General features: G+C 60.8%; 46 protein-coding genes and 2 tRNA genes (1 of these 48 running past the window's edge). 35 read left to right on the top strand and 13 right to left on the bottom strand.

What is annotated here, in order from left to right; all coding sequences use genetic code 11:
- The 6 genes from KGA85_RS00240 to KGA85_RS00215 all read left to right on the top strand — a co-directional run.
- Positions 1–117, top strand: partial view of a YqiA/YcfP family alpha/beta fold hydrolase gene (locus tag KGA85_RS00240; RefSeq protein ID WP_223461515.1) — the 3' portion only. The gene continues 492 nt to the left of window position 1, outside the view; 117 of the gene's 609 nt are visible here — the last part of the coding sequence; its start codon lies off the left edge, out of view; it ends in the stop codon at positions 115–117.
- 50 nt (positions 118–167) lie between these two features.
- Positions 168–2,072, top strand: coding sequence for a DNA topoisomerase IV subunit B (parE, locus tag KGA85_RS00235; RefSeq protein WP_223461517.1), 1,905 nt, complete (start codon positions 168–170; stop codon positions 2,070–2,072).
- The gene (locus tag KGA85_RS00230; RefSeq protein WP_223461519.1) at positions 2,072–3,061 is read left to right on the top strand and encodes an esterase-like activity of phytase family protein; all 990 of its coding nucleotides are present in this window, start codon (positions 2,072–2,074) and stop codon (positions 3,059–3,061) included. The genes parE and KGA85_RS00230 overlap by 1 nt, the downstream gene beginning before the upstream one ends.
- A complete protein-coding gene (locus KGA85_RS00225) occupies positions 3,058–3,582 on the top strand; it encodes a TIGR02281 family clan AA aspartic protease (protein WP_223461521.1) in 525 nt (174 codons plus the stop codon). Before KGA85_RS00230 ends, KGA85_RS00225 begins: the two co-directional genes overlap by 4 nt.
- 7 nt (positions 3,583–3,589) lie before the next feature.
- Positions 3,590–5,857 carry a DNA topoisomerase IV subunit A gene (gene parC, locus KGA85_RS00220; protein ID WP_223461523.1) on the top strand — a complete coding sequence of 756 codons (2,268 nt, stop codon included), beginning with the start codon at positions 3,590–3,592 and terminating at the stop codon, positions 5,855–5,857.
- A 443-nt stretch (positions 5,858–6,300) separates the two neighbouring features.
- Positions 6,301–7,014, top strand: a complete 714-nt coding sequence (locus KGA85_RS00215; RefSeq protein WP_223461525.1) for a membrane integrity-associated transporter subunit PqiC — start codon at positions 6,301–6,303, stop codon at positions 7,012–7,014.
- Positions 7,015–7,265: 251 nt separating this feature from the next.
- On the opposite strand, the gene KGA85_RS00210 is transcribed toward KGA85_RS00215, so the two are convergent.
- Complete coding sequence (locus KGA85_RS00210) at positions 7,266–8,777, bottom strand: AhpA/YtjB family protein (RefSeq protein WP_223542819.1); 1,512 nt, start codon at positions 8,775–8,777, stop codon at positions 7,266–7,268.
- Between the two features lie 135 nt (positions 8,778–8,912).
- On the opposite strand from KGA85_RS00210, the gene serB reads away from it, so the two are divergent.
- Positions 8,913–10,127 carry a phosphoserine phosphatase SerB gene (serB, locus tag KGA85_RS00205; RefSeq protein WP_046039796.1) on the top strand — a complete coding sequence of 405 codons (1,215 nt, stop codon included), beginning with the start codon at positions 8,913–8,915 and terminating at the stop codon, positions 10,125–10,127.
- 128 nt (positions 10,128–10,255) lie between these two features.
- Here the strand turns inward: serB and asd are convergent, their stop codons facing one another.
- From asd to KGA85_RS00190, 3 genes are read right to left on the bottom strand one after another with little or no spacing between them, the layout of a single operon-like run.
- Complete coding sequence (gene asd, locus KGA85_RS00200) at positions 10,256–11,116, bottom strand: archaetidylserine decarboxylase (RefSeq protein WP_223461529.1); 861 nt, start codon at positions 11,114–11,116, stop codon at positions 10,256–10,258.
- Positions 11,117–11,134: 18 nt separating this feature from the next.
- On the bottom strand, positions 11,135–11,950 hold the full coding sequence (rhdA, locus tag KGA85_RS00195) for a thiosulfate sulfurtransferase (protein ID WP_223461531.1): 816 nt from the start codon (positions 11,948–11,950) through the stop codon (positions 11,135–11,137).
- Between the two features lie 41 nt (positions 11,951–11,991).
- Positions 11,992–13,530 (bottom strand): HDOD domain-containing protein, encoded by a 1,539-nt coding sequence (locus KGA85_RS00190; RefSeq protein ID WP_223461533.1) that lies wholly within the window; start codon positions 13,528–13,530, stop codon positions 11,992–11,994.
- Positions 13,531–13,697: 167 nt separating this feature from the next.
- Between KGA85_RS00190 and motA the strand changes: the two genes are divergently transcribed.
- From motA to KGA85_RS00175, 3 genes are all read left to right on the top strand, one after another.
- On the top strand, positions 13,698–14,549 hold the full coding sequence (gene motA / locus KGA85_RS00185) for a flagellar motor stator protein MotA (RefSeq protein ID WP_150754807.1): 852 nt from the start codon (positions 13,698–13,700) through the stop codon (positions 14,547–14,549).
- Between the two features lie 3 nt (positions 14,550–14,552).
- On the top strand, positions 14,553–15,599 hold the full coding sequence (gene motB / locus KGA85_RS00180; RefSeq protein WP_223461535.1) for a flagellar motor protein MotB: 1,047 nt from the start codon (positions 14,553–14,555) through the stop codon (positions 15,597–15,599).
- 230 nt (positions 15,600–15,829) lie between these two features.
- A complete protein-coding gene (locus KGA85_RS00175) occupies positions 15,830–16,099 on the top strand; it encodes a hypothetical protein (RefSeq protein ID WP_223461537.1) in 270 nt (89 codons plus the stop codon).
- A gap of 339 nt (positions 16,100–16,438) precedes the next feature.
- On the opposite strand, the gene KGA85_RS00170 is transcribed toward KGA85_RS00175, so the two are convergent.
- The 4 genes from KGA85_RS00170 to rsgA all read right to left on the bottom strand — a co-directional run bounded on the left by KGA85_RS00170 (position 16,439) and on the right by rsgA (position 19,529).
- Complete coding sequence (locus tag KGA85_RS00170; RefSeq protein ID WP_223461539.1) at positions 16,439–16,930, bottom strand: toll/interleukin-1 receptor domain-containing protein; 492 nt, start codon at positions 16,928–16,930, stop codon at positions 16,439–16,441.
- Positions 16,930–17,889, bottom strand: coding sequence for a caspase domain-containing protein (locus KGA85_RS00165; RefSeq protein WP_223532238.1), 960 nt, complete (start codon positions 17,887–17,889; stop codon positions 16,930–16,932). Before KGA85_RS00165 ends, KGA85_RS00170 begins: the two co-directional genes overlap by 1 nt.
- Before the next feature lie 2 nt (positions 17,890–17,891).
- Positions 17,892–18,299 carry a TIR domain-containing protein gene (locus tag KGA85_RS00160; protein WP_007995042.1) on the bottom strand — a complete coding sequence of 136 codons (408 nt, stop codon included), beginning with the start codon at positions 18,297–18,299 and terminating at the stop codon, positions 17,892–17,894.
- A gap of 198 nt (positions 18,300–18,497) precedes the next feature.
- Positions 18,498–19,529, bottom strand: coding sequence for a small ribosomal subunit biogenesis GTPase RsgA (gene rsgA / locus KGA85_RS00155; protein ID WP_007978809.1), 1,032 nt, complete (start codon positions 19,527–19,529; stop codon positions 18,498–18,500).
- Positions 19,530–19,636: 107 nt separating this feature from the next.
- Between rsgA and orn the strand changes: the two genes are divergently transcribed.
- A complete protein-coding gene (orn, locus tag KGA85_RS00150) occupies positions 19,637–20,179 on the top strand; it encodes an oligoribonuclease (protein ID WP_007983969.1) in 543 nt (180 codons plus the stop codon).
- 223 nt (positions 20,180–20,402) lie between these two features.
- A complete protein-coding gene (locus KGA85_RS00145) occupies positions 20,403–21,014 on the top strand; it encodes a trimeric intracellular cation channel family protein (protein ID WP_223461544.1) in 612 nt (203 codons plus the stop codon).
- Here KGA85_RS00145 and queG read toward each other — a convergent pair.
- Complete coding sequence (gene queG / locus KGA85_RS00140) at positions 20,996–22,075, bottom strand: tRNA epoxyqueuosine(34) reductase QueG (RefSeq protein ID WP_223461546.1); 1,080 nt, start codon at positions 22,073–22,075, stop codon at positions 20,996–20,998. The genes KGA85_RS00145 and queG overlap by 19 nt on opposite strands.
- 63 nt (positions 22,076–22,138) lie before the next feature.
- Here queG and KGA85_RS00135 point away from each other — a divergent pair, with 63 nt between their 5' ends.
- From KGA85_RS00135 to KGA85_RS00080, 12 genes are all read left to right on the top strand, one after another.
- On the top strand, positions 22,139–23,638 hold the full coding sequence (locus KGA85_RS00135; RefSeq protein ID WP_223461549.1) for an NAD(P)H-hydrate dehydratase: 1,500 nt from the start codon (positions 22,139–22,141) through the stop codon (positions 23,636–23,638).
- Positions 23,626–24,096, top strand: a complete 471-nt coding sequence (tsaE, locus tag KGA85_RS00130; RefSeq protein WP_223461550.1) for a tRNA (adenosine(37)-N6)-threonylcarbamoyltransferase complex ATPase subunit type 1 TsaE — start codon at positions 23,626–23,628, stop codon at positions 24,094–24,096. The genes KGA85_RS00135 and tsaE overlap by 13 nt, the downstream gene beginning before the upstream one ends.
- Complete coding sequence (locus tag KGA85_RS00125; RefSeq protein ID WP_411741614.1) at positions 24,097–25,527, top strand: N-acetylmuramoyl-L-alanine amidase; 1,431 nt, start codon at positions 24,097–24,099, stop codon at positions 25,525–25,527.
- An 8-nt stretch (positions 25,528–25,535) separates the two neighbouring features.
- The gene (gene mutL, locus KGA85_RS00120) at positions 25,536–27,434 is read left to right on the top strand and encodes a DNA mismatch repair endonuclease MutL (RefSeq protein ID WP_223461726.1); all 1,899 of its coding nucleotides are present in this window, start codon (positions 25,536–25,538) and stop codon (positions 27,432–27,434) included.
- Positions 27,434–28,405 carry a tRNA (adenosine(37)-N6)-dimethylallyltransferase MiaA gene (gene miaA, locus KGA85_RS00115; RefSeq protein WP_223532232.1) on the top strand — a complete coding sequence of 324 codons (972 nt, stop codon included), beginning with the start codon at positions 27,434–27,436 and terminating at the stop codon, positions 28,403–28,405. Before mutL ends, miaA begins: the two co-directional genes overlap by 1 nt.
- A gap of 93 nt (positions 28,406–28,498) precedes the next feature.
- Positions 28,499–28,759: an RNA chaperone Hfq gene (gene hfq, locus KGA85_RS00110; RefSeq protein WP_007902656.1), complete on the top strand. Its 261-nt coding sequence runs from the start codon at positions 28,499–28,501 to the stop codon at positions 28,757–28,759.
- A 12-nt stretch (positions 28,760–28,771) separates the two neighbouring features.
- Positions 28,772–30,073 carry a ribosome rescue GTPase HflX gene (gene hflX, locus KGA85_RS00105; RefSeq protein WP_057712241.1) on the top strand — a complete coding sequence of 434 codons (1,302 nt, stop codon included), beginning with the start codon at positions 28,772–28,774 and terminating at the stop codon, positions 30,071–30,073.
- 96 nt (positions 30,074–30,169) lie between these two features.
- The gene (gene hflK, locus KGA85_RS00100) at positions 30,170–31,345 is read left to right on the top strand and encodes an FtsH protease activity modulator HflK (RefSeq protein ID WP_223461554.1); all 1,176 of its coding nucleotides are present in this window, start codon (positions 30,170–30,172) and stop codon (positions 31,343–31,345) included.
- Entirely contained in the window at positions 31,345–32,214 is an 870-nt protein-coding gene (gene hflC, locus KGA85_RS00095) for a protease modulator HflC (protein WP_007973264.1), read from the top strand. Before hflK ends, hflC begins: the two co-directional genes overlap by 1 nt.
- 313 nt (positions 32,215–32,527) lie before the next feature.
- Entirely contained in the window at positions 32,528–33,715 is a 1,188-nt protein-coding gene (locus tag KGA85_RS00090) for an ATP phosphoribosyltransferase regulatory subunit (protein WP_223461556.1), read from the top strand.
- A 54-nt stretch (positions 33,716–33,769) separates the two neighbouring features.
- Positions 33,770–35,062 (top strand): adenylosuccinate synthase, encoded by a 1,293-nt coding sequence (locus tag KGA85_RS00085; RefSeq protein WP_007984000.1) that lies wholly within the window; start codon positions 33,770–33,772, stop codon positions 35,060–35,062.
- Between the two features lie 150 nt (positions 35,063–35,212).
- A complete protein-coding gene (locus tag KGA85_RS00080; protein WP_223461558.1) occupies positions 35,213–37,147 on the top strand; it encodes a methyl-accepting chemotaxis protein in 1,935 nt (644 codons plus the stop codon).
- 120 nt (positions 37,148–37,267) lie between these two features.
- Here KGA85_RS00080 and KGA85_RS00075 read toward each other — a convergent pair whose 3' ends face one another.
- The 4 genes from KGA85_RS00075 to KGA85_RS00060 all read right to left on the bottom strand — a co-directional run bounded on the left by KGA85_RS00075 (position 37,268) and on the right by KGA85_RS00060 (position 40,465).
- On the bottom strand, positions 37,268–38,809 hold the full coding sequence (locus KGA85_RS00075; RefSeq protein WP_223461560.1) for an ABC transporter permease: 1,542 nt from the start codon (positions 38,807–38,809) through the stop codon (positions 37,268–37,270).
- The gene (locus KGA85_RS00070; RefSeq protein WP_223461562.1) at positions 38,809–39,819 is read right to left on the bottom strand and encodes an extracellular solute-binding protein; all 1,011 of its coding nucleotides are present in this window, start codon (positions 39,817–39,819) and stop codon (positions 38,809–38,811) included. Before KGA85_RS00070 ends, KGA85_RS00075 begins: the two co-directional genes overlap by 1 nt.
- Positions 39,820–40,124: 305 nt before the next feature.
- Positions 40,125–40,211 (bottom strand) — tRNA-Leu (locus KGA85_RS00065).
- Between the two features lie 167 nt (positions 40,212–40,378).
- Positions 40,379–40,465 (bottom strand) — tRNA-Leu (locus KGA85_RS00060).
- A gap of 225 nt (positions 40,466–40,690) precedes the next feature.
- Between KGA85_RS00060 and rnr the strand changes: the two genes are divergently transcribed.
- From rnr to KGA85_RS00005, 11 genes are all read left to right on the top strand, one after another.
- On the top strand, positions 40,691–43,318 hold the full coding sequence (gene rnr, locus KGA85_RS00055) for a ribonuclease R (RefSeq protein ID WP_223542818.1): 2,628 nt from the start codon (positions 40,691–40,693) through the stop codon (positions 43,316–43,318).
- On the top strand, positions 43,315–44,082 hold the full coding sequence (rlmB, locus tag KGA85_RS00050) for a 23S rRNA (guanosine(2251)-2'-O)-methyltransferase RlmB (RefSeq protein ID WP_095946402.1): 768 nt from the start codon (positions 43,315–43,317) through the stop codon (positions 44,080–44,082). The genes rnr and rlmB overlap by 4 nt, the downstream gene beginning before the upstream one ends.
- Before the next feature lie 306 nt (positions 44,083–44,388).
- Complete coding sequence (rpsF, locus tag KGA85_RS00045) at positions 44,389–44,811, top strand: 30S ribosomal protein S6 (protein WP_008048087.1); 423 nt, start codon at positions 44,389–44,391, stop codon at positions 44,809–44,811.
- 28 nt (positions 44,812–44,839) lie between these two features.
- Entirely contained in the window at positions 44,840–45,070 is a 231-nt protein-coding gene (gene rpsR / locus KGA85_RS00040; RefSeq protein ID WP_002551829.1) for a 30S ribosomal protein S18, read from the top strand.
- A 36-nt stretch (positions 45,071–45,106) separates the two neighbouring features.
- On the top strand, positions 45,107–46,000 hold the full coding sequence (locus KGA85_RS00035) for a hypothetical protein (protein WP_223461566.1): 894 nt from the start codon (positions 45,107–45,109) through the stop codon (positions 45,998–46,000).
- A 19-nt stretch (positions 46,001–46,019) separates the two neighbouring features.
- Entirely contained in the window at positions 46,020–46,466 is a 447-nt protein-coding gene (rplI, locus tag KGA85_RS00030; RefSeq protein ID WP_034149636.1) for a 50S ribosomal protein L9, read from the top strand.
- A gap of 122 nt (positions 46,467–46,588) precedes the next feature.
- Complete coding sequence (dnaB, locus tag KGA85_RS00025) at positions 46,589–47,986, top strand: replicative DNA helicase (protein ID WP_223447618.1); 1,398 nt, start codon at positions 46,589–46,591, stop codon at positions 47,984–47,986.
- A 301-nt stretch (positions 47,987–48,287) separates the two neighbouring features.
- Entirely contained in the window at positions 48,288–50,591 is a 2,304-nt protein-coding gene (locus KGA85_RS00020; protein WP_150727873.1) for a YgiQ family radical SAM protein, read from the top strand.
- A gap of 283 nt (positions 50,592–50,874) precedes the next feature.
- Positions 50,875–54,150, top strand: coding sequence for a DUF2126 domain-containing protein (locus KGA85_RS00015; protein ID WP_223461568.1), 3,276 nt, complete (start codon positions 50,875–50,877; stop codon positions 54,148–54,150).
- A gap of 88 nt (positions 54,151–54,238) precedes the next feature.
- Complete coding sequence (locus KGA85_RS00010; RefSeq protein ID WP_223461569.1) at positions 54,239–56,725, top strand: circularly permuted type 2 ATP-grasp protein; 2,487 nt, start codon at positions 54,239–54,241, stop codon at positions 56,723–56,725.
- Positions 56,725–57,615, top strand: coding sequence for a transglutaminase N-terminal domain-containing protein (locus KGA85_RS00005; protein ID WP_223461571.1), 891 nt, complete (start codon positions 56,725–56,727; stop codon positions 57,613–57,615). Before KGA85_RS00010 ends, KGA85_RS00005 begins: the two co-directional genes overlap by 1 nt.
- Positions 57,616–57,671: the final 56 nt, after the last annotated feature.

Genomic DNA, 57,671 nt, shown 5'->3' with positions numbered 1-57,671 from the left:
ATCCAGGCCGGAGGCGACCACAGTTTCCAGGGTTTAGCCGGGCAATTGCCGGCCATGTTGAGTTTTGCCGGCATTGGCGCCGATTTGTATCAGGCAATCGATTTCACCGCATTGTGAGCGATAGCCCCATGAATTCTTTTTTCACCGAACACTGACGACGAGACCCCATGGCCACTCCCAGCGCTAGCTCTTATAACGCAGACGCCATCGAAGTCCTCTCGGGCCTCGACCCGGTGCGCAAACGCCCCGGCATGTACACCGACACCAGTCGGCCGAACCACCTTGCCCAGGAAGTCATCGACAACAGTGTCGACGAAGCCTTGGCCGGGCATGCCACATCGGTGCAAGTGATCCTGCATGCCGACCATTCCCTGGAAGTCAGCGACGACGGCCGTGGCATGCCGGTGGACATTCACCCCGAGGAAGGTGTTTCGGGCGTCGAGTTGATCCTCACCAAGCTTCATGCTGGTGGCAAGTTTTCCAACAAGAACTACCAGTTCTCCGGCGGTTTGCACGGTGTGGGTATTTCCGTGGTCAACGCCTTGTCGACCGAAGTGCGAGTGCGGGTAAAGCGTGATGGCAACGAATACCAGATGACCTTCAAGGATGGCTACAAGGCCACCGAGCTGGAAATCGTCGGCACTGTCGGCAAGCGCAATACCGGCACCAGCGTGTTCTTCGCGCCGGATCCGAAATACTTCGACTCCCCGAAATTCTCCATCAGCCGCCTCAAGCACGTGCTCAAGGCCAAGGCCGTGTTGTGCCCGGGGCTGCTGGTCAGCTTTGAAGACAAGGCCACCGGCGAGAAAGTCGAATGGCATTACGAGGACGGCCTGCGTTCCTATCTGGTGGATGCGGTCAGCGAATTCGAGCGCCTGCCGGACGAGCCGTTCTGCTGCAGCCTGGCCGGTAATAAAGAAGCGGTGGATTGGGCGCTGCTGTGGCTACCCGAAGGTGGCGACGCGGTTCAGGAAAGCTACGTCAACCTGATCCCGACCGCCCAGGGCGGCACCCACGTCAACGGTCTGCGCCAGGGCCTGCTCGACGCCATGCGCGAGTTCTGCGAATTCCGCAGCCTGTTGCCACGCGGCGTGAAGCTGGCGCCGGAAGACGTCTGGGAGCGCATCGCCTTCGTTCTGTCGATGAAGATGCAGGAACCGCAATTCTCCGGCCAGACCAAGGAGCGGCTGTCTTCTCGTGAAGCGGCGGCGTTTGTCTCCGGTGTGGTCAAGGATGCGTTCAGCCTGTGGCTCAATGCCAACCCGGAAACCGGCATGCTGCTGGCGGAACTGGCGATCAACAACGCCGGTCGTCGCCTCAAGGCCAGCAAGAAGGTCGAACGCAAACGCATTACCCAAGGCCCGGCGCTGCCGGGCAAGCTGGCCGACTGTGCCGGACAGGACCCGATGCGTTCCGAACTGTTCCTGGTGGAAGGTGATTCCGCCGGCGGTTCCGCCAAGCAAGCGCGGGACAAGGAATTCCAGGCGATCCTGCCGTTGCGCGGCAAGATCCTCAACACCTGGGAAGTCGACGGCAGCGAAGTGCTGGCCAGTCAGGAAGTGCACAACATCGCCGTGGCCATCGGCGTCGATCCGGGCGCGGCGGACATGAGCCAGCTGCGCTACGGCAAGATCTGCATCCTCGCCGACGCCGACTCCGACGGTCTGCACATCGCGACCTTGCTGTGCGCCTTGTTCGTCCAGCATTTCCGCCCGTTGGTGGATGCCGGTCACGTCTACGTCGCGATGCCGCCGTTGTACCGCATCGACCTGGGCAAAGAGATCTACTACGCCCTCGATGAAGCCGAACGCGATGGCATCCTCGATCGCCTGGTGGCCGAGAAGAAGCGCGGCAAGCCGCAAGTCACCCGATTCAAGGGGCTGGGCGAAATGAACCCGCCGCAGCTGCGCGAGACCACCATGGACCCGAACACTCGGCGTCTGGTGCAATTGACCCTGGAAGATTTCGAGGCTACCTCGGAAATGATGGACATGCTGCTGGCGAAGAAACGCGCTGGCGATCGCAAGACCTGGCTGGAGTCCAAGGGCAACCTGGCCGAGGTGCTGGGCTGATGCGTCTGGGCTTTGCCCTGGCCTGTGGGTTGCTGCTGACGTCGATCACGGTATCTGCCGAGCCGGCGCCACAGCTGCGCCTGTTGTCCGGGCATGTCGTCGACGGCATGCGCGGAGGCAACCTGTCCGGGCTGGCGCAGTGCGGTCATGATCTGTGGGCGGTTTCCGACCGCGACGATGACCAGATCTACCGCCTCGATACCAGCGAATCTGCCTGGCAGGCACAAACGGTGCACATCGACGTACCGCTGGTGCCTGACAGCGGTTTGCCTTGGGGGCTGAAGTCTCGCGTCTGGGGGGCTTCGTTCGTGCGTGGCGGTGATCTGGACTTTGAAGGCATCACCTGCGACAGCGCCGGCAATCGTTACATCGTCAGCGAAGGCCATGCCGCTGTCTTGCAAGTGCCGCCAACGGGGCCTGCCGCCTGGCTGAAAATTTCGCCGATGCTGGTTCGCGAGGCACGGGCCAGAGGCCTGCTGTTGCAATTCAATGCGCTGTTCGAAGGGCTGGCGGTCAATCAGGCGGGCGATCAGATGTGGTTCGCCGCCGAGCGGCAAGGCCGGGGATTGCTGATGATCAAGCGCAAACAGACCCTGTGGGAATGCGACGGTGGCTGCGTGCTGCTGAGCGAGGCGGGCATGGAAATGCAGCCCGAGCAGTTTCCCCATGCCGAAGCCGTGCCGCGGGACTTCTCTGACCTGTCGCTGTTCAACGGCAAGCTGTTCACCCTTGAACGCAACGCCTACCAGATCTGCCGCCGGGATCCGCAGACGGCCAAGGTCGAGCGCTGCTGGTCGTACGCCGCCGAGTTGTTGCAGGAAAACCGTCGTTATCCACAGAACTACGGACTGGAAGAAGCGTTGATCGTGGATGCCGACGGCGCCTGGATCGGTGTCGACAATAACTTCGGCGCGCGCGCCGATGGCGAAGTCCGTCCGGTGGTCTGGCGCTTCGCTGCACCGGAAGGTGGCTGGAGTGCCAAGCCATGAGACAACAAACCCCGGGTCAGCGCATCGGCCGGGTGTTTATGGTGTTGGCCTGGTGTGCGGCGCTGTTTCTGGCCACGCGGTTTTTCGGTCAGTGGGAAGCGCGTCAGCAAAATCCGAATGTGGTGGTCAGCTCGGAGCAGGGCGAAGGTTTCATTGAGGTGAAACTGGTGAGCAATGTGCAGGGGCATTTCGTCGTCAGCGGCCAGATCAACGGCCAGCCGGTGGACTTCATGCTCGACACCGGCGCGACCGATGTGTCGATTCCGGCGGACCTGGCCAAGCGTTTGAAGCTCGAAGAAGGATTCGGCGTGACCCTGAGCACGGCCAATGGCCTGAGCCAGGGCTATCGCACCCGTATTGAACGCCTGCAACTGGGCGACATCGTGCTGCGGGATGTACGCGCACTGGTGGCCCCGGGGCTGCATGGCGATCAGGTGTTGCTCGGCATGAGCGCACTGAACAAACTTGAATTTACCCAGCGCGGTGGCACCATGCTGCTGCGCCAGACAACGAACCGATGAGGCCCGCATGAGCGACTCCCTTGATCTCAGCCTGGACGGTGTAGAACGCCGCTCGCTGGCTGACTTCACCGAAAATGCCTACCTCAACTACTCCATGTACGTGATCATGGACCGTGCCTTGCCGCATATCGGCGACGGCCTGAAGCCTGTACAGCGCCGCATCATTTATGCGATGAGCGAGTTGGGGCTGGACGCCGATTCCAAGCACAAGAAATCGGCGCGTACCGTCGGTGACGTGCTCGGCAAGTTCCACCCCCACGGCGATTCGGCCTGCTACGAAGCCATGGTGCTGATGGCCCAGCCGTTCAGCTATCGCTACACGCTGGTCGACGGCCAGGGCAACTGGGGTGCGCCGGATGATCCCAAGTCCTTCGCCGCCATGCGTTACACCGAAGCGCGGTTGTCGCGTTATTCCGAAGTGCTGCTCAGCGAATTGGGCCAGGGCACGGCGGACTGGGGGCCAAACTTCGACGGTACTCTCGACGAACCATTGGTGTTGCCGGCACGTTTGCCGAATATCCTGCTCAACGGCACCACCGGTATCGCCGTGGGCATGGCCACCGACGTACCGCCGCACAACCTGCGCGAAGTCGCCACGGCGTGCGTGCGCTTGCTCGATGAGCCAAAAGCCACGGTTGAACAGCTCTGTGAACACATTCAGGGCCCGGATTACCCGACCGAAGCGGAAATCATCACCCCGCGCGCCGATCTGCTGAAAATGTATGAAACCGGCAAGGGCTCGGTGCGCATGCGCGCCGTGTATCACATCGAAGACGGCGACATCATCGTCACCGCGCTGCCGCATCAGGTCTCGGGTGCCAAGGTGCTGGAACAGATCGCCGCAATGATGCAGGCCAAACCGTCCAAGGCGCCGCAAATTGCCGACCTGCGTGACGAGTCCGACCACGAAAACCCGTGCCGGATCGTGATCATTCCGGGTGCGCGGAAAAACTTCGACCACGATGCGCTGATGCAGCACCTGTTCGCCAGCACCGAGCTGGAGTCGAGCTACCGGGTCAACATCAACATCATCGGCCTGGACGGCAAGCCGCAGCTGAAAAACCTGCGGGCGCTGCTGGTCGAATGGCTGGAGTTCCGGGTGCAGACCGTGCGTCGTCGCCTGCAATTCCGCCTCGATAAAGTCGAGCGTCGCCTGCACCTGTTGGACGGTTTGTTGATCGCCTACCTCAACCTGGATGAAGTGATCCACATCATCCGTACCGAGGAGTACCCACGGGCCAAACTGATCGAGCGTTTCGCCCTGAGCGAAATCCAGGCCGACTACATCCTCGACACCCGTTTGCGTCAGTTGGCGCGACTGGAAGAGATGAAGCTGCGTGCCGAGCAGGATGAACTGCTCAAGGAACAAGCCAAGCTGCAAGCCCTGCTGAGCAGCGAAGCCAAGTTGAAAAAACTGGTGCGCAGCGAACTGATCAAGGACGCTGAAACCTACGGGGATGACCGCCGGTCGCCTATTGTCGAGCGCGCCGAAGCCAAGGCCCTGACCGAGCACGATCTGCTGCCGAACGAGAAAGTGACGGTCGTGCTGTCGGAAAAAGGCTGGATTCGCTCCGCCAAAGGCCACGAAATCGACGCCACTGGGCTTTCCTACAAGGCCGGGGACGGTTTCAGGGCGCTGGCAGCCGGGCGCTCCAACCAGTTTGCCGTGTTCATCGACTCCACCGGCCGCAGTTATTCGGTGGCCGCCCACACCTTGCCGTCGGCCCGTGGCCAGGGCGAGCCGCTGACCGGTCGCCTGACGCCGCCGCCAGGGGCGAGTTTCGAATGCGTGCTGATGCCGGAAGACGATGCGCTGTATGTGATAGCCTCCGACGCCGGCTACGGCTTCGTGGTCAAGGGTGAAGACCTGCAGGCCAAGAACAAGGCGGGCAAGGCCCTGCTGAGCCTACCGAACAACGCCAAAGTCATGCTGCCGCGCCCAGTGGCCGATCGTGAGCAGAACTGGCTGGCGTCGGTGACGACCGAAGGTCGCCTGCTGATCTTCAAAATCAGCGACCTGCCACAATTAGGTAAGGGCAAAGGCAACAAGATCATCGGGATTCCCGGTGAGCGAGTGGCCAGTCGTGAAGAGTATGTGACGGACATCGCCGTATTGCCGGACGGTGCAACACTGGTGTTGCAGGCCGGGAAACGTACCTTGTCACTGAAAGCGGACGACCTCGAACACTACAAGGGTGAACGTGGTCGTCGTGGCAATAAATTGCCGCGTGGTTTCCAGCGGGTAGATGCGCTGCTCGTCGAAAACCTCAATTAGGCGACCTAGGGGGCGTTCTCGACTAGTTTCCCCACCGCGCCGGGTCTGCTGTTGTGCAGGGCAAGGCGCGAGAAGCGAGGTTTGGTCACTCCAAATAAGCTTCGAGCAACACAGCCCTGCACAACAGCAGGCCCGGCCCTTCGGGTTGTGCCTTAAAGCGGGCCAGGCTGCGTTGGAGTCCTTGGAAAGGGAGCAACCATTACCAGCGGCCTCCGCCTTGCCTGGCCCGCTTTAAGGCGACAACGCGGTGGGGAAACTAGGCGAGAACGCCCCCTGGAAGCGCCGAACTACGAATTAACCCGTAGTTCGGCGCTTTGCGCTGGAGTCGGAACGCATATTCACGGATGATATGGCCTTTCAAACGCCGGCATTGCCGCGCGTTCTTCATATTTGTTGAGTATTTTCACTGTGGTCAGCCTTTTAGCGATCACCTGGATGGGACGATGACTGCTCTGCGCCTTCCTTTTATTCTTCTGCTCGCCGGCATTCTTGGCCTGGCGGGTTGCAGCGTTCACCAACCGGTGTCGTTGTATCAGCTGGACGCTGGTAGTCCAGTTCAGCCCGCACAGAACGCGGGCATGGCGGTATTGTTGGGGCCGGTCACCGTGGCCGACTACCTGCAACGCGAAACCCTGTTGCAGCGTCAGCCGGATGGCAGCCTGCAAGCCTCGACCGACGGTCGTTGGGCTGGCAGCCTTTCGTCGGATATCGATCAGTTGCTGCTGCGTCAGGTCGCAGGTCACCTGGACAGCCAGCGCGTAGTGCTGGCCCCGGCGACAGTGGGCTTCACCCCGGACGTTCAGGTGCTGCTGACCATCACACGCCTGGACTCGGGTGAAAAACAACCGGCGATCCTCGACGCGCAATGGCGCCTGATCGACCGTCGCGGGCAGGTTCGCGACAACCGCATCATCCATTTGCAGGAACAGCATGCCGGTAGCACGGCGGCTCAGGTCCAGGCGCAGGGCGTATTGCTGCAACGCCTGGCCGAGCAACTGTCGGTGGCGCTCAAGCCGCTGGCCAATCAGCCGCCGATCGCCGACGTCCCGCGCAAGCCGGCAGCCAAGGCGGCAGCACCTGCGGTAGAACAGGAAAAGCAGCCGAAAATACCGATGGCCGCGCCTATTCGTACGGATATGGAAGTGTTCCGCTTCTAAGCCAGGATGGATTTGAAACAAAGCCCGCATTGATGCGGGTTTTGTTGTTTCTGCAGGTTGGAGATATCTGGCGTCAGTTCCGGCCTCTTCGCGGGCAAGCCCGCTCCCACAATTATCTCTGTGAACACAGATCTTGTGTACGACCACGTCCCATGTGGGAGCGGGCTTGCCCGCGAAGGCGTCATGACAGGCAACAAAAAAGCCCGCAGACGATCGCTCATCTGCGGGCTTCACTTGGCCGGGCCTAAGGCTTAAGCGCGACGCTCATGCATCCGCGCCAATTGCCGTTCAAGCATCGATGGATACGGCTCCATCAATCGTTCCACGCAGCATGCACCTTCAGGGCTGGCAATCGGACGGATCCGTGCGCGCTGGCGAATCAAGGCGTCGTCGCTGATCTTGCGCTCCACCAGCAGCAGGTTGCGGCTGTGTTGCGACAAGGCGAGGGCGTCCTGGGCGGGGTCGGTCAGCAGCAGGTCGATCTGGCTCAGGCCGAACAGTTCGTCGCCCAGGGTCAGGCCCAGCTGCAATTGCAGGGTGATGCCGCTGTCCGCGACTTCGATCTGCAACTGGTGGCCCAGGGCCCGCAGCAGCTCGCCACAGCAAATGGCGTTGGTCAGGTAATCGTCACCGCAGTCTTCCGTGTGGAACAGCATCAACGTGCTGCCATCGTTCAAGGTCTCCACTTCGCCTTGATACAGCGACGCGGCCTGGTCGAGGCAATCGCGATAGCGTTCGAGCAGTTCTTCAAGACGCGCCCGCGGCAGGCGTCGCAGTTGTTCCTGGGAGCCCAGTTGCACTGCCAGTACCGCGCTGTGTTGCGGCACGCTCGGCGTGGCCTTGCGAATCACCGGTTGTGGGGTGCTGTCCAGCGACTCGTCGCGCAGATCGGCGAACGGGTCATTATCATCGTCGTCTTCGACGGTGCTGACGATCTGCCGTGGCGCTGGCTTGAGCGCCGCTACCGGGCGGCTCTCGTCGAAACTCGGATCGCGCAGGTTACGGACTTCGAAGGCCGGGTCGGCTTCGTCATCCATGTCGTCGAATTCCGGTTCCGGCACAGGGGCGGGCTCCGGGGCGAAGTTGGCGTGCAGCTGACGCGCCAGGTCGCCGATTTCGTCCTGGCGGTCGGTGGCCGGGGTGTATTCATCGATATTGCGCAGCCACACCCGCAATTGCAGCAGCGGCGTGGAGAGATAACGCCCCATGCGCAGGCTCAGGGCCAAAGACAGGGCCAGCAGGATGGCGCTCAGAATGCCCATGCTTTGCAGGCTGATGGTCATCGGCTGCTGGAACTGGTCCATGTCCAGGCTGATGCGCAATTGCCCGGCAGTCACGTCCTGGAAGGTGATCTTGCTCTGGTACATGCCCTCGGCTTCGCCCAGCAGGCCATGCTTGGGGCGCTGGCCGGATTCGGCAAGGATGCGGTTGTCCGGGCTGTAGATGGCGGCGTGGGCCACCAGCTTGTTCTTGGTCAGGTTATTGAGCAGCACATTGAGGCTGAGGATGTCGTTGGACACCAACAGTTCGGTGGCCGAGGTGGCCGTCTGCGTGGTCAGGCTTTCGCCCAGCGCATCCGCCTGCTCGTGCATGGCCTGCTTGAACTGCAGGCCCATCACACCGGCATAGATGACCAGGGCCAGGGCGACCAGGATCACGTTATGGCTGGCGATGCGCAATGCAATCGGTACACGGCGGTGGCGCAGTGCCCGGAAGATCAGCAGGAAGAAGTTGTCGGTTTTTACTGGCGTGGGCCGGTTCACTTGAGCTCGGCTCTTTTGTCCGTGGAGTTGACGCGCAGTATAGCGACAGGCCCTAGGCCGTCAAAGCGCTCACGGTGCCCGATGGTCACTGAAAGTGGGTAGAATGCGGTTTTTTTCCACCTGCGGGGGTGCGCCTTGCGCGAAATCGTCCTGATAAACATCACGGGAGTCGACCGTCCGGGTCTGACTGCGGCCATTACCGGCGTTCTGGCCCAGGGTGGTGTGAACATTCTCGACATCGGTCAGGCGGTGATCCACGACACCTTGTCGTTTGGCATCCTGGTTGAAATTCCCGACACCGAGCAAGGCAAGTCTGTGCTCAAGGACATCCTGTTCAAGGGTTACGAGCTCGATCAACAGGTCCGTTTCACACCGGTGTCCGAAGTGGATTACCAGCAGTGGGTCGGCAACCAGGGTAAAAAGCGCCACATCGTGACCTTGTTGACCCGCAAGGTGACAGCCGGGCAGTTGCAGGCCGTGAGCTCGATCACCGCCAAATATGGCCTGAACATCGACCACATCGATCGTCTGTCCGGGCGCATGCCGCTGGACACGCCGGCCGACAAGGGCAAGGGTTGCATCGAGTTTTCTGTGCGTGGCGAGGCGGCTGATCCGCAAGCGCTGCGTGCCGAATTCCTCAGCGTTGCCCAGGAACTGAACGTCGACATCGCTTTCCAGGAAGATTCGCTGTTCCGTCGCAACCGTCGCCTGGCGGTGTTCGACATGGATTCAACGCTGATCGAAGCCGAAGTGATCGATGAACTGGCCAAGGCGGCTGGCGTGGGTGACAAGGTGTCGGAAATCACCGAGCGGGCGATGGCCGGTGAACTGGATTTCCGCGCCAGCTTCAAGGAGCGCCTGGCTTTGCTCAAAGGTCTGGACGTCAACGTGCTGGATTCCATCGGCGCCTCGCTGCGCCTGACCGAAGGTGCTGAAACCCTGTTCGCCGAACTCAAGCGCCTGGGCTACAAGACCGCGATTCTGTCGGGCGGCTTCACCTACTTCGCCAAGCAATTGCAGGCCAAGCTGGGTATCGACTACGTGTTTGCCAACGAACTGGAAGTGGTCGACGGCAAAGTCACCGGCGTGGCGGTCGAGCCGATTGTCGATGCGCAGCGCAAGGCGGATTTGCTGAAGGAACTGGCACACAAGGAAGGCTTGCGCCTGGAGCAGACCATTGCGGTCGGTGACGGTGCCAATGACTTGCCGATGCTGGCGATTGCCGGGTTGGGTGTGGCGTTCCGCGCCAAGCCGCTGGTGAAACAGTCGGCCAAGCAGGCGATTTCGACGCTGGGTCTGGATGGCGTGCTGTATCTGCTGGGCTTCCGAGATCGGGACGGCCAGCTGTAACACCGCAAAACTACTGTAGGAGCGAGCTTGCTCGCGATGAACAGCGGGGCGACGCGGGCATTCAGATTGCCCGCGTCATCGTTAACGTCCATCGCGAGCAAGCTCGCTCCTACAGGTATGTGCGTTGATCAGGCTTTTGGTGAGCCCATGCCCTGACCCATCTGCACCGCAGTACCGGCGGTCATTTCTTCAGCCCACTTCACCTGATCCGGCCCGAACAGTACGACGGCGGTCGAACCCAGCTTGAAGCGACCCAGTTCCGCACCTTTTTCCAGGTGGATCGGCGCGCGGGAGGCTTCGTCGTAGCGGAAGGTTTTCAGCTCGCGTTTCGGCGGCGTGACCAGACCGGCCCAGACGGTTTCGATCGATGCAACGATCATTGCGCCCACCAGCACCACGGCCATCGGCCCGCGCTCGGTGTCGAAAATGCACGCCACGCGCTCGTTGCGGGCGAACAGTTCCGGAACGTTTTCAGCGGTGGTCTGGTTGACCGAGAACAGGCGACCCGGGATGTAGACCATCTCGCGCAGGGTGCCGGCCAGTGGCATGTGCACGCGGTGATAGTCCTTCGGCGACAGGTAGATGGTCGCGAAGTCACCACCCATGAACGGCGCAGCGTTTGCTGCATCGCCACCCAACAGTTCCAGCACGCTGAAGCTGTGGCCTTTGGCCTGGAACACGCGGCCATGCTCGATCGGGCCGAGCTGGCTGATCGCGCCGTCGGCCGGGCTGAGGACCGCGCCCGGGGTCTCGTCCAGCGGACGGGCACCGTCTTTCAGTGCGCGGGTGAAGAACGCGTTGAAGTGCTCGTAGGCGGTCAGGTCTTCGACCAGCGCCAGGGACATGTCCACCTGATAACGCTTGGCGAACCAGGTGGTAAAGGCATTCTTGAACCAGCGCACGCGGCATTCGGCAATGCAGCCGGCCAGTCGCGAGAGCAAGTTGTGGGGCAGCAGGTACTGGCTGATGATAAACAGACGCTTGTTCATTAACGGTCCTTAAAAATCTCAAATCTCTACAGGGGTATCGGGATGGTTGCCCCATTCGCCCCAGGAGCCGGCGTAGCCTTTGACCCGCGGATAACCGAGAGCCTTGGCCACCAGATAGGTAAAGCCAGAACGATGATGGGTCTGGCAGTGGGTAATCACTTCTTTGTCTTTGCTGATCCCGAGTTGTTCGAGGATCTGCGGCATGTCGGTGCGGATGCGCAGCTGGCGCGTCTGATCCATGCCGGCGGTCCATTCGAAATTGACCGCGCCGGGAATGTGCCCGCCCTTGGCTGCCAGGACTTTCTCGCCGGAGTACTCCAGCGGCCCGCGTGCATCCCAGATCGCCAGGTCGGCGGCGCCGAGACGGCTTTGCAGGTATTCGCGGGTAGCGGTGGGTTCGTCGTGCAAGGTCAGTGAAACCGGGCCACCCACGGGTGGCGGGATCTGGATCGACATGGGCGAACCTTCAGCCAGCCAGGCCGGTAGGCCACCGTCGACATAGTGGTACTTGCTGTGGCCGATGACATCCAGCAGCCAGATGAAGCGCCCGGCCCAACCGCCGCCTTCGTCGTCATACACCACGTAGACCGCGTCGGGGTTGTGTCCCAGCTCACCAAACAGCGTTTCGAGTGCTGCCAGCGGGGGCATCAGTCCAGGGGCGGGGGGCTGGCCGAGCTGCGTGCGCTTCGGATCGACAAAGCGCGCGCCGGGAATGTGCCCTTCGGCGTAGCGGGCGGCACTGGTCAAGTCCACCAGAATCAGTTCGCGGGCGTCGAGGCGAGGGAGCAAGTCGCTCGGCTCGATCACCAGCGGCAAGCCAGAGAAGTCAGACATGTGAGGTCTCCAGAGCACAAAAGGGAGGATTGTAACGCAGCTTATTGGCCTCGGTGGCTAAAGCTGTGCAGGGCTTTCTCGATGCACTGCGCGGTTTTGCCGAAGGCCTGTACGGAAATTTCCGAAAACGGCCCGCCGCCTTGATCCGCCACGACGATCATGATCACCCTTCCATTGTTGACTAGCGAACGCAGCAGCAAGTGTTCGCCGCTGAACTGTGAGCGCAGGCTGTTGGGCAGCAGGGCCGAGAATTGCGCGTTGTTGGCTGGCGTCAGGCGCACCTGGGCCTGTTGCGCGAGCAGGCGCTGCAACACGTTGCTCTGGCTGACCACGAAGTTCAGCCCGGCCGCTTCCTTCGGCAGACCGGCCGTCTGGTGCACGCGCAGGTTGGCGTGGGTACGGTCGGCCATCAGGATCATCACCCGACGCATGCCGCAGGCCACGAGGGCGTCCCGGGCGGCGATGGTCAAGTGCATGGCGTTGGTGAAGCGACTCGGCTCGACCAGCAATTCGGCGCATTGCTTGCGCCACGTTGCCAGCTCTTCGGCGCTCGGTGCCGCCGCCGGCAGCAAGCCTGCGTGGACACGGTTCAAGCCCCACGGCCAGATCAGCGATTCGGCAGGGTGCCAGAGGTCGGGCATGGCGTGATGGCGGGCGCTGTTGGCGGCTTGCTGGTGCAATTGTTGCTGCAGCTCGTCCATCGGCATTTGCAGGTAAAGGCTGGTCAGGTACTGCCAGCGCTCACTGTGCGGGCTGTCCCAGGCGTGTTGTGCCGACAGCGCCAGACCGTTGGCCAGCAGCACCGTATTGGCCGGTTGATTGAGCCAGCGACGCAGGGTCGGATCGTCATCGAGGCGGTTCTGCTGGCGCAGTGGATGCTCGCTGTCACGGGCGATGCGCAGGACTTTCACCAGTTCGCGCTGTTCAGTGAGCAACAGTCGATAGCCCTGCTGCACCCAGATCGGCAAGCGCCAGATCTCCACCAGTGCCTGGCCGATGTCCAGCAGGCGCACACCAAACAGTTGCTGTTCGACTTTGCGTGCCGACTCACCTTTATGGATGACCCGCAGCTCCCAGTCTTCGAGCAGTTTTGGATGGGTCAGCGCCAGCGGCCACAGGGGCGAAAGAAACAGCAGGCTGCCCCAGTGGATGTCCTGCCACAGGCGCGCCAGGCGACTGGCAAAAAAGCCGTTGGCCTGTTGCGTGGCGTGCTGGCTGATCATCTGCAACTGACGCAGGGCTTTGGGAATCTCGGACTGGGGTTCGGCGGGCAGGCGCGCGAGCAGCTCTTCGGTGCGCTTCAGACCGAGGCGGTTGATCGCAATTTCAAGGTTTTCCGCAGGCTCGGTCATGCTGCCATGGGTATGCCGGTTGGCTTCGCGAATCACGCTCAAGGCCAGGGCCGGACTGCCTTGCATCAAGTCGGCGATGTCGCGTAGCGAGCTGCGATTGTCGCCGATGGCCTTGCAGACCCGGTCGTGGCTGGCTTGCGGAACCGGCAGGCGTACGCCATCGAGAAGCTTGACCCAGCCTTCGAGAGTGGTCGGTTTCGGGGTTGTAACGTTCGTTTCGTTAACCATGGTGGGAGGCGATCATCGTCAACATTACCTATGCCCGGATGGGGTCAAATCAGTTTTTCGCCTGAACTGGCTATAGTCTGGCGCAGTTTTGCCGATAAGGAGAAGAAGAGATTTTTTAACTTCCGAATATGACCTTGAACCCGACTCAGTAAGTGCTCTCCTAACCTATGGCTAAAATTATCGGCATCATCGTCGTATTCGCGAGCGTGCTCGGCGGATACGTGCTTTCCCACGGCAAGATTGCCGCCCTGATCCAGCCTTTTGAGGTCATGATCATCGGCGGCGCCGCCCTCGGCGCATTTTTGCAGGCCAACCCCGGCTACATGACGATGCACGTGCTCAAGAAGTCCCTGAGCATGTTTGGTTCGCGTTTCAACCACGGCTTCTATCTGGAAGTGCTGGGCCTGATCTACGAGATCCTCAACAAGAGCCGCCGCGAAGGCATGATGGCCATCGAAGGCGACATCGAAGATGCCGCCGCGAGCCCGATCTTCGCCAAGTACCCGACGGTTCTCAAGGACGAGCGCATGACCGCGTTCATCTGCGATTACCTGCGCATCATGTCCTCCGGCAACATGGCCCCGCACGAGCTGGAAGGCTTGTTCGACATGGAACTGTTCAGCCTTAAGGAAGACCTGGAACACCCATCCCACGCCGTGAACGGCATCGCCGACGCCATGCCCGGTTTCGGTATTGTCGCGGCGGTACTGGGGATCGTGGTGACCATGGCTTCGCTGGGTGAGGGCGATCAGAAGTCCATCGGCCTGCACGTGGGTGCGGCACTGGTGGGTACCTTCTTCGGTATTCTCGCCGCCTACGGCTTCTTCGGCCCGCTGGCCCATTCCCTGGCCCACGATGCCAAGGAAGAGCTGAACGTCTACGAAGCCATCAAGGCCTCGCTGGTAGCTTCGGCTTCCGGCATGCCGCCATCGCTGGCCGTGGAGTTCGGACGCAAGGTGCTGTACCCGGCGCACCGTCCAAGCTTCGCCGAGCTGGAACAAGCGGTTCGCGGTCGATAAGCCATGGAAAATAACCAGCCGATAATCATCAAGCGCGTCAAGCGCATCGCCGGCGGGCACCACGGGGGCGCGTGGAAAATCGCCTTCGCCGACTTCGCCACGGCGATGATGGCGTTCTTTCTGGTGTTGTGGCTGCTGTCCACCGCCACGCCGGAACAGAAGATTGCCATCGCCGGTTACTTCAAGGACCCGATCGGCTTTTCCGAAAGCGGCACGCCGTACATCATCGATCTGGGCGGCACGCCGACCCTGGCGCCGGAAAACACCCTCAACCCCGAGGTGAAGTCCCAGCCACAACCGGACAAGGTCACCATCGATACCGACCAGGTTGAAGGCATGGCCGAGCAGGTCGAGAAAGAACGCCTCGAGCTGTTGCTGCAAGAGCTGCAGAACAAGGTCGAAGAGAACCCGCAGCTGCAGAAGTTCAAGGATCAGATCCTGTTCGAAATCACGCCGGACGGCCTGCGTATCCAGATCATGGACGCGGAAAACCGCCCGATGTTCGACTCGGGTTCAGCCCGTCTGAAGCCGTATTTCGAAGACATCCTGCTGGCCATGGCCGACACCATCAAGGCGGTGCCGAACAAGATCAGCATCAGCGGCCACACCGATGCCAAGCCGTACACCGGCACCGGTGATTTCGGTAACTGGGAGCTTTCGGCCAACCGTGCCAACGCTGCACGGCGTGCGCTGGTGGCGGGCAGTTATCCGGATGCTCAGGTGGCGCGTGTGGTCGGCTATGCCTCGTCGGCGCTGTTCGATCGCGAGCATCCGTTCAACCCGGTGAACCGCCGTATCGACATCGTGGTGCTGACGAAGAAAGCCCAGCGAGCGATCGAAGGTTCGCAAGGGGCGGAGCCTGCTCCTGATGCACCGCAGGGTTCGGCCGCTCCGGGAGCCGTACCGGCTGCGCCAGTCGACCCGAACGCGTTGCCGGCGGACAAGGAACCTCTGCCGGCTCACGAGCTTCGTGAACGTCTGAACCTGTTTGATGGCCCGGCGCCGAAACCGGGTGAGCCAGCCAAACCGGCTGAACCGCCTAAGCAGTGACCGACAAAAAAGCCGACAGCGATGTCGGCTTTTTTGTGTCTATTTCGTGCCTGTGTCTCCGAGTGCTTTGTGTCTGCCTGGTAGCTGTAGGAACGATCTGAAGTTTTTCGCCAAGGTTCTCAGTCGTGCACGAATCTGTCTATAGTTCAGCCGTTGCCGCTCACGCAGTGACCGATCTTAGCCGGTCGAATCAAAGAGGGAATCTCATCCAATTGATTGGAGTTAGACCTATGGCTAAGTACCACCTTCTGCAAGGCAACCTCAGCGTCGGTCCGACGCTGTACATCGATACCGAAGCACGTGCTTCCGATCTTCTTGAAACTGCCGTCCACCGAATCAAAGCTGCACGCAATTTGCTCAACAGCGTCACCTGCCTGTGCGTGAAAGATGCCGAAGGTCATGACCTGGAGCATTTCGCCAACGCCGCACACATATTGATTCAGGATGGCTGCGACGCCTTGGATGCGCTGGGGTGGACGCTGGAAAAGATCGCACGCTGAGAATAAGAAAGCCGCGTTAGTCGTGCAATGCTGCTCACTTAAGAGATAGAGCGAACAATAAACAACCTGTGGCGAGGGAGCTTGCTCCCGTTGGACTGCGCAGCAGTCCCATTTTTAGGGCCGCTTCGCGCCCCTGCGGGAGCAAGCTCCCTCGCCACGGGTACAGTGTTCGTCCTTTAGTGAACAGCATTACGATAGTCGCGGCTTTTTTATGTGTGCGACACGACTGGAATGAATGCTGCCGATCATTTTCGTGGTGTCACGAAAATGATCGATAGGCCGCAAGGCGAGTACCAAAAGCCGCGACACGATCACGGTTTTTTTGCCTTTACTGCAGTTTCAGAACCCACGAATGATCCGCGTCTTGAGATCGGCGTGAAAGCGATCCGCATTGGATTTGTTGACGCTGCGCGCCGACTCGCTGCCGGTCACTGATTCCAGTGACATCGAGCGCTTGAGTGTCGCTTCGTTGCGATAGGCATCGATAAAGAAGTCGATGTCCCGGTCGCTGATCAGCTTCGGCCATTTATCTAGGTACAACGGCAGCTCAGTCGGGCCGGTCTTGAACGAGCAGATACGCCGATTAGTGATAGTCGCCTCGCCGATTTCGAACGGCACCCACCAGGACAGCGCGGTTTTCTCCGACACCACCGCCAGCAGGTGCGTGCATTCGCTGATGTTGCGGGTGATCACCCCGGTGATGTCATCGGTGGTCTGGGATTCGATATCCAGTACGTCGAGGTAGGTCTTGATATTGGCCTGGATCAGGCGCCCGTTGATTTTGACCGCGTGGGCGCGATCCATGTGGCGGTAGCTGATAAACACTGGCATCAGAAATGTCCCTTGATCGCGAGTTCGCGGTAATAGGCGCCGAGGGCGGTGAGGCGGCAGCCGGTGGCGTGGATGGCGGCGTAGTACATGTGTTCGGCGTCCACCGGTTCGACCAGGCTGTGGCGGTTGCACTTTTGCAGTTGGGCGAAGACTTCGCCGTGTTCCGGGTTGAACTCGGGTTCGGTGGGCTCAAAGCTGGGGGCGAGGGGGTATACCGACTCCGCTTCGGCAAACCATTCGGGGAGTTTGCGCAGGATTTCCTTGGGGATCAGCGGCGACACTTCGCGCAGGGAAATGAACTGCGAGACGTTGGTCTTGAACACCGGACGCTGTTCCCAGGCGTCGAGGGCATTGTCGACAAACGAATAAAGGCTGCCGGGAGTGATCTTGCCCAGGATGTTCGCTGCACCACCGTGCAGGGCCTGGAGCAGCAATCCGGTGAACACGCCGTGCTGCACGCCCTCCATCGCCGGCTCTTCCTTTTTGCAGGCGGTCAGGATGGTCATGCCGTCGCCGACCACGCTGCCTTCACTGCGCAAGGCGCGCAGTTCGCCGGCCGAGCCGCTCTGGCAACAATCGAGAATGATCACTTTGTTTTTGATCTTGGTGGCTTTGCTCGCCCAGTTGAAAATGTCACTGAGGCGAATCCCGTCCTTGGCGCTCTTGTAATCCTGCGGGATCAACATGCCTTCGTCGGTGTCGGTATCGAAGCTGCCGTGGCCGGCGAAATACAGCAGCGCGACATTGCAGTCCCCGGAAAACAGCTCGCGGATCTGGTCTTCGAGTTTTTCCCGGCTCAGGTAGTCCTCGGCAGAGGTCAGTACGATGTTCTTGAAGTTCGGATCGCCATTGGCGTCAGTCTTCAGCACGGAGGCCATGGCCATGGCGTCATTGCTGCAACCGCTCAGGCGCGATACATGGGTGTAGTCGTTGATGCCGATAAACAGTCCCTTGCGCATGGTTACACCGCCGTATGCTGGCGAATCGCATCGATGATGCTGTTGGTGTTCCATGCACATTCGGCATGTGCCGCGTCACGTACCACCGTGGAAATGCGCTCGGCACCGAACGGCTTGATCGCAATGATCACCTTGCCCATGCGCTTGGCGATCTCGATTTCCTTGTTGATCCACTTGCTGTAGGTGGAGTACATCCCGGCCATGATCAATACCGCCGAACACGGACGGATCTTGTTTTCGATGGCCTCCTCAAGTTGTTTGTCGGTTTTCGCGCCGACAATCGGGTTGTCTGGTGGCACCGAAAAATTCTTGTAGGTGAAACCGGGCTTGGCATTGAGCAGGCGCACGAGATTGTCGTGGGCGTCGGGGTAGTTCCACGAGTGGCTGATGAATAGATGGTAGGTTTGCATGGGTGTCCCTCGGTGTCGCAGGAGTGCGAAGAGGGTTTGAACTTAGGTGAATACAGGGCGGCCACAAGGTGTCGGCGCGGAAAGAGAAATGCCCTACAAGCGAGCGTGCGCACGCCTTACAGAAAAGTCTGATATTTAAGCGGGGAAAGATCCAGCCGCCGGCCGCTCCGCTGAAAGCAGGGCGGTCGGCACGTCTGTTTAGTAGCCGTTTTCCGGCAGGCTGGCGATGATCGAGCGGTAACTGTTCATCCGTTGCTGCTGCACGCGGCCGTCTTCAAGGGCCTTGAGCAGGGCGCAGCCGGGTTCGCGGTCATGCTTGCAGTCACGGAAGCGGCAGGTGCCGAGCAGATCGTTGAACTCGATGAAGCCGGCTTCGACGTCGGCACGGCTTACATGGCCCAGGCCGAATTCACGGATACCCGGGGAGTCGATCAACTCACCGCCGCCGGGGAAGTGGAACAACCGCGCGGTAGTGGTGGTATGGGTGCCCTGGCCGGATAGCTCGGACAGCGGGCCGACGCGGGTTTCGACATCCGGCAGCAGGCTGTTGACCAGCGACGACTTGCCGACACCGGACTGGCCGACGAACACGCTGATGCGTCCGTCCAGTTGCGTCTGCAATTGCTCCATGCCGTTGCCGTGGTGCGCCGACACTTCCAGCACCGGATAACCGAGGGTGCGGTATACGGCGAGCAAGGCATTCAGCGCAGGGGCGTTGTTTTCGTCGATCAGGTCGAATTTGTTCAGCAGCAACAGCGGCTTGATGCCCGCATGCTCGGCCGCCACCAGATAGCGGTCGATCAGGTTGGCGTGGGGTTCGGGCAGCGGTGCAAACACGATGACGATCATGTCGACGTTGGCCGCCACAGGCTTGAGCTGACCACGGCTGTCCGGGCGGCACAGCTCGGTGTTGCGCGGCAGTTGCGCCACGATCACGCCGATACCCTGGTTGCCGGCACGCCAGACCACCTGATCGCCGGTCACCAGCGCCGGCAGGTTGGCGCGCAGGTGGCAACGGAACACCTGGCCGGCCAGTTCGCCGTCGCGGGCCTCGACCTCGACCTGCACGCCGAAGTGCGCGATCACCAGACCGTGCTGTTCCGGGCCCAGATCGCCGCCCTCAAGCGCCTCGACAGCCGAGGACTCGCGTTTGGCGGCGCGGGCAGCGCGTTCGCCCTGAATCTTTTCGATGCGCCAGTTTTGACGACGATTGAGTTGGCGTTTGGCCATGGGTGTTCCGTATAAAGAATGCAGCGATTAGGTAAAACGGCCGCGAGTTTAGCACGCCCGGCTACCGGCCTAGGCTAAACTGCGCAGCATTGCCTAGGAGCCGACACATGCAAAATCCGCAGAACCTGATCTGGATCGACCTGGAAATGACCGGTCTGAACCCGGACACCGACGTCATCATCGAAATGGCCACCATCGTCACCGACAGTGACCTGAATACCCTGGCCGAAGGCCCGGTGATCGCCATTCACCACAGCGACGAAATCCTCGCCGGCATGGACGAGTGGAACACCCGTCAGCACGGCGGTTCCGGGCTGACCCAGCGGGTTCGCGACAGCCGCATCAGCATGGCCGAAGCCGAAGCCGAAACCATCGCCTTCCTGGAAAAGTGGGTGCCGAAGGGCAAGTCGCCGATTTGCGGCAACAGCATCTGCCAGGACCGTCGCTTCCTTTATACCCACATGAAATCTTTGGAAAGCTATTTCCACTACCGCAACCTCGACGTGTCCACGCTCAAAGAGCTGGCTGCGCGCTGGGCACCGGATGTGCGTGACAGCTTCAAGAAGGGCAGCACGCATCTAGCCCTGGACGACATCCGCGAATCCATCGCCGAGTTGCAGCACTACCGCAAGCATTTCATCAAGGCTTGAAGATGCCCGGCGAGGGCTTCTGTGGCGAGGGGGCTTGCCCCCGTTGGGGCGCGCAGCGGCCCTAAACCAGCCAGCGTGTTCTATCAGGCAAGCCGCGCGCGCTGGTTTACGACTGCTTCGCAGCCGGACGGGAGCAAGCTCCCTCGCCACAGGGTGTGTCTGCCCTCTTTTGGTGCTCCAGCGAAGTCAGTAGACTGCGCGCCTTTTCTGCAAGGACCGCCCCATGCTGCTGATGCTCTACCTGATCGCCATCACCACCGAAGCCATGACCGGTGCCCTGTCTGCCGGCCGTCGTGGCATGGACTGGTTCGGTGTGGTGTTGATTGCTTGTGTCACGGCGTTGGGTGGCGGTTCGGTACGCGACGTGTTGCTTGGGCACTACCCGCTAACCTGGGTCAAACACCCGGAATACCTGGTGCTGACGTCTGTCGCCGCGATGATTACGGTGTTCACGGCGCGCTGGATGCGCCATTTGCGTTCACTGTTCCTGGTGCTTGATGCCATGGGGCTCGTGGCATTTACCCTGATCGGCTGCATCACCGCCCTGGAAATGGGCCATGGCATGTTGGTGGCATCGGTCAGTGGTGTGATCACCGGCGTCTTCGGCGGCATCCTGCGGGACATCTTCTGCAACGATATTCCGCTGATCTTCCGGCGTGAGCTCTATGCCAGCGTCTCGTTTGCGGCAGCGTGGTGCTACATGCTCTGCATCTATCTGCAATTACCCGATGAACAATCGATTCTGATCACTTTGTTCGGCGGTTTTCTGCTGCGCTTGCTGGCGATCCGTTTTCAATGGGAAATGCCCAAGTTCGTCTACAACGACGAAGCCTGACGTTCGGCGTGTTGCCGCAACGCCCATTCGACATGCTCACGCACCAGTTCTGAAGGATGCTGCCGTCGCGCCTTCAGCGCTTCCAGCACCGGAATCGTTGAGGGCGCATTACCCAAGCCCACCGCCAGGTTGCGCAACCAGTTTTCGTAACCGGTCCGGCGCAGCGGCGAGCCTTCGGTGCTGCTCAGAAATTTTTCTTCATCCCACATGAACAGTTCCGCCAGCCCGGCATTGTCCAGATTGTGCCGCGGCTTGAAGTCGCTTTCACCGGACGGGCGGGCGAAGCGGTTCCACGGGCAGACGATCTGGCAGTCATCACAGCCGAACACCCGATTGCCGATCAGCGGCCGCAAATCTTCAGGGATGGCGCCTTTGAGTTCGATGGTCAGGTAGGAAATGCAGCGTCGGGCATCCAGCACATAGGGGCCGACGAAGGCATTGGTCGGGCAAATGTCGAGGCAGGCGCTGCACCGCCCGCAGTGTTCGGTGGCGTGGGGCGGGTCGACCGGCAGCGGCAAGTCGACGAACAGTTCGGCGAGGAAGAAATAACTGCCGGCCTTGCGATTCAAGACCAGGGTATTTTTGCCGATCCATCCAAGACCCGCCTGTTCGGCGATGGCTTTTTCCAGCACCGGGGCACTGTCGACAAAAGCGCGGAAGCCGAACGGGCCGATCTCGGCCTGAATTTTTTCCGCCAGTTGTTGCACGCGTTTGCGGATCAGCTTGTGGTAATCGCGACCCAGGGCATAACGGGAGACGTAGGCTTTTTCCGGTTGGGCCAACACTTTCGCCATTTGGGTGTCGCCGGCCAGGTAGTCCATGCGTAGCGAAACCACGCGCAACGTACCCGGCACCAGCTCTTCGGGGTGCGAGCGCTTGCTGCCGTGGGCGCCCATGTAGTCCATTTCGCCGTGGTAGCCGGCTTCGAGCCAGCGTTCCAGGTGCTGCTCATGCTCGGCCAGGTCGAGGCCGCTGATGCCGACTTGTTGAAAGCCCAGCTCGCGGCCCCAGTCCTTGATGGATTGGGCGAGGGCAGGCAGGTCTGTGGTAATAGCGGGCATGAGGCGAGAGAAACCGGAGCTGAGGTGCGTATAATTCTGCCAGACATCGGAGCCCGAAGACGCATGCCGCACACTAAAGATGAATTACCCGACGCGCTGTATAGCGCCGCCCAGGTGCGAGCACTCGACGCGAGCCTGATCGCCGCCGGCACAGCGGGCTTCGAATTGATGCAGCGCGCGGCGCGGGCGACGTGGCGGGCGTTGGTGCGGCAGTGGCCGACAGCGAACGAACTGAGCGTGCTGGCCGGACATGGCAATAACGCTGGGGACGGGTATCTGGTGGCCGTATTGGCCCAACGTGCCGGTTGGTCGGTGCGGGTGCTGGCTGTGGGGGATCCGCAGCGCTTGCAGGGTGATGCGGCGTTGGCCCATGCCGAGGCGGTGTCCGAAAACGTGCTCATCGAGCCCTGGACGGCACAATCCGGATTGCGCGGCATTGTGCTGGATGCTTTGCTTGGCACCGGACTGAGCGGCGATGTGCGTGAGCCGTATGCCAGCGCCATCGCCGCGATCAATGCCTGCGGACTGCCGGTTGCGGCGGTGGATATTCCGTCAGGGTTGTGCGCTGATACGGGCCGCATCCTTGGTCATGCCGTGCATGCTGACCTGACGGTCACGTTCATTGGCTTGAAGGTGGGGTTGTTCACCGGTGATGCGGCGGATGTGGTCGGCGAACTGGTGTTCAATGACTTGCACGCCGATTCGCAGTTGATTGGTGGCGCGGCGTTCACCGCTCGTCGTCTGACGGCCGCTAACCTTCCGCGTCCAGCGCCCCGGACCCCGACCTCCCATAAAGGCCGATTCGGCCATGTGCTGCTGATCGGTGGTGATCGCGGGTTGGGTGGCGCGATCCTGCTGAGCGCGCAAAGTGCGCTGCGTAGCGGGGCAGGCATGGTGTCGGTGGCGACTCGCAGCGAACACGTGTCCGCCGCGCTGGCGCGGATCCCCGAGGCGATGGTGCTGGGCACTTCGTCGGCCAATCAGCTGATGGTTTTGCTGCAAAAAGTTTCCGTGTTGGTTGTCGGTCCGGGGCTGGGGCAGGCTGGCTGGGGGCGCAGCTTGTTGTCGGCCGCTGCCAATGCACCGCTGCCGCAAGTCTGGGACGCTGATGCGCTGAACATGTTGGCCGAGGAGCGTGTGAGTTTGCCCGGCAATTGCGTGATCACTCCGCATCCGGGCGAAGCGGCGCGTTTGCTAGGGGTGAGCACTGCCGACGTTCAGTCTGACCGTCCCGCCGCAGCCCATGCCTTGAGCAAAAAATATACAGCTGTCGTCGTCCTGAAAGGTGCCGGCAGCCTGATCGCCCATCCTGATGGGCGTCTGGCGCTGTGTCATCAGGGGCACCCGGCCATGGCCACCGCTGGTTTGGGCGATGTACTGGCCGGTCTGGTCGGCGCATTGCTGGCCCAGGGCATGGAGCCATTCGACGCAACATGCCTGGCGGTCTGGCTGCACGCCAATGCCGGCGGGCAACAAGGAAAATTCGGCCGTGGGCTGGCGGCCAGTGATTTGATTCCAGCCATTCGTCAGTTGTTGGAGGAGCAAGCACCGTGTCTGAAGTAACCCTGTACCTGGCCGATGAGCAGGCCATGAGCGACTTTGGCGCACGCGTTGCCCGAATCACCCAAGGCCATGGCCTGATCTTCCTTGAGGGCAACCTGGGGATGGGCAAAACCACGTTGTCCCGAGGCATCATCCGCGGCTTTGGGCATGTCGGGGCAGTCAAAAGCCCGACCTTCACCTTGGTTGAGCCTTACGAGATTGGCGACATTCGAGCCTTCCATTTCGATTTGTACCGTCTGGTCGATCCGGAGGAACTGGAGTTCCTCGGTATCCGTGACTACTTCGAAGACGATGCCCTGTGTCTGATCGAATGGCCCGATAAAGGTGCAGGCTTTTTGCCAAAGCCTGACCTGACCATTACCATTAGCCCGCAAGACAGCGGGCGTTCGCTGAAAATTTTATCCCAGGGCTCGCGTGGCGAGGCCTGGTGTGCCGCTTTGGCATTGGAATCCAAATAGATGATGGGGTTAGGTATGCGCTTTCGCGCGTTGGTGGCTGCCGTAGGGGTGTTGTTTTTGGCGGTGACCGTCGACGCTGTGGCCGATTCGAAGGTCAACAGTGTTCGTCTGTGGCGTGCACCGGACAACACACGACTGGTGTTTGACCTGACCGGCCCGGTGCAACACAGCGTCTTTACCCTGACGGCTCCGGACCGCCTGGTCATCGACATCAATGGCGCGACCCTCGGTGCGCCGCTCAACGTCAACACCTCGAACACCCCGATTACCGCCATGCGCTCGGCCCAGCGTACACCGACCGACCTGCGGGTGGTCATCGACCTGAAAAAGGCCGTGACGCCGAAAAGCTTCTCCCTGGCGCCGAACGCCCAGTACGGCAACCGGTTGGTGGTCGATCTGTTCGATAACGCCGCAGATGCTGCGCCTCCTCCAGCGCCGACACCGTCGGTCGCCACGGTGCCCGCCGTGCCGGTAACGCCTGCGGAACCGGCGATCAAGTTGCCACCGGCTCCGGCCGGCAAGCGCGACATCATTGTGGTGATCGACGCCGGTCACGGCGGCGAAGACCCGGGGGCCTCGGGCTCCCGTGGTCAACGTGAAAAAGACGTGGTACTGGCCATCGCCCGTGAACTGCAACGGCAGGTCAACGGCATGAAAGGCTTCCGCGCCGAACTGACCCGTACCGGCGACTACTTCATTCCGTTACGCGGCCGTACTGAAATTGCCCGCAAGAAAGGCGCCGACCTGTTCGTCTCGATCCACGCCGACGCCGCGCCTTCTGCCGCCGCTTTCGGTGCCTCGGTGTTTGCCCTGTCCGATCGCGGCGCGACTTCCGAGACCGCCCGCTGGCTGGCCGACAGCGAAAACCGTTCCGACTTGATCGGTGGTGCCGGCAACGTCAGCCTCGATGACAAGGACCGCATGCTCGCCGGCGTACTGCTTGACCTGTCGATGACGGCATCCCTGACGTCCAGCCTGAACGTTGGTCAGAAGGTGCTGAGCAACATCGGCCGGGTGACACCGCTGCACAAGCAACGGGTCGAACAGGCCGGGTTCATGGTGCTGAAGTCGCCGGACATTCCGTCGATCCTGGTGGAAACCGGGTTTATCTCCAACGCCGACGAAGCCTCGAAGCTTGCCGCGTCGAGCCACCAGCAGGCGCTGGCGCGCTCTATCAGCAGCGGCGTGCGCCAGTTCTTCCAGCAGAACCCGCCACCGGGCACTTACATTGCCTGGCTGCGTGATTCCGGCAAGATTGTGCAGGGGCCGCGTGATCACCGCGTCAACCCGGGCGAAACCCTTGCGATGATCGCCGTGCGCTATCAGGTATCGCCTGCGACCCTGCGCAGCGCCAACAACCTGTCGAGCGATGAGCTCAAGATCGGTCAGCACCTGACCATTCCGGGCACTGAACTGGCGGCCAAAGAATGAATCAGGTCGTGAGCAACGGCGCGCGAATCGAGCTGCTCAGCCCGCGACTGGCGAACCAGATTGCCGCGGGTGAGGTGGTCGAACGCCCGGCTTCGGTGATCAAGGAGCTGCTGGAAAACAGCCTCGACTCCGGCGCCAAACGCATCGACGTCGATGTGGAGCAGGGCGGCGTCAAACTGCTACGTGTGCGCGACGATGGCAGCGGCATTTCCGCCGATGACCTGCCTTTGGCCCTGGCCCGTCACGCCACCAGCAAGATCCGCAACCTGGAAGACCTCGAACAGGTCATGAGCCTGGGGTTTCGCGGCGAGGCCCTGGCATCGATCAGCTCCGTCGCGCGCCTGACCCTGACCTCCCGCACCCGCGACGCCGATCAGGCCTGGCAGGTCGAGACCGAGGGTCGGGACATGGCGCCCCGTGTGCAGCCTGCGGCCCATCCGGTGGGCACTTCGGTTGAAGTGCGCGACCTGTTCTTCAATACGCCGGCGCGGCGCAAGTTTCTCAAGACCGAAAAAACCGAATTCGATCACCTGCAAGAAGTGATCAGGCGTCTGGCCTTGGCGCGTTTCGATGTGGCGTTCCATCTGCGCCATAACGGCAAGACCATCCTCAGCCTGCACGAGGCCCATGATGATGCGGCCCGTGCCCGGCGCGTGGCGGCGATCTGCGGGCCGGGTTTCCTCGAGCAAGCGCTGCCGATCGAAATCGAGCGCAACGGCCTGCATCTATGGGGCTGGGTCGGCTTGCCGACCTTCAACCGCAGCCAGGCCGATTTGCAGTATTTCTTCGTCAATGGCCGTGCCGTGCGCGACAAACTGGTGGCCCACGCGGTGCGCCAAGCCTATCGCGACGTGCTGTTCAACGGTCGACACCCGACCTTCGTGCTGTTTTTCGAAGTCGATCCGACCGGCGTCGACGTCAACGTGCACCCGACCAAGCACGAAGTGCGCTTCCGTGAAGGGCGCATGGTTCACGATTTCCTCTACGGCACCTTGCACCGCGCCTTGGGCGATGTGCGACCGGACGATCATCTGGCGGCGCCGGTTGCCACGGCCATCGTCCGGCCTACCGGCCTCGAAGCCGGTGAATTCGGGCCCCAGGGCGAAATGCGCCTGGCCGCCAATGCGCTGCTGGAACAGCCCCAGGCTCAGCCGTCGATCAATACGCCGGCGGGCTCGGGTTCTGGCGCGGGTTATCAATATCAGTACACGCCGCGTCCGCAGTCCGGAGTTCCTGTCGCCGAAGCGCAGGCCGCCTATCGCGAGTTTTTTGCGCCGCTGCCCGAGGCCAATGCCGTTGCGCTGCCGGCGGGGCAGGACGACATCCCGCCGCTGGGTTATGCGCTGGCACAACTCAAGGGCATCTACATTCTTTCGGAAAACGCTCAGGGCCTGGTGCTGGTGGACATGCACGCCGCCCACGAGCGGATCATGTATGAGCGGCTGAAGGTTGCCATGGCCAGTGAGGGCCTGAGCGGCCAGCCGTTGCTGGTGCCGGAGTCCCTGGCCGTCAGTCAGCGTGAAGCCGATTGCGCCGAGGAGCATGTCGCCTGGTTCCAGCGCCTGGGCTTTGAATTGCAGCGCCTGGGCCCGGAAACCCTGGCGATCCGGCAGATCCCGGCACTGCTCAAGCAGGCCGAAGCCAACCGTTTGGTCGCCGACGTCCTGGCTGATCTGATGGAGTTCGGCACCAGCGACCGCATTCAGGCGCACCTGAACGAATTGCTCGGGACCATGGCCTGCCACGGTGCGGTCCGGGCAAATCGACGCCTGGCCCTGCCGGAAATGAACGGTCTGCTGCGTGACATGGAAATCACCGAGCGCAGCGGTCAATGCAACCATGGCCGACCGACCTGGACCCAACTGGGCCTGGACGATCTGGACAAACTGTTCTTGCGCGGTCGTTGATGAGCCAGTTCCCACCTGCGATTTTCCTGATGGGCCCGACCGCCGCCGGCAAGACCGACCTGGCCATCGAGCTCACCAAGGTCCTGCCTTGCGAGTTGATCAGCGTCGATTCGGCGCTGGTCTACCGTGGTATGGATATCGGCACCGCCAAGCCTTCCAAAGAGCTGCTGGCGCAATACCCGCATCGTCTGATCGATATTCTCGACCCGGCCGAGAGCTATTCGGCTGCTGATTTCCGCCGTGATGCCCTGGAAGCCATGGCCGATATCACCGCGCGCGGAAAAATTCCGCTGCTGGTGGGCGGCACCATGCTCTATTACAAGGCTTTGGTTGAAGGTCTGGCGGATATGCCGGCCGCCGATCCCGAGGTCCGCGCGCAAATCGAAGAAGAGGCTGCGCGCCTTGGCTGGCAAGCCTTGCACGAACAATTGGCGGTGATCGATCCGGAGTCCGCGGTGCGAATACATCCGAACGATCCCCAGCGATTGAGTCGAGCACTGGAGGTTTATCGTGTCAGCGGTCAAAGCATGACCGCCCTGCGATTGCAACAATCTGTGCAAAGTACCGAAGCAGCCGCTTCGGGACTGCAACAATTGCCCTATACTGTCGCGAACTTGGCCATTGCCCCGGCAAATCGCCAGGTACTGCACGAGCGAATTAAACAAAGATTCACTTTAATGTTGGAACAGGGATTCATTGACGAGGTCGTAGCCCTGCGTAATAGAGGTGACCTGCATGCCGGGTTGCCGTCTATACGTGCAGTAGGCTACCGCCAAGTCTGGGACTACCTGGATGGCAAGCTGACGTCAGCCGAGATGCAGGAGCGTGGAATCATTGCCACGCGCCAATTGGCGAAACGCCAGTTCACCTGGCTGCGCAGTTGGACTGATCTGCATTGGCTGGACAGTCTGGATTGCGACAATCTGCCGCGCGCCTTGAAATACCTTGGGACCATCTCCATATTGAGCTGAGTCCTTGCAATTGCCGTCTATCCTTGGGGGTGTGGCGGCTAAAGCCATCTGTTTACCTATTTTTTATATTGAATCCTTAAAGGAGTGCGGCACATGTCAAAAGGGCATTCGCTACAAGACCCTTACTTGAATACTTTACGTAAAGAGAAAGTTGGGGTGTCCATCTACCTGGTCAACGGTATCAAACTGCAAGGCACGATCGAGTCTTTCGACCAGTTCGTTATCCTGCTGAAAAACACCGTCAGCCAGATGGTCTACAAACACGCGATCTCTACAGTGGTGCCGGTTCGTCCAATTCGTCTGCCTAGCGCAACCGAATCCGAAGCTGGTGACGCTGAGCCAGGTAACGCCTGATAGGAGTCTCCTTTGTTCTTTGAGCGCCACGGTGGTGGTGAGCGAGCCATTCTCGTTCACTTGGATGGACAGGACCCTGAGGCGCGCGAAGATCCGCAGGAGTTTCAGGAGTTGGCTATTTCGGCTGGCGCCGAGACCGTCGCGTTTTTCAACGTGCCGCGTCATCGGCCAACCGCCAAAACCCTGATCAGCAGCGGCAAGGTCGAAGAATTGCGCGACTTGGTCCAGGCCGAACAGGTCGATCTGGTGATTTTCAATCACATCCTCACGCCCAGTCAGGAACGTAACCTCGAACGTATTTTCGAGTGTCGCGTGATCGACCGCACGGGTTTGATTCTCGATATCTTCGCTCAACGCGCCCGCACCCATGAAGGCAAGCTCCAGGTCGAACTGGCCCAGCTTGAGCACATGAGTACGCGGCTGGTTCGCGGCTGGACTCACCTTGAACGACAGAAAGGCGGTATCGGCCTGCGCGGTCCGGGTGAAACCCAGCTGGAAACCGACCGGCGCCTGTTGCGGGTTCGCCTGAGGCAGATCAAGGGACGCCTGGAAAAGGTCCGCAGCCAGCGTGAGCAATCGCGCCGCGGCCGCAAACGGGCTGACATTCCGACGGTTTCACTGGTGGGTTATACCAACGCCGGCAAATCGACGCTGTTCAACTCGGTAACCGATTCCGACGTCTTCGCGGCTGACCAGTTGTTCGCCACCCTCGACCCGACCTTGCGCCGACTCGAGCTCGATGACCTCGGTCCGATCGTGCTGGCGGACACCGTGGGCTTCATTCGCCACTTGCCGCACAAGCTGGTCGAGGCATTTCGGGCTACGCTCGAAGAGTCGAGCAACTCCGACCTGTTGCTGCACGTGATCGACTCCCATGAACCCGAGCGTATGGCCCAGATTGAACAGGTCATGGTGGTGCTCGGAGAGATCGGGGCTCAAGACTTGCCGATCCTGGAGGTCTATAACAAACTCGATTTGCTCGAGGGCGTGGAGCCGCAGATCCAGCGCGATGCCGATGGCAAACCGCAGCGGGTCTGGCTTTCGGCGAAAGATGGTACGGGTCTTGACCTGCTCAAGCAGGCCGTGGCCGAGCTGCTTGGCGATGAGTTGTTTGTTGGCACCTTGCGCTTGCCGAACCGATTTGCTCGACTGCGTGCGCAGTTTTTCGAACTTGGTGCGGTACAGAAAGAAGAACACGATGACGAAGGTATCAGTTTACTGGCCGTTCGTTTGCCACGAGCCGAATTGAATCGGCTGGTGAGCCGCGAAGGTTTGCAACCGATGGAATTCATCGAGCAACACACTTTGCAATAAAAGCCTGAGAAAGCGGTTGTGTCGTGGTGACAGGCATTCTGTAGCATTGGTCGGCGCGCCGTGGGTGCGTCTTTGCTTTATCAGATGGAGAGCGCTATGGCTTGGAATGAGCCGGGTGGCAACTCGAATAATCAGGATCCTTGGGGTGGCAAGCGTCGTAACAACGGCGACCGCAAGGGACCACCGGATCTCGACGAGGCCTTCCGAAAGCTGCAGGAAAGCCTGAACGGTTTGTTCGGTGGTGGTAAGAAACGTAGTGGCGACGACGGCGGTGGTCCGGGCAAGAGTGGCGGCTTTGGCGGCCTGCTCGGCATCGGTCTGGTCGTGCTGGCCGCCGTTTGGCTGTACAGCGCGGTTTATGTCGTCGACGAGCAGGAGCAAGCCGTGGTGCTGCGCTTAGGCAAGTACTACGAAACCGTGGGTCCGGGCCTGAACATCTACTTCCCGCCGATCGACAGGAAGTACATGGAAAACGTCACGCGTGAGCGTGCCTACACCAAGCAGGGCCAGATGCTGACTGAAGACGAGAACATCGTCGAAGTGCCGCTGACCGTGCAGTACAAGATCAGCAACCTGCAGGACTTCGTGCTGAGCGTCGATCAGCCGGAAATCAGCCTGCAGCACGCGACCGACAGCGCCTTGCGCCATGTGGTGGGTTCCACCGCGATGGACCAGGTCCTGACCGAAGGTCGTGAACTGATGGCCAGCGAGATCAAGGAGCGTCTGCAGCGCTTCATGGACACCTACCGCACCGGTATCACCGTTACCCAGGTCAACGTTCAGAGCGCAGCGGCACCGCGTGAAGTCCAGGAAGCCTTCGATGACGTGATCCGTGCCCGGGAAGACGAGCAGCGTTCGCGTAACCAGGCTGAGACCTATGCCAACGGCGTCGTGCCGGAAGCCCGTGGTCAGGCCCAGCGCATTCTCGAAGATGCCAATGGCTACCGTGACGAAACCGTCTCGCGCGCCAAGGGTGAGGCCGATCGCTTCACCAAACTGGTCGCCGAGTATCGCAAGGCACCTGAAGTCACCCGCCAGCGTCTGTACCTGGACACCATGCAGGAAGTCTTCAGCAACACCAGCAAGGTTCTCGTGACCGGCAACAAGAATGGCCAGAGCAACCTGCTGTACCTGCCTCTGGACAAGATGGTCGAAAGTGGTCGCAGCACCAGCACTCCGGTGACCGGCGCGGCAGCCACCGGCAATGAAGCGAATGCGCGTGCGGCAGCTGATCTGCAGCAACAGCAAGCACGTACCAGGGAGAGTCGCTGATGAGCAATAAATCGCTGATCGCCCTTATTGTCGGCGTCGTCGTGGCGATCGCTGCCTGGAACTGCTTCTACATCGTGGCTCAGACCGAGCGTGCGGTGTTGCTGCAGTTCGGTCGCGTGGTCCAGACCGATGTTCAGCCAGGCCTGCATGTGAAAGTGCCTTACGTTAACCAGGTGCGTAAATTCGACGCACGCCTGATGACGCTGGATGCACCGACACAACGCTTCCTGACGCTGGAAAAGAAAGCCGTGATGGTCGATGCCTACGCCAAGTGGCGCGTGAAGGACGCAGAGCGTTACTACACCGCGACTTCCGGCCTCAAGCAGATCGCCGACGAGCGTCTGTCCCGTCGCCTGGAATCGGGCCTGCGTGACCAGTTCGGTAAGCGCACCCTGCACGAAGTGGTGTCGGGTGAACGTGATGCGCTGATGGCGGATATCACGGCTTCGCTGAACAAGATGGCCGAGAAAGAGCTGGGCATCGAAGTGGTCGATGTTCGGGTCAAGACCATCGACCTGCCGAAAGAAGTGAACCGCAGTGTGTTCGAACGTATGAGCACCGAGCGTGAGCGCGAAGCTCGCGAGCACCGCGCCAAGGGTAACGAGCTGGCCGAAGGCATCCGTGCCGACGCCGATCGTCAACGCCGCGTGCTGCTGGCTGAAGCCTATCGTGAATCCGAAGAGGTTCGCGGTGATGGCGATGCCCAGGCCGCTGCGATCTACTCCAAGGCCTACGGTCAGGATCAGGAGTTCTACGCGTTCTACCGTAGCCTGCGCGCCTACCGTGAAAGCTTCGCGAACAAATCCGACGTCATGGTCCTCGACCCAAGCAGCGACTTCTTCCACTACCTGGAAAAAGCCAAGCCTTGATACGGCGTTGACCTGATTTATCCCCCCGCCGGGCGGCTAAAACCTCTGGCGGGGTGATCCTTTGGGAAAACGTGTGTATGATGCGGCAGCCGGGAAATTCCCGGCTTTTTTGCGTCTGCATGTTTGATTGCTGTTTTAAAGCAGATGCCGGGCCGATTGGCTCGACAGTTTTTCGAGGAAAGTGGTTGGCGAAGCCGGTAGAAGGGCTTTTCGCTCCGTCGCTCATGCGCGTGGTTTGTGCGCAAGCCGATCATTTTCTGCTTCACTCAAGGCTCGCCGACAGGCTGGTCGCCCGGAGATAGGGGAAGGCGTAATGGCAACGGTAGACCGCTGGCTTCTGCCAGATGGCATCGAAGAAGTACTGCCACCGGAAGCTGCGCGTATTGAAGTCGCGCGTCGTCAGGTGTTGGATCTGTTCCAGAGCTGGGGTTACGAGTTTGTCGTGACTCCCCATATCGAGTACCTGGAATCCCTGCTGACCGGCGCGGGCCAGGACCTGGATCTGCGCACCTTCAAGGTCATCGACCCGCAATCGGGCCGTCAGATGGGTTTCCGTGCCGACATCACGCCGCAAGTGGCGCGCATCGATGCGCACACTCTGCGTCGTGAAGGCCCAAGCCGCCTGTGCTATGCCGGTAGTGTCCTGCACGCTCAGCCTCGCGCCTTGTCGTCCTCGCGCAGCCCGATTCAACTGGGTGCCGAGTTGTACGGCGACGCCAGCCCGAGCAGCGACGTCGAAGTCATCAGCCTGATGTTGGCGATGCTGCAACTGGCCGATGTGCCGGATGTGCACATGGACCTAGGTCATGTCGGTATCTACCGTGGGCTGGCCCGCGCCGCCGGTTTGTCCGGTGAAGTCGAGCAACAGTTGTTCGATGCCTTGCAACGTAAGGCCATTGACGAGGTCATTACCTTGACCGAAGGCTTGCCTGCCGATCTGTCGGGCATGCTGCGCGCGTTGGTCGACCTGTGTGGCGGTCGTGAAGTGCTGGCTGCGGCCCGCGAGCGTCTGGCCAAGGCGCCGGCTCCTGTTCTGGCAGCGCTGGACGACTTGCTGGCGATTGCCGAGCGGCTGTCCGGGCGTTTCCCTGAGCTGCCGCTGTATTTCGACCTGGGCGAGCTGCGCGGTTACCACTACCACACCGGTGTGGTGTTCGCCGTGTTCGTACCGGGTGTTGGCCAGTCCATTGCCCAAGGCGGTCGTTACGACGACATCGGCGCCGACTTCGGTCGCGCCCGTCCGGCTACCGGCTTTTCCACCGATTTGAAAACCCTGGTGACCCTGGGGCGTGCTGAGATCGAGCTACCGTCTGGCGGTATCTGGATGCCTGACAGTACGGATGCGGCACTCTGGCAGCAGGTTTGCCAGTTGCGCAGTGAGGGTCAGCGTGTCGTTCAGGCCTTGCCTGGACAACCTTTGGCCGCCGCCCGTGAAGCGGACTGCGACCGGCAATTGATTCAGCAGAACGGGCTTTGGCAAGTTTCGCCACTGGCTTCTTGAGTTTTCCCGCCGGCTGCCGCCGGCACCAAGTTTGCGCGAATGAGGACAAGTGTTATGGGTAAGAATGTCGTAGTCCTGGGCACCCAATGGGGTGATGAGGGCAAAGGCAAGATCGTTGATCTGCTGACCGAACATGCTGCCGCCGTAGTGCGTTACCAAGGTGGCCACAACGCTGGCCACACCCTGGTGATCGACGGTGAAAAGACCGTCTTGCACCTGATTCCGTCGGGCGTGCTGCGCGAAGGCGTGCAGTGCCTGATCGGCAACGGCGTGGTGGTTGCACCTGACGCCCTGATGCGGGAAATCGTCAAGCTGGAAGAGAAAGGCGTACCGGTGCGCGAGCGCCTGCGTATCAGCCCTTCCTGCCCGCTGATCCTGTCCTACCACGTAGCGCTGGACCAGGCCCGTGAAAAGGCCCGTGGCGAGCTGAAGATCGGCACCACCGGTCGCGGCATCGGCCCGGCGTACGAAGACAAGGTCGCACGTCGCGGCCTGCGCATCGGCGACCTGTTTCACCGCGAGCGTTTCGCCGCCAAGCTGGGCGAGTTGCTGGATTACCACAACTTCGTACTGGTCAATTACTACAAAGAACCAGCCATCGACTTCCAGAAGACTCTGGACGAGTGCATGGAATACGCCGAGCTGCTCAAGCCGATGATGCTGGACGTCACCGCCGAGCTGCACAACCTGCGTCGCGCTGGCAAAGACATCATGTTCGAAGGCGCCCAGGGCTCCCTGCTGGACATCGACCACGGTACCTACCCGTACGTCACCAGCTCCAACACCACCGCTGGCGGTATCGCTACCGGTTCGGGTGTCGGCCCGATGTTCCTGGATTACATCCTCGGCATCACCAAGGCCTACACCACCCGTGTTGGCTCGGGTCCGTTCCCGACTGAGCTGTTCGACGACGTTGGCGCATTCCTGGCCAAGCGTGGCCACGAGTTCGGCGCCACCACCGGCCGTGCCCGTCGTTGCGGCTGGTTCGATGCCGTCATCCTGCGTCGCGCTATCGACGTGAACAGCATCTCGGGCCTGTGCCTGACCAAGCTGGACGTTCTGGACGGCCTGGAAACCATCAACATCTGCGTTGGCTACAAAAACGCTGACGGTGCAGTGATCGACGCACCGACAGACGCCGACAGCTACATCGGCCTGGAGCCGGTGTACGAAGAAATGCCGGGCTGGAGCGAGTCGACCCTGGGTGCCAAGACCCTGGAAGAACTGCCGCAGGCTGCGCGTAACTACATCAAGCGTGTCGAAGAGCTGGTTGGCGCGCCGATCGACATTATTTCGACGGGCCCGGACCGCAACGAAACCATCGTTCTGCGCCATCCGTTTGCTTGATAAGTCGTTGATGTGAAACACAAAGGCCCCTTAATTGGGGCCTTTGTCGTTTATGCCTGTCGGGCGGCATGACCTTTGCTGTGAACATTAAAAAAAGCATTGCTTCCGGCGTGCTATCAATTTAATGGCGCCAAAGCAGAGGGATTTCAGATGTCGGCCGTTCTCTCGTTGTTACAAAGCCGTTTGTTGCGGCCTGTGTTCGTTACCCTTGGTATCGCCCTTTTGGTGCAGGTGCTGGTGGCTGTTGCTCTGACCCGGAGCACGGTGACCGCGCTGGAGGCCGATCTGGGCCTGCGCCTGGGTGCGGACAGTCAAAAGCTTTCCGCTGAGCTTGAGCAGGCAGGGCGCGAAGTCACGTCGAGCCTCGACAGTCTCTCTTCCAGTACGCGTCAGCGCCTGACAGCCGGTTTGTCCTCGCGTCTGGAGCAAGAGCAGGCGCAATTGCGTTCGACCCTGGAAAAGGACCTGAAGGACTCCGCCAGCGACATGGCGCAGCTTCTGGCTTCCGTCGCGCCCCGCGCCATGTGGGACAGCGACGTTCCGACACTTTCCGAGTTCGCCCGCCGGGCCCAGCGCAATCCCAATGTACTGTTCGTGGTGTATGACGACGCCACCGGCCAGCACCTGACGCGCTACCTCAACCGGGAAAACCCGATCAACAAGGCGCTGCTGGAAAAAGGCCAGGGCGAGCGTGCGCTGGACAAGGTGCTGGATGCGGCGAAGAACGATCCGTCGGTGTTCTACGTCGAGGCCTCGATCAATCCTAACGGCGTAGAAATCGGCAAGGTCCTGATGGGGGTCTCGACTGCATCGGTGGAGACTGATCTGGTGGCCCTCGACAAGCGCTTCTCGGCGTTGATCGCCAGCAGCGATCAACTGGTGGGCGACAGCCTCAAAGGCGCGGCCGCCGACAGCGCAACGGCCATGCGCTCGCGTCTGCAGTCGGCGCAGTCCACGGCGGCTGAAATGAAGGCCAATACCACCAGCACCGTACAGGAAGCCGCTGCAACATTGCGCTGGCGCATCGGCGTGTGTCTGGCGGTGGTGGGTTTCGGTGTCCTGCTGTTGTTGGCGGTGGTGCTCGGTCGCCGAGTGGTCAATCGCCTGAAAATGCTGATCGTAGCCATGGATGACCTGGCGGCGGGCGAGGGCGATCTGACCAAGCGTGTACAGATCAACAGCAAGGATGAAATCGGCGACATGGCCTCGGCGGTCAATCGCTTTGTGGATAAGTTGCAGCCGATCGTGCGCGAGGCGGGCGATGTGGCCCAGCGTACCGGTGTGGAAATCGGTGCGATGACCTTGCGCAATGCCGGTGCCGATGCAGCGGCGGGCATGCAGCGCGACGAGGTGGCGGAGAGTTTGCGTGCGCTGTCGCAAATGGCTGATGAGGCCCAGTCGGAAAGCCACGCCATGCAGGCGGCGCTGAAGCAGGTGGTGGACATCCGTCAGGCGACTGACGAAAACACCCGGACCTCGGCGAAAGTCGGCAGCCTGATCGAGGAGTTGGCCGGTCAAGTCAATACCGGGGCTCAAGTCATCGAGCGCCTGGCGCAGCAAAGTGAGCAGATTGAGGTGGTACTGACGGTGATTCACGGCATCGCCGAGCAGACCAACCTGCTGGCGCTGAACGCGGCGATTGAGGCGGCGCGTGCCGGCGAGACCGGGCGCGGGTTTGCGGTGGTGGCTGATGAGGTGCGGGCGCTGGCGAGCAAGACGCAGAGCTCTACTGGCGATATTCAGGCGCACATCGTGGCGTTGCAGCAAGGTGCGCGTGAGGCGGTAGCGGCGATTGGTCAGGCCGGGCGCCAGGCCAGTGAGGGTTTGCTGGTGCTGCGTGACAGTGCGCGGTTGCAGCAGTCGGTGCAGGCATCGGTCGAGCAGGTGCATGCGGCGATCGGTCTGGCTACCCAGGCCGCGGCGCATCAGGCTCAGGGTGCGCAGGCAGTGCGGGGGCGGGTCCAGACCATTCATGCCCAGGCCGAGAAGGCGGCGCAAGCCGTTGTGGCGACCACGGCGAGCGGCAAGGTGCTCGATGGTCTGGCGGCGCAGTTGAAGGCGAGCCTGGGGCAGTTCAGGGCTTGATCTATTGTCTGTGCCGGCCCCTTCGCGAGCAAGCCCGCTCCCACATTGGCCCTTCGTGAACATCATATTTGTGTTCGACAGAGGACCACTGTGGGAGCGGGCTTGCTCGCGAAAGCGGTTTTAGCGGCTCAGATACATCCGGGTCGTCAGCAAATAGACCGGCAACCCCGACACCAATATCAATAGCGCTGCATAAGGCGCCGCCGCCGCAAACTCCACATTCGCCGTATGCGCCCAGACTTCCGTCGCCAGGGTGTTCAGCCCGGTGGGACTCAACAGCAAGGTCGCTGTCAGCTCCTTCATCGCATCCAGGAACACCAGGGCAAAAGCCGCGCCCAGCGCCGGAAAAATGATTGGCAGTGTCACTCGACAGAACGCACGGAATGACGAGGCTCCCAATGTGCGAGCCGCCTCCTCAAGTTGCGGTGCCGCCTTGTTCAGGGCGGTGCGGATCGGCGCCTGGGCCAGCGGCAGAAACAGCAGGGCATAGGCAATCAGCAGCAATGCCGAAGTCTGGTAAAGCATCGGCACGTAATGCAGGGCGAAATACACCAGGGTCAGGGCAATGACCAGCCCCGGCAGGGCGTGCAGCAGATACGGCAGGCGCTCGGCCCAGATCGCCAGTTGGCCTTTGTAGCGCACGACCAGCAGGCCGACCGGCACTGCCAGCACCAGGCACAGTGCAGCGCCACCCAGCGACAGTGCTAGGGATGACAGCAATGCTTCGCCGATTGCCGTCACGGGAAAGGCGGCCGATGATCCTACCGCCAACCAGTAGGCCAGCATCCCCAGCGGAATCCCGCTGCCAATGATTGCCAGCAGCAGGCAATAAAGCTGTCCCGCCACAGCCCAGGGACCCAGTTGAACCTGTTCCGCGCGTCGTGCCGCGCCCTGGCCGGTGCGCACGTGCCGACCCTTGCCGCGCACGCGCAGCTCCAGCCACAGCAGTGCCAGGCACAACATCAGCAGTACGGCGGAGAGCATCGCCGCGTTGGCATTGCTGAACTCCAACTCGAACTGCTGATAGATCGCCGTGGTGAAGGTTTGCAGGCCGATGATCGACAAGGCGCCGAACTCCACCAGCATGTGCAGGGCAATCAGCAACGAACCCGCCAGCAGCGAAGGCCAGAGCAGGGGCAGGGTGACCTTGAAAAATACCCCCCAACGATTCTGCCCCAGCGTGCGCGCGGACTCTTCGAGGGACGGGTCAAGGTTGCGCAGCGTTGCCGCCACGGGCAGGAAAATCAGCGGGTATTTGGACAGGCTCATCACGAGGATAGCCCCGCCAAGTCCCTCGAAATGAGCGCTGAGGGAAACCCAGGTGAAGCTGCTGACAAATGCCGGAACGGCGAACGGCAAGCAGAGGATCACGCCCCACAATCGTCGGCCCGGCAGATTGCTGCGCTCCAGCAACCAGGCCAGCGACAAGCCGATTACCCCGCAAACAACGGTGACGCCAATCATCAATGCGAGCGTGTTGCGCAGCAAGCCGAACACATAAGGTCGCCATAGCAAATGCAGTGCTTCTGCCCAGCCCGCCTGCCAGGCTTTCAGGCCGACATACAGCAGCGGCAGGAGACTGAGCGCCACCAGCAGCAACACGGGCAGTATCAGCCAGATAGACGGCCGCCTGCGCCGTGGCGCGTACAGTGAGGCACCCATCAATTCAGGCCAACGTCGCGTTCCAGGTCCAGCGCTTGTTCGGCGTTGCCGAGGTCGGCAGGCGTGACTTTTGGTGCTTCCAGTTCGCTGAATGGCTTGAGCCCGCGATCAGATTCCATGCCTTTGTGCAGCGGGTATTCGGCGGTGGTCTGGGTGATCACGCGCTGGCCTTCCTCGCTAGCCATGTAGGCGAGCAATTGTTGTGCTTCCTTGGGGTGTTTGCTGGATTTGAGCACGGCAGCACTGGAAACCGTGATGAGTCCACCGACGTCGCCGCCAGTGAAGTAATGCAGTTTCGAGTCGAGCTGGCCTTTTTCACGCTGCAGGGCGAACCAGTAGTAGTTGTTGACCAGCACGGTGGCAACTTCGCCATTTTCCACCGCTTTCAAGGCAACCATGTTGTTGCTGTAGGTCTTGCCGAATGCGCGCAGCCCGGTCAGCCATTCTTCGGCGGCGTCCATGCCGTGCACCTTGATGATCGCGACGGCTTGTTCCTGGAAGGCGCCACTGGTAGGCACGAAGCCGACTTTGCCTTGCCACTTTGGGTTGGAGAATTCCATCACCGATGCCGGCAAGTCTTTTTCATCGATCAGCTTGGGGTTGAAGGCGACAACGCGAACCCGGGCAGTCACGCCTATCCAGGTGCCGTTGCCGGCGACGTATTCCTTGGGGAGAACGGCCAGCGTAGCGTCATCCGCCTTGGCCAGCAGACCTTGTTCGCCAAGTTTGTTCAGTGGCGGCGACTCTTCGGTGTAGATCGCGTCGGCGGGGGAGCGATCGCCTTCTTCGACGATCTGGCTGGCGAGCTGGTTGCTGCTGCCTTTGCGCACATTGACGTGGATCCCGGTCTTGGCTTCGAAGGCCTTGGCGACCGCGTCGCCGACTTCTTTGTGCTGGCCGTTGTAGAGGGTCAGGGCAACCGGATCGGCGGCTTGGGTGAGGGGAGTGGCGAGTGCCAGGCCGAGCAGGGTAATGGTCAAGCCGCGGCGCAGGGTATTTCGAAACATCATTCGCAGGGTTCCTCACTGTCGCATTGCAAAAACTTGCAACAATGATAAACGATATTGTTTCTCAAATGCGCCTTGCGGTAGCTGGCATATGTTTGCTAATAGGCTCGCGTCCTTTATAGGAGCGAGCTTGCTCACGATGAATTTGCAGGCGGCGTGTTTTCCAGCTGGAACGCGTCATTGTTCAAGACCATCGCGAGCAAGCTCGCTCCTACAGGTCTCGGGATGTTTTTTGGGAGGCCAGAAACGCAAAAAACCCGCTTTCGCGGGTTTTTGTGAAATCCAAGGCCGTAGCCTTGAATTTGAATTGGTGCCCAGAAGAAGACTCGAACTTCCACGACCTTGCGGTCACCAGCACCTGAAGCTGGCGTGTCTACCAATTTCACCATCTGGGCATTCATCTTCAGCGTTGCCGCTGTTGATGTGGCGAACTATACGGAGAGCATTTTGATCTGTAAACCCCTGATTCTAAAAATAATAAACCAGTGGTCCAAAATGCAAAAACCCGCTTTCGCGGGTTTTTGTGTGAGCCTTGAAATTGAACTAATCTCAAGCTCAAAATTGGTGCCCAGAAGAAGACTCGAACTTCCACGACCTTGCGGTCACCAGCACCTGAAGCTGGCGTGTCTACCAATTTCACCATCTGGGCAGTATCGGCAACGTTGTCCGTCGTCGATGGCGCGCACTATACGGAGCGTCTTTTTAACTGTAAACCCCCAGGGTCAAAAAAACCTGGAAAATTTCGTCAGCGGTCTTATAAACAGCTTTGCGGTGTCGATACAGGGCTTTAGATGGGTCGTCTTAGCCTGAAATTTCCCGTTTCATTAAGCCTATGCCAAACTAACCCGCATATAGACAAGGTGAAAACTCTCTAATGGCCGATTGGCAGTCCCTCGATCCCGAGGCCGCTCGTGAAGCGGAAAAATATGAAAACCCTATTCCTAGCCGTGAACTGATCCTTCAGCACCTTGCTGATCGAGGTTCGCCTGCTAACCGCGAGCAACTGGTCGAAGAGTTTGGTCTGACCACAGAAGACCAGATCGAAGCCCTGCGCCGCCGCCTGCGCGCCATGGAGCGCGATGCTCAACTCATCTATACCCGTCGCGGCACTTATGCGCCGGTGGACAAGCTCGACCTGATCCTGGGGCGCATCAGCGGTCACCGTGATGGCTTCGGCTTCCTGGTGCCGGACGACGGCAGTGACGACCTGTTCATGAGCCCGGCGCAGATGCGTCTGGTGTTCGATGGTGACCGTGCGCTGGCCCGTGTTTCCGGTCTGGACCGTCGTGGTCGCCGCGAAGGCATGATCGTCGAAGTGGTGTCCCGCGCTCACGAAACCATCGTAGGTCGCTACTTCGAAGAGGGCGGCATCGGTTTCGTGGTTGCCGACAATCCGAAGATCCAGCAGGAAGTGCTGGTGACGCCGGGTCGTAATGCCAACGCGCAGATCGGTCAGTTCGTCGAAGTGAAGATCACTCACTGGCCGACGCCACGCTTCCAGCCGCAAGGCGACGTGGTTGAAGTCGTGGGCAACTACATGGCGCCGGGCATGGAGATCGACGTTGCCCTGCGTACCTATGACATTCCTCACGTCTGGCCTGACGCCGTGCTCAAGGAAGCCGGCAAGCTCAAGCCGGAAGTCGAAGAGAAAGACAAAGAGAAGCGCATCGACCTGCGTCATCTTCCGTTCGTTACCATCGACGGCGAAGATGCCCGCGACTTCGATGACGCGGTCTACTGCGAGGCCCGTCCGGGCAAGCTGCGCCTGTTCTCGGGCGGCTGGAAGTTGTACGTGGCGATTGCCGACGTATCCAGCTACGTAAAGCTCGGTTCGGCACTGGATGCCGAAGCGCAGGTTCGCGGCAACTCGGTGTACTTCCCCGAGCGCGTGATTCCGATGCTGCCTGAGCAACTGTCCAACGGTTTGTGCTCGCTGAACCCGCAAGTCGATCGTCTGGCCATGGTTTGCGAGATGACCATCTCCAAAACCGGCGAAATGACCGACTACTGCTTCTACGAAGCGGTGATCCACTCCCATGCGCGCCTGACCTACAACAAGGTCAGCGCCATGCTGGAAACGCCGAAGGCTACCGAAGCGCGCAAATTGCGTGGCGAGTACACCGACGTCGTGCCGCACCTCAAGCAGCTGTACTCGCTGTACAAGGTATTGCTGGCGTCTCGCCATGTGCGTGGTGCGATCGATTTCGAAACTCAGGAAACCCGGATCATCTTCGGTTCCGAGCGCAAGATTGCCGAAATCCGTCCGACTATACGTAACGACGCGCACAAGCTGATCGAGGAATGCATGCTGGCGGCCAACGTGGCTACCGCCGAGTTCCTGAAGAAGCACGAAATCCCGGCGCTGTATCGCGTTCACGATGGTCCGCCACCGGAGCGTCTGGAAAAACTGCGCGCTTTCCTCGGCGAGCTCGGCCTGTCCCTGCACAAAGGCAAGGATGGTCCATCACCGAAGGATTACCAGGCACTGCTGGCCGGTATCAAGGATCGCCCGGATTTCCACCTGATCCAGACCGTCATGCTGCGTTCGTTGAGCCAGGCGGTGTACAGCGCCGATAACCAGGGCCACTTCGGCCTGAATTACGAGGCGTACACGCACTTCACTTCGCCGATCCGTCGCTACCCCGACTTGCTCACGCACCGGGCGATTCGCAGCGTGATCCATTCGAAGCAGAACACCCCGCACGTTCGCCGTGCTGGTGCGATGACCATTCCGAAAGCGCGCATCTATCCGTACGACGAAGCGGCCCTGGAGCAACTCGGCGAGCAGTGCTCGATGAGCGAGCGCCGAGCCGACGAAGCGACCCGCGACGTAGTGAACTGGCTCAAATGCGAGTTCATGAAAGATCGCGTGGGCGAATCGTTCCCGGGTGTGATCACCGCCGTGACCGGTTTTGGTCTGTTCGTCGAGCTGACCGATATCTACGTCGAAGGCCTGGTGCACGTCACCGCGCTGCCGGGCGATTACTACCACTTCGATCCTGTGCACCACCGCTTGGCCGGTGAGCGTACCGGTCGCAGCTTCCGCCTGGGTGATACCGTGGAAGTGCGGGTCATGCGCGTTGACCTCGACGAGCGCAAGATCGACTTCGAGATGGCCGAAAAAACCATCAGCGCGCCGATCGGCCGCAAGAAGCGTGGCACTGAAAGCACAGCACCCGCAGCGAAAGTCGAAGCAGAACCGCCCCCGGCGAAAACCGGTCGTCGTCCTGCCAAGGAAAAGGCTGTCGAAGCCTATCGCCCGAGCGATGCAGCGGCGAAAAACGCCGAAGTGCGCAAAAGCCGTGAAATGAAACAGGCGTTGCTGGCCGGTGCGAAAAGCGGCGGTAAAGCGGCGTCTGGGGGAAAGACCAGTCGGTCGACGCCTGACAAGGCCGTCGGCGGCAAGCCAGCCAAACCGAGCAAACATCGTAAAGGTCCGCCAAAAGCGGGCTCGGCTCCAGCCAAGAGTGGCGGGGCGCGTAAACCTAAGGCCAAGCCATGAGTCAGTTGGAAAAGATCTACGGCGTACATGCTGTAGAAGCGTTGTTGCGTCACCACCCGAAACGCGTCAAGCAGATCTGGTTGGCCGAAGGTCGCAATGACCCTCGGGTCCAGACGCTGATTGAGTTGGCCAACGAAAACCGGGTCCAGGTCGGCCAGGCCGAGCGCCGCGAAATGGACGCCTGGGTTGAAGGCGTGCACCAGGGTGTGGTCGCGGACGTGAGTCCGAGCCAGGTCTGGGGTGAGGCGATGCTCGACGAGCTGCTCGATCGCACCGACGGCGCGCCGTTGTTGCTGGTGCTCGACGGCGTGACCGATCCGCACAACCTCGGCGCTTGCCTGCGTTCCGCCGATGCGGCGGGTGCGCTGGCGGTGATCGTGCCGAAGGACAAGTCGGCGACCCTGACTCCGGTTGTACGAAAAATCGCCTGCGGCGCGGCGGAAGTGATTCCGCTGGTTGCCGTGACCAACCTGGCGCGCACCCTGGAAAAGCTCCAGCAGCGCGGCTTGTGGGTTGTCGGTACGGCCGGTGAAGCTGAGGTCAGCCTGTATGACCAGGATCTGACCGGTCCGACCATCCTGATCATGGGTGCCGAAGGCAAGGGCATGCGTCGCCTGACCCGCGAGCATTGCGACTATCTGGTGAACCTGCCGATGGGCGGTAGCGTCAGCAGTCTCAACGTTTCCGTGGCGACGGGTGTCTGCCTGTTCGAAGCGCAGCGTCAGCGTAGCGTCAAGGCCAAGGCTGCTGCCAAGAAGTCCTGATCCACACGCGCCCCAATGTAGGAGCTGGCTTGCCAGCGAAGGCGGAGTAACATTCAGCAACTATGTTGGATGTAATGCCGCTTTCGCGGGCAAGCCCGCTCCTACAGTGTTTTTTGGCGAGGCATGAATTGGTGGCTGTTCAAATAATCACCAATTACCTTGCGCCTCCCTCGCCCCTTCTCTACAATTGCGCCCCTTGCTGTGATGGCAGGCACCAACGTGTCTAGCGTCCGCAAGTCCATAAGTGTCATTCACTCCTTGTCTGACCGCTTTTGAGCGGCAGGCTACAACCCGTAAGGAGCATTCATGCGTCATTACGAAATCATCTTTTTGGTCCACCCGGATCAAAGCGAGCAAGTCGGCGGCATGGTTGAGCGTTACACCAAGCTGATCGAAGAAGACGGCGGCAAAATCCACCGTCTGGAAGATTGGGGCCGTCGTCAACTGGCCTACGCAATCAACAATGTTCACAAGGCTCACTACGTGATGCTGAACGTTGAGTGCACTGGCAAGGCCCTGGCCGAGCTGGAAGACAACTTCCGCTACAACGATGCAGTGATCCGTAACCTGGTCATCCGTCGCGACGAAGCCGTTACCGGCCAGTCCGAGATGCTCAAGGCTGAAGAAAACCGCAGTGAGCGCCGTGAGCGTCGCGACCGTCCTGAGCACGAAGGCGCTGAAAGCGCTGATAGTGATGACAGCGACAACAGCGATAACGCTGACGAGTAATCCACGGACCTTTTAAGGAGCCAATTACATGGCACGTTTCTTCCGTCGTCGTAAATTCTGCCGCTTCACCGCTGAAGACGTGAAAGAGATCGATTACAAAGATCTCAACACTCTGAAAGCCTACGTATCCGAGACCGGCAAAATCGTTCCAAGCCGCATCACCGGTACCAAAGCTCGTTATCAGCGTCAGCTGGCCACCGCTATCAAGCGCGCCCGCTTCCTGGCCCTGCTGGCCTACACCGACAGCCACGGCCGCTGAGACCGGGCAGTCGACACGTAGCAAAGGATTGAATGCATGCGGGCCATAGCTGAGTTCATCATGCGCGGCCGTATGCAGGCCACTCTGGTAGTGGCTGGATGCGCGGCGATGCCGTTGTTGTATTGGTTGGGTGCTGCCGCCGGATGCCTTGTGCTCCTGCGGCGCGGATTGAGGGACGCCCTGGGCGTTCTTGCTCTGGGACTGCTGCCGGCATTGGCCTGGTGGCTGTACTCCGACGACCCACGGGCACTTCTGGTGCTGCTGGGGTCTGCGAGCCTTGCGTTGGTTTTGCGCGCAAGCGAGTCCTGGAACCGCGTGCTGCTGGTCAGCATAGCGATGGGAGTGGTGTTTTCAGTGGTGTTGGGGACAGCTTTTGCTCCCCAGATCGAGATGCTGGCGCAGGCTTTGATCAAAGTCATGCCGTCGCTACTCGGCGATGTCTACCAGAAATTGTCGGTAGACGAACAAGCGCGTTTCGCGTCCCTGATTGCACCGGTCCTGACCGGCCTGATTGCGGCGTTGTTGCAAATCGTCAGCTTGCTGAGCCTGCTTGTCGGGCGCTACTGGCAGGCGTTGTTGTACAACCCGGGCGGTTTTGGTCGCGAGTTTCGCGCCATCCGCTTCTCGCTGTTGCCGGCGATGTTGCTGCTGGCGTGCATGCTTCTGGGGCCGAATCTCGGTTCACAGATGGCCATGTTGACGCCGTTGTGCAGCGTACCGCTGGTGTTCGCCGGGCTGGCCCTGATTCACGGGCTGGTGGCGCAGAAGCGACTGGCCAGGTTCTGGCTGGTGGGGTTGTACGTGACGCTGTTGCTGTTCATGCAACTGATCTATCCGTTGCTGGTGGTCCTGGCCATCGTCGACAGCCTGATTGATTTTCGCGGTCGTTCGGCACCGAAAGATGCCGATAACGCGAACGGTGAAGGTTAAAAGTTAAGAGGATTTTCACATGCAACTGATCCTTCTGGAAAAAGTCACCAACCTGGGCAACCTGGGTGACAAAGTGAACGTTAAGGCTGGTTACGGTCGTAACTACCTGCTGCCTTACGGCAAAGCTACCGCTGCGACCCCAGCCAACCTGGCTGCGTTCGAAGAGCGTCGTGCTGAGCTGGAAAAAGCTGCAGCAGATCGTAAATCGTCGGCTGAAAGCCGCGCTGCCCAACTGGCCGAGCTGGAAGTGACCATCACTGCCACCGCTGGCGACGAAGGCAAGCTGTTCGGTTCGATCGGTACTCACGACATCGCTGACGCACTGACCGCCTCCGGCGTTGAAGTGCAGAAGAGCGAAGTTCGTCTGCCGAACGGCACCATCCGCAACGTAGGCGAATTCGACGTAGCCGTGCACCTGCACGCCGAAGTTGAAGCCACCGTACGCGTTGTCGTGGTAGCAGCTTAAGCAGCACTTGTCGGCTGGCACCCTCGGGTGCTTGCCGGTAACATCGGGCACGATCCTGTTTACAGGTCGTGCCCTTTGTCTTTCTGAACCCCCTGCTTTTTATCACCAAGAATCAAGAGGCCATGAACGATATCTCCGCTCCTGAGCAATACGATCTGCAAACCGCCGCGCTGAAGGTGCCGCCGCATTCCATCGAGGCCGAACAGGCCGTGCTCGGTGGTCTGATGCTGGACAACAACGCCTGGGAGCGTGTGCTCGATCAAGTCTCCGACGGCGATTTCTATCGACATGACCACCGTCTGATCTTCCGTGCGATCGCCAAGCTGGCCGATCAGAACATGCCGATCGACGTCGTGACCCTGTCCGAGCAACTGGACAAGGAAGGTCAGACTTCGCAAGTCGGCGGCCTCGGCTACCTCGGCGAATTGGCGAAAAACACCCCGTCCGTCGCCAACATCAAGGCCTATGCGCAGATCGTTCGCGAGCGGGCGACGTTGCGCCAACTGATCGGTATCAGTACCGAAATCGCCGACAGCGCATTCAACCCTGAGGGTCGCACTGCCGCCGAGATTCTCGACGAGGCTGAACGGCAGATCTTCCAGATCGCCGAAGCCCGACCGAAAACCGGTGGCCCGGTGGGCGTCAATGACCTGCTGACCAAGGCCATCGACCGTATCGACACCTTGTTCAACACCGACAACGCCATTACCGGGCTGTCCACGGGTTACACCGACCTCGACGAGAAAACCAGCGGCCTGCAACCGTCCGACCTGATCATCGTCGCTGGCCGTCCATCCATGGGTAAAACCACCTTTGCGATGAACCTGGTGGAAAACGCCGTGTTGCGCAGCGAGAAGGCCGTCCTGGTTTACTCCCTCGAGATGCCAGGCGAATCGCTGATCATGCGTATGCTGTCTTCCCTGGGTCGTATCGACCAGACCAAGGTCCGTTCCGGTCAGCTTGAAGACGACGACTGGCCGCGCCTGACCTCGGCGGTCAACCTGCTCAATGACCGCAAGCTGTTCATCGACGATACCGCCGGCATCAGCCCATCGGAAATGCGCGCCCGGACCCGCCGTCTGGTACGTGAACATGGCGAAGTCGGCTTGATCATGATCGACTACCTGCAACTGATGCAGATCCCGGGTTCCAGTGGCGATAACCGGACCAACGAGATTTCCGAAATCTCCCGGTCCCTGAAAGCCCTGGCGAAAGAATTCCAATGCCCGGTGGTGGCGTTGTCCCAGCTCAACCGTTCCCTGGAGCAGCGGCCGAACAAGCGTCCGGTGAACTCCGACTTGCGGGAATCCGGAGCGATCGAGCAGGATGCCGACGTGATCATGTTCGTGTATCGCGACGAGGTGTATCACCCGGAAACCGAGCACAAGGGCATTGCTGAAATCATCATCGGCAAGCAGCGGAACGGCCCGATCGGCTTTATCCGCCTGGCCTTCATCGGCAAGTACACCCGCTTCGAGAACCTGGCGCCGGGCAGTTACAACTTCGACGACGACGAGTAACTGTTGACGCAGGGCCCTTGTGGCGAGGGGGCTTGTCGGGACGCCGCACCGCCCCGTTCGGCTGCGAAGCGGTCGTAAATCAGCCAACTCGTTTCATCTGGAGAATGGCGACCGCAGGTTTTGGGGTCGCTTCGCAACCCAGCGGGGGCAAGCCCCCTCGCCACAGGGGTTGTGTGTTGCTCAAGGGAGCTGCACTAAAACAGCTCCCACCAATTTCCGACCATAGCCGTCGGAATTGGTCAAAATTTGTGCTATATTCCGCGCCCGCGAAATTCAATGAAAGCCAACACCGGTTATCGACATGCAAGCAGCCAAGCCGTTATTTGACTATCCCAAGTACTGGGCCGAATGTTTCGGGCCAGCGCCGTTCCTGCCCATGAGCAGGGAGGAGATGGATCAGCTCGGCTGGGATTCCTGCGACATCATCATCGTTACCGGTGATGCCTACGTCGATCACCCGTCGTTCGGCATGGCGATCATCGGCCGGCTGCTGGAGTCCCAGGGCTTCCGCGTCGGGATCATTGCCCAGCCGAACTGGCAGTCCAAAGACGACTTCATGAAGCTCGGCGAGCCGAACCTGTTCTTCGGTGTCGCGGCCGGCAACATGGACTCGATGATCAACCGCTACACCGCGGACAAGAAAATCCGTTCCGACGATGCCTACACGCCGGGTGGCCTGGCCGGCAAGCGTCCGGACCGCGCCAGCCTGGTCTACAGCCAGCGCTGCAAGGAAGCCTACAAGCACGTGCCGATCGTGCTCGGCGGTATCGAAGCATCCCTGCGCCGTATCGCGCATTACGATTACTGGCAGGACCGGGTCCGCAACTCGATCCTGATCGACGCCTGCGCCGACATTCTGCTCTACGGCAACGCCGAGCGTGCGATCGTCGAAGTCGCCCAGCGTCTGTCGTTCGGTCACAAGATCGAAGACATCACCGACGTGCGCGGCACCGCATTCATCCGACGTGATACGCCGAAAGACTGGTACGAAGTCGACTCCACGCGCATCGACCGTCCGGGCAAGATCGACAAGATCATCAACCCGTATGTGAACACCCAGGACACACAGGCCTGCGCCATCGAGCAGGAGAAGGGTCCGGTCGAGGATCCGCAGGAAGCCAAGGTCGTACAGATCCTGGCCAGCCCGCGTATGACTCGCGACAAGACCGTAATCCGTCTGCCGTCGGTTGAAAAAGTCCGTGGCGATGCGGTGCTTTATGCCCACGCCAACCGTGTGTTGCACCTGGAAACCAACCCGGGCAATGCCCGCGCGCTGGTGCAGAAGCACGGTGAAGTCGACGTCTGGTTCAACCCGCCGCCGATTCCGATGACCACCGAAGAAATGGACTACGTGTTCGGCATGCCTTATGCGCGCATTCCGCACCCGGCGTACGGCAAGGAGAAGATCCCGGCCTACGACATGATCCGTTTCTCGGTGAACATCATGCGTGGCTGCTTCGGCGGCTGCACCTTCTGCTCGATCACCGAGCACGAAGGCCGGATCATCCAGAACCGTTCCCACGAGTCGATCATTCGCGAAATCGAAGAGATTCGTGACAAGGTCCCGGGCTTTACTGGCGTGATCTCCGACCTCGGCGGCCCGACCGCGAACATGTACCGCATTGCGTGCAAGAGCCCGGAAATCGAATCCGCCTGCCGCAAGCCATCGTGCGTGTTCCCTGGCATCTGCCCGAACCTGAATACCGACCACTCGGCGCTGATTCAGCTGTACCGCAGCGCCCGTGAGTTGCCGGGCGTGAAGAAGATCCTGATCGCTTCCGGCCTGCGCTATGACCTCGCGGTCGAATCGCCGGAGTACGTCAAGGAACTGGTGACCCACCACGTCGGTGGCTACCTGAAGATCGCCCCGGAACACACCGAGGAAGGTCCGCTCAACCAGATGATGAAACCGGGCATCGGCAGCTATGACAAGTTCAAGCGCATGTTCGAGAAGTACTCCAAGGAAGCGGGCAAGGAGCAGTACCTGATTCCGTACTTCATCGCCGCTCACCCGGGCACCACCGATGAAGACATGATGAACCTGGCCCTGTGGCTCAAGGGCAACGGCTTCCGTGCCGACCAGGTGCAGGCGTTCTACCCGTCGCCGATGGCCACCGCCACCGCGATGTACCACTCGGGCAAGAACCCGCTGCGCAAGGTCACCTACAAGAGTGACGCGGTGACCATCGTCAAGAGCGAAGAGCAGCGCCGTCTGCACAAGGCGTTCTTGCGTTATCACGACCCGAAAGGCTGGCCGATGCTGCGCGAAGCACTGACCCGCATGGGCCGCGCCGACCTGATCGGGCCGGGCAAGAACCAGTTGATTCCTTTGCACCAGCCGTCGACTGACAGCTATCAGAGCGCCCGTCGCAAGAACTCGACGCCGGCCGGCAGCCACAAGGTTGCAGGGGAAAAGACCACCAAGATCCTGACCCAGCATACCGGCCTGCCACCACGTGCCAGCGATGGCGGCAACCCGTGGGACAAGCGCGAACAGGCCAAGGCTGCGGCGTTCGCCCGCAACCAGCAGGCGGCCAAGGAGCGCAAGGATGCGGCCAAGGGCAAGGGCCCCAAACCGACCCGCAAGCCGGTCGTGCCGCGCTAAGCCTCGCTTGAGCTGAACAGAACGCCAACCTTCGGGTTGGCGTTTTGCATTCAAGGCTTGAAAAAATGTACTGGAGCTACTGGCCTGCTCGCGAAGAGGCCGGAATTGCCAACCAATTTTTGGTTGATCGCCACATTTACGTGCAATCGATACAAACCATTTTCCTGCATCGCCCGATTTTGGTGCTGTACTGCCTCAGGCAACCGAAGAAAGCGCCAGCGCTGCTGGATGGCATAAGTCTTGCGCGCTTTCCAATACGCTTAAGGCTCGCAGGAGGCACGCCGTGTCGATTCATGTCGCATTGCACCACATCACCCATTACCGCTATGACCGCGCTGTCGAGCTCGGCCCGCAGATCGTACGCCTGCGTCCCGCCGCTCACAGCCGCACGCGGATTCTGTCCTATGCGCTGAAAGTCTCCCCCGAACAGCACTTCATCAACTGGCAACAGGACCCTCAGGGCAATTACCTGGCGCGGCTGGTGTTCCCGGAGAAGACCGAGGAATTGCGAATCGAGGTCGATTTGCTGGCAGAAATGGCGATCTTCAATCCGTTCGACTTCTTCCTCGAACCCTACGCGGAAAAAATCCCCTTCGCCTATGCCGCGGATGAGCGCAAGGAGCTGGCGCCGTACCTGGAAACCTTGCCCCTGACGCCGAAGTTCAAGGCCTACCTGGACGGCATAGACCGCACGCCGTTGCCCGCCGTGGACTTTCTCGTCGCGCTCAACCAGCGCCTGAGCGAAGACATCGACTACCTGATCCGCATGGAGCCCGGCGTACAAACACCTGAGCACACCCTCGACCAGGCCTCCGGTTCGTGCCGTGACTCCGCTTGGTTGCTGGTGCAACTGCTGCGCAACCTGGGGCTGGCGGCGCGTTTCGTGTCGGGCTACCTGATCCAGCTGACCGCCGACGTCAAAAGTCTCGACGGCCCGTCCGGCACCGAAGTGGATTTCACCGACCTGCACGCCTGGTGCGAGGTGTACTTGCCCGGTGCTGGCTGGATCGGCCTGGATGCGACTTCCGGGCTGTTTGCCGGTGAAGGACACATTCCGTTGGCCTGTAGTCCCGATCCGTCCTCTGCGGCACCGATCAGTGGCTTGGTGGAACCCTGCGAGTGCGAATTCAGCCACGAAATGTCCGTGGAGCGGATTTGGGAAGCACCACGGGTCACCAAGCCCTACACCGACGACCAGTGGCTGGCGATCCAAACCCTGGGCCGTCAGATCGATGCCGACTTGCTGGAGGGCGATGTGCGCCTGACCATGGGCGGCGAGCCGACCTTTGTGTCCATCGATGACCCGGACGGTGCCGAGTGGAATACCGCGGCACTGGGGCCGGATAAACGGCGGTTGTCCGCCGAACTGTTCCAGCGCATGCGCAAGCACTACGCGCCTCAGGGGCTGGTGCATTTCGGGCAGGGCAAGTGGTACCCGGGCGAGCAACTGCCGCGCTGGTCGCTCAATTGCTACTGGCGCCGTGACGGCGTGCCGATCTGGCACAACAGCGCGCTGATCGCCGACGAGCAGGAAGACTACGGAGCCGATGGCGCGCTGGCCGGGCGTTTTCTGGCGAGTGTCGCCGAACGCCTGAAGATTCCGACACGCTTTGTGTTTGCGGCCTACGAAGACAATTTTTACTACCTCTGGCGCGAAGGGATGTTGCCGCAAAACGTCAGCGCCGAAGACTCGCGTCTGGAAGAGCCTTTGGAGCGTGAGCGTCTGCGCAAGGTCTTCAGTCAAGGTTTGGACAAGGTCATCGGCCAGGTCCTGCCGCTGGCGCGCACCGCCAAGGGCGACCAGTGGCAGAGCGGCCGCTGGTATCTGCGCGACGAGCACTGCCGTCTGGTGCCGGGGGACTCGCCGTTGGGTTATCGCTTGCCGCTGGGCTCGCAGCCTTGGGTGAAAGCGGCGGAATATCCGTTCATCCATCCGCAAGACCCGAATCAAGACTTCCCGCCGCTGCCCGACACCGCGCAACTGCAAAGCCAAAGCGAAGCTGCCGAGGTACAAGAGCGCGCACCGAAGATCGACGAATCCGCCGACTGGCTGACCCGTACCGCCTTCTGCGCCGAGGCGCGGGAAGGCCGGTTGTATCTGTTCATGCCGCCGCTGGAGCGGGTCGAGGATTACCTCGAACTGGTCGCTGCCATCGAAGCCACCGCGGAGGAGCTGATGTGCCCGGTGTTGCTGGAGGGCTATGAGCCGCCGAGCGATCCACGCCTGAGCAACTTGCGCATCACCCCGGATCCGGGGGTGATCGAGGTCAACGTGCAGCCGTCCGCGACCTGGGATGAGTTGGTCGAGCGCACCGAATTCCTCTACGAAGAAGCGCGTCAGACCCGGCTGACCACCGAGAAATTCATGATCGACGGCCGGCATACCGGCACGGGCGGCGGTAACCATTTCGTGCTGGGTGGCGCGACACCGGGGGACTCGCCGTTTCTGCGTCGCCCGGATCTGCTGCGCAGCCTGATCAGCTACTGGCACAACCATCCCTCGCTGTCCTACCTGTTTTCCGGATTGTTCATCGGCCCGACGTCCCAGGCGCCCCGCGTCGATGAAGCACGCAACGATGCCTTGTACGAACTGGAGATCGCTTTCGCGCAGATGCCAGAAGCGGGTGAAGAATGTCCGCCATGGTTGGTGGACCGGCTGTTGCGCAATCTGCTGATCGATGTGACCGGCAACACCCACCGCGCCGAGTTCTGCATCGACAAACTCTATTCGCCGGACGGTGCCACCGGGCGCCTCGGATTGCTGGAGCTGCGTGCGTTCGAGATGCCGCCCCATGCGCGCATGAGCCTGGCGCAACAATTGTTGCTGCGGGCGCTGGTTGCGCGGTTCTGGCGCGAGCCTTATGCACCGCCGAAACTGGCGCGCTGGGGCACGGAGCTGCACGATCGCTTCCTGTTGCCGCACTTTATCGAGCAAGACTTCGCCGATGTCATCGTCGACCTCAACGCCGCCGGTTATCCGGTGCGGGCCGAATGGTTCGCCGCGCATCTGGAGTTCCGTTTCCCCAAGGTTGGCGACTACGCCGTCAGCGGCATTGCACTGGAACTGCGCCAGGCGCTCGAACCCTGGCACGTGCTGGGCGAAGAGGGCGCCATGGGCGGTACGGTGCGTTACGTGGATTCGTCGCTGGAGCGTTTGCAGGTCAAGCTCAGCGGCTTGCCGCCCCAGCGTTATCTGCTGACCTGCAACGGCATTCCGGTGCCATTGCAGCCCACCGGGCGTGTAGGCGAATTCGTCGCGGGGGTGAGATTTCGTGCCTGGCAACCGGCCAACTGTCTGCAACCGACCATCCCGGTCCACGCGCCGCTGGTGTTCGACTTGCTCGATACCTGGATGCAGCGCTCGCTGGGCGGCTGCCAGTACCACGTCGCCCATCCGGGCGGGCGCAACTACGACAGCTTGCCGGTGAACGCCAATGAAGCGGAGAGCCGGCGAATGGCGCGCTTCTTCCGCATCGGACACACGCCGGGAAAAATTCCTGTACCCAATCTGGAAATCAGCGACGAGTTGCCGATGACACTCGATTTACGACGTTTCTAAACCGTACGCGACGCTCGGATTTTTCGTATATCCGGGCGTCACGAGCCTGCGTTAGTCTGACCGATCATTGCTGTCTGCCGAGTTTTCCATGCCTGACCTGCTAGACCGCTACCCGCTGACGGCGGGCACCTATCACGAACTGCTCGACGACAGTGGCGCCGTGCGAGCGCACTGGCGCCGGCTGTTCGAGCAGTTGCAACGCAGCACGCCGGCGCAGTTGGTGCAGCGTCAGGCCCTGCTGACCCGGCAGATTCAGGAAAACGGCGTTACCTATAACGTCTATGCCGATCCCAAGGGCGCGGACCGGCCGTGGGAGCTGGACCTGCTGCCCCATGTCATCGCGGCCGATGAGTGGCAACAGTTATCGGCCGGCATCGCTCAGCGGGCGCGATTGCTCAATGCCGTGCTGGCTGACCTTTACGGTCCGCAACGGCTGATTGCCGAAGGTCTTTTGCCCGCCGAGCTGGTGTTCGGTCACAACAACTTCCTTTGGCCCTGTCAGGGCATCAGCCCGCCTGACGGAGCCTTTCTGCATCTGTATGCCGTGGATCTGGCGCGCACACCCGATGGCCGCTGGTGGGTGACGGCAGATCGTACCCAGGCGCCTTCGGGAGCCGGGTATGCGCTGGAAAACCGCACGATTGTGTCCCGGGCCTTTCCCGAGTTGTACCGCGATCTGAAAGTGCAGCACCTGGCCGGGTTCTTCCGCACCTTGCAGGAAACCTTGGCCCGTCAGGCCCCGAGCGACGGGGACGCGCCGTTGGTGGTGCTGCTGACACCGGGGCGTTTCAACGAAAGCTATTTTGAACATCTGTATCTGGCTCGCCAGCTCGGTTATCCGCTGGTGGAGGGCGGCGACCTGACGGTACGCGACGCCACGGTTTACTTGAAAACCCTGAGTGGCCTGCGTCGGGTCCACGCGATCATGCGTCGGCTCGACGATGATTTCTGCGACCCGCTGGAGTTGCGCACCGATTCGGCCCTCGGCGTACCGGGCCTGCTGGAAGCCGTGCGGCAGGGGCGGGTGCTGGTGGCCAACGCCCTAGGCAGCGGTGTGCTGGAATCGCCGGGGTTGTTGGGTTTCCTGCCGAAGATCAATCAATTCCTGTTTGGCGAAGAGCTGATCCTGCCGTCCATCGCCACCTGGTGGTGCGGCGAAGCGCCGGTTTTGGCCCAGGCCCTGGAGAAACTTCCGGAGTTGCTGATCAAACCGGCGTTTCCGTCCCAGAGTTTTGCCCCGGTGTTTGGCCGAGACTTGAGTGAAAAACAGCGCCAGGAGCTCGCCGAGCGCATGCAAGCGCGGCCATACGCCTATGTCGCGCAAGAACTCGCGCAATTGTCCCAGGCGCCGATCTGGCAAGCCGAAGATGGTCAACTGCAACCCCGTGCCATCGGCATGCGCGTGTATGCGGTGGCCAGCCGTGAGGGTTATCGGGTCTTGCCCGGCGGCTTGACCCGGGTCGCCGCCGAAGCCGATGCCGAAGTGGTGTCGATGCAGCGTGGCGGCGCCAGCAAGGACACCTGGGTGCTGGGCGATCGTGCGCCCAGCGGCGAACAATGGAAGGCCCAGCGCAACATCGGCGTGCATGATCTGGTGCGGCGCGATCCCTACCTGCCATCGCGGGTAGTGGAAAACCTGTTCTGGTTTGGCCGTTATTGCGAGCGTTGCGATGACAGTGCCCGTTTGCTGCGCATCATGCTGGCGCGCTATGTCGACGGCGACGACCCGCAAGCCTTGCAGGCCGCGGTCGATCTCGGCGAACGGCTGATATTGCTGCCTGATGAGGGCGAGTTGCCAGAGCGCCTGTTGGCGGCGTTGCTCGGCGATGACTGGCCGTTCAGCCTGCGTTCCAACCTGCAACGCTTGCAGTGGGCCGCTTCACAGGTGCGCGGCAAACTCTCGCGGGAAAACTGGCAGGCGCTGGTGGAGTTGCAGCGCGAAGCCATGGAGCTGGAAACCGAAGAGCCGGATTTCGGCGAGTTGCTGGATTTCCTCAACCGTCTGGTGATGTCCCTGGCGGCGCTGTCCGGCTTTGCCCTGGACGACATGACCCGGGACGAAGGCTGGCGTTTCCTGATGATTGGCCGGCGGATCGAGCGCCTGCAATTTCTCAGCGGCAGCCTGGCGGCGTTCCTGCGGGGCGCCGTGGCTTTCGATCAGGCCGGGCTGGAATGGCTGCTGGAACTGGGTAACAGCAGCATCACCTACCGTTCTCGATACCTGGCGGTGCCGCAGCTGATCCCGGTGCTCGACCTGCTATTGCTCGACGAGCAGAACCCTCACGCCGTGTTGTTCCAGTTGAAACTGGTGACCCGCACCCTCAAACGCCTCAACGATGACTTTGGCGTGCCGCGTGAGGCAGCGTTGCCGCAATTGGTCGAGCGTCTGGCGCAATTCGATCTGGGCTGCCTGGAAAACCCGCTGTTCGGCGACGCGAGTGTTCGCGCCGCCATCGAGGGGCTGGCCGCGCTGCTGCAGGAAATCGCCGACGCCAGCGGTCAAGTTTCCGATCGCCTGGCGCTGCGGCATTTCGCTCATGTCGACGATGTCAGCCAGCGCACGGTGTCTGTCTGATGAGCGCTCATTACCAGATTTTCCACGACACCCATTACCACTACGACAGCCCGGTGTCCCTGGCTCAGCAACTGGCACATTTGTGGCCGCGGCCTTGTGCCTGGCAGCGCTGCACCGACCGGCAATTGCAGATCAGCCCCGAGCCGACCTCGCGTCGCGATGAACTGGATGTATTCGGCAATCCGCTGACCCGGCTGGCGTTCGAGCGTCCCCACGATGAATTGCTGGTCAACGCCAGCCTCACGATCGAAGTGCTGCCCCGGCCGGTGCTGGACTTCAATCGGTCACCGGCGTGGGAAGATACCCGTAGCGCGCTGACGTACAGCAGCCAACCGCTGTCGCCCGAATTGCTCGAAGCCTGCCGATACCGGTTTGAATCGCCGTATGTGCATTTGAAGAAAAACTTCGTCGAGTTCTCGCAAAGCTGTTTTCCACCTGGTCGACCGTTGTTGCTCGGCGTGCAGGCGCTGATGGAGAAAATCTTCAGCGAGTTCACTTTCGATGCCGAAGCGACCCAGGTGGCGACGCCGCTGGTGGAGGTGCTGGAGCGTCGGCGCGGGGTCTGCCAGGACTTTGCCCACCTGATGCTCGCCTGTGTGCGTTCCAGAGGGTTGGCGGCGCGGTACATCAGCGGCTACTTGCTGACTCAGCCACCGCCGGGCCAGCCGCGATTGATCGGCGCTGATGCGTCCCACGCCTGGGTCTCGGTGTTTTGTCCGGTGCTGGGGTGGGTGGACTTCGATCCGACCAATAATGTGCAACCGGCACTGGAGCACATCACCCTGGCCTGGGGCCGGGATTTTTCCGATGTGTCGCCGTTGCGGGGGGTGATTCTGGGTGGGGGCAACCATGATCCGGAAGTGCGTGTGACCGTGATGCCACTGGATTAACGCAGGTCAAAATGTGGGAGCGGGCTTGCTCGCGAAAGCAATTTCATATTCAAGAC

The organism is Pseudomonas sp. GL-B-12 (assembly GCF_019955895.1).
Lineage (GTDB): Bacteria > Pseudomonadota > Gammaproteobacteria > Pseudomonadales > Pseudomonadaceae > Aquipseudomonas.
Note: the sequence above shows the minus strand (reverse complement) of the source record. Positions and strands in the feature narration are given on the sequence as shown.

What these genes read in the sequence shown, in the direction of transcription:
- parE (WP_223461517.1), top strand. Translation starts at nt 168, where the DNA reads ATGGCCACTCCCAGCGCTAGCTCTTATAACGCAGACGCCATCGAAGTC.
- KGA85_RS00230 (WP_223461519.1), top strand. Translation starts at nt 2,072, where the DNA reads ATGCGTCTGGGCTTTGCCCTGGCCTGTGGGTTGCTGCTGACGTCGATC.
- KGA85_RS00225 (WP_223461521.1), top strand. Translation starts at nt 3,058, where the DNA reads ATGAGACAACAAACCCCGGGTCAGCGCATCGGCCGGGTGTTTATGGTG.
- parC (WP_223461523.1), top strand. Translation starts at nt 3,590, where the DNA reads ATGAGCGACTCCCTTGATCTCAGCCTGGACGGTGTAGAACGCCGCTCG.
- KGA85_RS00215 (WP_223461525.1), top strand. Translation starts at nt 6,301, where the DNA reads ATGACTGCTCTGCGCCTTCCTTTTATTCTTCTGCTCGCCGGCATTCTT.
- asd (WP_223461529.1), bottom strand. Translation starts at nt 11,116, where the DNA reads ATGAACAAGCGTCTGTTTATCATCAGCCAGTACCTGCTGCCCCACAAC.
- rhdA (WP_223461531.1), bottom strand. Translation starts at nt 11,950, where the DNA reads ATGTCTGACTTCTCTGGCTTGCCGCTGGTGATCGAGCCGAGCGACTTG.
- KGA85_RS00190 (WP_223461533.1), bottom strand. Translation starts at nt 13,530, where the DNA reads ATGGTTAACGAAACGAACGTTACAACCCCGAAACCGACCACTCTCGAA.
- motA (WP_150754807.1), top strand. Translation starts at nt 13,698, where the DNA reads ATGGCTAAAATTATCGGCATCATCGTCGTATTCGCGAGCGTGCTCGGC.
- motB (WP_223461535.1), top strand. Translation starts at nt 14,553, where the DNA reads ATGGAAAATAACCAGCCGATAATCATCAAGCGCGTCAAGCGCATCGCC.
- KGA85_RS00175 (WP_223461537.1), top strand. Translation starts at nt 15,830, where the DNA reads ATGGCTAAGTACCACCTTCTGCAAGGCAACCTCAGCGTCGGTCCGACG.
- KGA85_RS00170 (WP_223461539.1), bottom strand. Translation starts at nt 16,930, where the DNA reads ATGCCAGTGTTTATCAGCTACCGCCACATGGATCGCGCCCACGCGGTC.
- KGA85_RS00165 (WP_223532238.1), bottom strand. Translation starts at nt 17,889, where the DNA reads ATGCGCAAGGGACTGTTTATCGGCATCAACGACTACACCCATGTATCG.
- KGA85_RS00160 (WP_007995042.1), bottom strand. Translation starts at nt 18,299, where the DNA reads ATGCAAACCTACCATCTATTCATCAGCCACTCGTGGAACTACCCCGAC.
- rsgA (WP_007978809.1), bottom strand. Translation starts at nt 19,529, where the DNA reads ATGGCCAAACGCCAACTCAATCGTCGTCAAAACTGGCGCATCGAAAAG.
- orn (WP_007983969.1), top strand. Translation starts at nt 19,637, where the DNA reads ATGCAAAATCCGCAGAACCTGATCTGGATCGACCTGGAAATGACCGGT.
- KGA85_RS00145 (WP_223461544.1), top strand. Translation starts at nt 20,403, where the DNA reads ATGCTGCTGATGCTCTACCTGATCGCCATCACCACCGAAGCCATGACC.
- queG (WP_223461546.1), bottom strand. Translation starts at nt 22,075, where the DNA reads ATGCCCGCTATTACCACAGACCTGCCTGCCCTCGCCCAATCCATCAAG.
- KGA85_RS00135 (WP_223461549.1), top strand. Translation starts at nt 22,139, where the DNA reads ATGCCGCACACTAAAGATGAATTACCCGACGCGCTGTATAGCGCCGCC.
- KGA85_RS00125 (WP_411741614.1), top strand. Translation starts at nt 24,097, where the DNA reads ATGATGGGGTTAGGTATGCGCTTTCGCGCGTTGGTGGCTGCCGTAGGG.
- miaA (WP_223532232.1), top strand. Translation starts at nt 27,434, where the DNA reads ATGAGCCAGTTCCCACCTGCGATTTTCCTGATGGGCCCGACCGCCGCC.
- hfq (WP_007902656.1), top strand. Translation starts at nt 28,499, where the DNA reads ATGTCAAAAGGGCATTCGCTACAAGACCCTTACTTGAATACTTTACGT.
- hflK (WP_223461554.1), top strand. Translation starts at nt 30,170, where the DNA reads ATGGCTTGGAATGAGCCGGGTGGCAACTCGAATAATCAGGATCCTTGG.
- hflC (WP_007973264.1), top strand. Translation starts at nt 31,345, where the DNA reads ATGAGCAATAAATCGCTGATCGCCCTTATTGTCGGCGTCGTCGTGGCG.
- KGA85_RS00090 (WP_223461556.1), top strand. Translation starts at nt 32,528, where the DNA reads ATGGCAACGGTAGACCGCTGGCTTCTGCCAGATGGCATCGAAGAAGTA.
- KGA85_RS00085 (WP_007984000.1), top strand. Translation starts at nt 33,770, where the DNA reads ATGGGTAAGAATGTCGTAGTCCTGGGCACCCAATGGGGTGATGAGGGC.
- KGA85_RS00080 (WP_223461558.1), top strand. Translation starts at nt 35,213, where the DNA reads ATGTCGGCCGTTCTCTCGTTGTTACAAAGCCGTTTGTTGCGGCCTGTG.
- KGA85_RS00075 (WP_223461560.1), bottom strand. Translation starts at nt 38,809, where the DNA reads ATGGGTGCCTCACTGTACGCGCCACGGCGCAGGCGGCCGTCTATCTGG.
- KGA85_RS00070 (WP_223461562.1), bottom strand. Translation starts at nt 39,819, where the DNA reads ATGATGTTTCGAAATACCCTGCGCCGCGGCTTGACCATTACCCTGCTC.
- rnr (WP_223542818.1), top strand. Translation starts at nt 40,691, where the DNA reads ATGGCCGATTGGCAGTCCCTCGATCCCGAGGCCGCTCGTGAAGCGGAA.
- rlmB (WP_095946402.1), top strand. Translation starts at nt 43,315, where the DNA reads ATGAGTCAGTTGGAAAAGATCTACGGCGTACATGCTGTAGAAGCGTTG.
- rpsF (WP_008048087.1), top strand. Translation starts at nt 44,389, where the DNA reads ATGCGTCATTACGAAATCATCTTTTTGGTCCACCCGGATCAAAGCGAG.
- rpsR (WP_002551829.1), top strand. Translation starts at nt 44,840, where the DNA reads ATGGCACGTTTCTTCCGTCGTCGTAAATTCTGCCGCTTCACCGCTGAA.
- KGA85_RS00035 (WP_223461566.1), top strand. Translation starts at nt 45,107, where the DNA reads ATGCGGGCCATAGCTGAGTTCATCATGCGCGGCCGTATGCAGGCCACT.
- rplI (WP_034149636.1), top strand. Translation starts at nt 46,020, where the DNA reads ATGCAACTGATCCTTCTGGAAAAAGTCACCAACCTGGGCAACCTGGGT.
- dnaB (WP_223447618.1), top strand. Translation starts at nt 46,589, where the DNA reads ATGAACGATATCTCCGCTCCTGAGCAATACGATCTGCAAACCGCCGCG.
- KGA85_RS00020 (WP_150727873.1), top strand. Translation starts at nt 48,288, where the DNA reads ATGCAAGCAGCCAAGCCGTTATTTGACTATCCCAAGTACTGGGCCGAA.
- KGA85_RS00010 (WP_223461569.1), top strand. Translation starts at nt 54,239, where the DNA reads ATGCCTGACCTGCTAGACCGCTACCCGCTGACGGCGGGCACCTATCAC.
- KGA85_RS00005 (WP_223461571.1), top strand. Translation starts at nt 56,725, where the DNA reads ATGAGCGCTCATTACCAGATTTTCCACGACACCCATTACCACTACGAC.